Source organism: Mesorhizobium sp. M0185, assembly GCF_040322175.1.
Taxonomy (GTDB): Bacteria; Pseudomonadota; Alphaproteobacteria; order Rhizobiales; family Rhizobiaceae; genus Mesorhizobium.
Genome location: NZ_JAMYSY010000031.1, coordinates 1 through 56435, shown reverse-complemented (window position 1 = coordinate 56435; position 56435 = coordinate 1). Strand labels below are relative to the sequence as shown.

The 56435-nt window shown below is 62.8% G+C and carries 51 protein-coding genes; 18 read left to right on the top strand and 33 right to left on the bottom strand.

Features of this window, described 5'->3' with window-relative positions; all coding sequences use genetic code 11:
* Positions 1-106 precede the first annotated feature (106 nt).
* Positions 107-514, top strand: a complete 408-nt coding sequence (locus NKJ20_RS22420; RefSeq protein ID WP_352747035.1) for a hypothetical protein — start codon at positions 107-109, stop codon at positions 512-514.
* 140 nt (positions 515-654) lie between these two features.
* On the opposite strand, the gene NKJ20_RS22415 is transcribed toward NKJ20_RS22420, so the two are convergent.
* Positions 655-2700 carry an oxidoreductase gene (locus NKJ20_RS22415; RefSeq protein WP_352747034.1) on the bottom strand — a complete coding sequence of 682 codons (2046 nt, stop codon included), beginning with the start codon at positions 2698-2700 and terminating at the stop codon, positions 655-657.
* A gap of 114 nt (positions 2701-2814) precedes the next feature.
* Between NKJ20_RS22415 and queF the strand changes: the two genes are divergently transcribed.
* Positions 2815-3276, top strand: coding sequence for a preQ(1) synthase (gene queF / locus NKJ20_RS22410; protein ID WP_352452275.1), 462 nt, complete (start codon positions 2815-2817; stop codon positions 3274-3276).
* Positions 3277-3290: 14 nt separating this feature from the next.
* Here queF and NKJ20_RS22405 read toward each other — a convergent pair whose 3' ends face one another.
* The 6 genes from NKJ20_RS22405 to NKJ20_RS22380 all read right to left on the bottom strand — a co-directional run bounded on the left by NKJ20_RS22405 (position 3291) and on the right by NKJ20_RS22380 (position 9771).
* Positions 3291-4076, bottom strand: coding sequence for an alpha/beta hydrolase (locus NKJ20_RS22405; protein WP_352747032.1), 786 nt, complete (start codon positions 4074-4076; stop codon positions 3291-3293).
* A 110-nt stretch (positions 4077-4186) separates the two neighbouring features.
* Positions 4187-5371, bottom strand: a complete 1185-nt coding sequence (locus NKJ20_RS22400; RefSeq protein WP_352747030.1) for a mandelate racemase/muconate lactonizing enzyme family protein — start codon at positions 5369-5371, stop codon at positions 4187-4189.
* An 11-nt stretch (positions 5372-5382) separates the two neighbouring features.
* Positions 5383-5940, bottom strand: a complete 558-nt coding sequence (locus NKJ20_RS22395) for a hypothetical protein (protein WP_352747027.1) — start codon at positions 5938-5940, stop codon at positions 5383-5385.
* A 4-nt stretch (positions 5941-5944) separates the two neighbouring features.
* Positions 5945-6424, bottom strand: a complete 480-nt coding sequence (locus NKJ20_RS22390; protein ID WP_352747026.1) for a DUF3828 domain-containing protein — start codon at positions 6422-6424, stop codon at positions 5945-5947.
* A 105-nt stretch (positions 6425-6529) separates the two neighbouring features.
* On the bottom strand, positions 6530-8179 hold the full coding sequence (locus NKJ20_RS22385) for an ABC transporter substrate-binding protein (RefSeq protein WP_352747024.1): 1650 nt from the start codon (positions 8177-8179) through the stop codon (positions 6530-6532).
* 41 nt (positions 8180-8220) lie between these two features.
* Positions 8221-9771 (bottom strand): trimethylamine methyltransferase family protein, encoded by a 1551-nt coding sequence (locus tag NKJ20_RS22380; RefSeq protein ID WP_352747021.1) that lies wholly within the window; start codon positions 9769-9771, stop codon positions 8221-8223.
* Between the two features lie 92 nt (positions 9772-9863).
* Here NKJ20_RS22380 and NKJ20_RS22375 point away from each other — a divergent pair, with 92 nt between their 5' ends.
* Entirely contained in the window at positions 9864-10766 is a 903-nt protein-coding gene (locus tag NKJ20_RS22375; RefSeq protein WP_023674388.1) for a LysR substrate-binding domain-containing protein, read from the top strand.
* 17 nt (positions 10767-10783) lie between these two features.
* Here the strand turns inward: NKJ20_RS22375 and NKJ20_RS22370 are convergent, their stop codons facing one another.
* The gene (locus NKJ20_RS22370; RefSeq protein WP_352747018.1) at positions 10784-11773 is read right to left on the bottom strand and encodes a zinc-dependent alcohol dehydrogenase family protein; all 990 of its coding nucleotides are present in this window, start codon (positions 11771-11773) and stop codon (positions 10784-10786) included.
* Between the two features lie 103 nt (positions 11774-11876).
* Here NKJ20_RS22370 and NKJ20_RS22365 point away from each other — a divergent pair, with 103 nt between their 5' ends.
* Positions 11877-12779 (top strand): LysR family transcriptional regulator, encoded by a 903-nt coding sequence (locus NKJ20_RS22365; RefSeq protein ID WP_352747016.1) that lies wholly within the window; start codon positions 11877-11879, stop codon positions 12777-12779.
* 615 nt (positions 12780-13394) lie between these two features.
* Complete coding sequence (gene mutL, locus NKJ20_RS22360) at positions 13395-15245, top strand: DNA mismatch repair endonuclease MutL (protein ID WP_352747014.1); 1851 nt, start codon at positions 13395-13397, stop codon at positions 15243-15245.
* A 205-nt stretch (positions 15246-15450) separates the two neighbouring features.
* Here the strand turns inward: mutL and NKJ20_RS22355 are convergent, their stop codons facing one another.
* Positions 15451-16344 (bottom strand): DMT family transporter, encoded by an 894-nt coding sequence (locus tag NKJ20_RS22355; protein WP_352452286.1) that lies wholly within the window; start codon positions 16342-16344, stop codon positions 15451-15453.
* A 90-nt stretch (positions 16345-16434) separates the two neighbouring features.
* Between NKJ20_RS22355 and NKJ20_RS22350 the strand changes: the two genes are divergently transcribed.
* Together NKJ20_RS22350 and NKJ20_RS22345 are read left to right on the top strand one after the other, a co-directional pair.
* Complete coding sequence (locus NKJ20_RS22350; protein WP_352747011.1) at positions 16435-17361, top strand: LysR substrate-binding domain-containing protein; 927 nt, start codon at positions 16435-16437, stop codon at positions 17359-17361.
* Positions 17362-17440: 79 nt separating this feature from the next.
* A complete protein-coding gene (locus tag NKJ20_RS22345) occupies positions 17441-17674 on the top strand; it encodes a DUF2093 domain-containing protein (protein WP_031211156.1) in 234 nt (77 codons plus the stop codon).
* A 252-nt stretch (positions 17675-17926) separates the two neighbouring features.
* Here the strand turns inward: NKJ20_RS22345 and lpxK are convergent, their stop codons facing one another.
* The 7 genes from lpxK to epmA form a co-directional block, all read right to left on the bottom strand.
* Entirely contained in the window at positions 17927-18955 is a 1029-nt protein-coding gene (lpxK, locus tag NKJ20_RS22340; RefSeq protein ID WP_352747008.1) for a tetraacyldisaccharide 4'-kinase, read from the bottom strand.
* A 1-nt stretch (position 18956) separates the two neighbouring features.
* Complete coding sequence (gene waaA, locus NKJ20_RS22335) at positions 18957-20273, bottom strand: lipid IV(A) 3-deoxy-D-manno-octulosonic acid transferase (RefSeq protein WP_352747005.1); 1317 nt, start codon at positions 20271-20273, stop codon at positions 18957-18959.
* Positions 20270-21049 (bottom strand): lysophospholipid acyltransferase family protein, encoded by a 780-nt coding sequence (locus NKJ20_RS22330; protein ID WP_352465435.1) that lies wholly within the window; start codon positions 21047-21049, stop codon positions 20270-20272. The genes waaA and NKJ20_RS22330 overlap by 4 nt, the downstream gene beginning before the upstream one ends.
* Positions 21050-21054: 5 nt before the next feature.
* Positions 21055-21300, bottom strand: a complete 246-nt coding sequence (locus NKJ20_RS22325; protein ID WP_023674378.1) for a DUF4170 domain-containing protein — start codon at positions 21298-21300, stop codon at positions 21055-21057.
* Positions 21301-21374: 74 nt separating this feature from the next.
* Positions 21375-22181 (bottom strand): 3'(2'),5'-bisphosphate nucleotidase CysQ, encoded by an 807-nt coding sequence (locus tag NKJ20_RS22320; RefSeq protein WP_352747002.1) that lies wholly within the window; start codon positions 22179-22181, stop codon positions 21375-21377.
* Entirely contained in the window at positions 22168-23511 is a 1344-nt protein-coding gene (locus NKJ20_RS22315; protein WP_352747000.1) for a TldD/PmbA family protein, read from the bottom strand. The genes NKJ20_RS22320 and NKJ20_RS22315 overlap by 14 nt, the downstream gene beginning before the upstream one ends.
* Before the next feature lie 168 nt (positions 23512-23679).
* Positions 23680-24726 (bottom strand): EF-P lysine aminoacylase EpmA, encoded by a 1047-nt coding sequence (gene epmA, locus NKJ20_RS22310; RefSeq protein ID WP_352746998.1) that lies wholly within the window; start codon positions 24724-24726, stop codon positions 23680-23682.
* A gap of 114 nt (positions 24727-24840) precedes the next feature.
* Between epmA and efp the strand changes: the two genes are divergently transcribed.
* Positions 24841-25407 (top strand): elongation factor P, encoded by a 567-nt coding sequence (gene efp / locus NKJ20_RS22305; protein WP_352457103.1) that lies wholly within the window; start codon positions 24841-24843, stop codon positions 25405-25407.
* Between the two features lie 132 nt (positions 25408-25539).
* Here the strand turns inward: efp and NKJ20_RS22300 are convergent, their stop codons facing one another.
* A complete protein-coding gene (locus NKJ20_RS22300; RefSeq protein WP_352746995.1) occupies positions 25540-26547 on the bottom strand; it encodes an AraC family transcriptional regulator in 1008 nt (335 codons plus the stop codon).
* Between the two features lie 226 nt (positions 26548-26773).
* On the opposite strand from NKJ20_RS22300, the gene NKJ20_RS22295 reads away from it, so the two are divergent.
* The 4 genes from NKJ20_RS22295 (at position 26774) to NKJ20_RS22280 (ending at position 30762) form a co-directional block, all read left to right on the top strand.
* A complete protein-coding gene (locus NKJ20_RS22295; protein WP_352746993.1) occupies positions 26774-28156 on the top strand; it encodes an FAD-binding oxidoreductase in 1383 nt (460 codons plus the stop codon).
* 465 nt (positions 28157-28621) lie between these two features.
* The gene (locus NKJ20_RS22290) at positions 28622-29662 is read left to right on the top strand and encodes a glycosyltransferase family 2 protein (protein WP_352452316.1); all 1041 of its coding nucleotides are present in this window, start codon (positions 28622-28624) and stop codon (positions 29660-29662) included.
* Positions 29637-30329, top strand: a complete 693-nt coding sequence (locus tag NKJ20_RS22285; protein WP_352746992.1) for a class I SAM-dependent methyltransferase — start codon at positions 29637-29639, stop codon at positions 30327-30329. Before NKJ20_RS22290 ends, NKJ20_RS22285 begins: the two co-directional genes overlap by 26 nt.
* Positions 30322-30762: a GtrA family protein gene (locus tag NKJ20_RS22280; RefSeq protein ID WP_352707211.1), complete on the top strand. Its 441-nt coding sequence runs from the start codon at positions 30322-30324 to the stop codon at positions 30760-30762. Before NKJ20_RS22285 ends, NKJ20_RS22280 begins: the two co-directional genes overlap by 8 nt.
* Here NKJ20_RS22280 and NKJ20_RS22275 read toward each other — a convergent pair.
* On the bottom strand, positions 30759-31391 hold the full coding sequence (locus NKJ20_RS22275) for a hypothetical protein (RefSeq protein ID WP_352746989.1): 633 nt from the start codon (positions 31389-31391) through the stop codon (positions 30759-30761). The genes NKJ20_RS22280 and NKJ20_RS22275 overlap by 4 nt on opposite strands.
* A complete protein-coding gene (locus NKJ20_RS22270) occupies positions 31378-32535 on the bottom strand; it encodes a putative hexosyltransferase (protein ID WP_352746988.1) in 1158 nt (385 codons plus the stop codon). The genes NKJ20_RS22275 and NKJ20_RS22270 overlap by 14 nt, the downstream gene beginning before the upstream one ends.
* 309 nt (positions 32536-32844) lie before the next feature.
* On the opposite strand from NKJ20_RS22270, the gene NKJ20_RS22265 reads away from it, so the two are divergent.
* The gene (locus NKJ20_RS22265; RefSeq protein WP_352746985.1) at positions 32845-33585 is read left to right on the top strand and encodes a gamma-glutamylcyclotransferase; all 741 of its coding nucleotides are present in this window, start codon (positions 32845-32847) and stop codon (positions 33583-33585) included.
* A gap of 114 nt (positions 33586-33699) precedes the next feature.
* Here the strand turns inward: NKJ20_RS22265 and NKJ20_RS22260 are convergent, their stop codons facing one another.
* The 5 genes from NKJ20_RS22260 to NKJ20_RS22240 form a co-directional block, all read right to left on the bottom strand.
* Entirely contained in the window at positions 33700-34587 is an 888-nt protein-coding gene (locus NKJ20_RS22260; protein ID WP_352746983.1) for a class I SAM-dependent methyltransferase, read from the bottom strand.
* 189 nt (positions 34588-34776) lie between these two features.
* Positions 34777-35283, bottom strand: a complete 507-nt coding sequence (locus tag NKJ20_RS22255; RefSeq protein WP_352474406.1) for a hypothetical protein — start codon at positions 35281-35283, stop codon at positions 34777-34779.
* A 14-nt stretch (positions 35284-35297) separates the two neighbouring features.
* Positions 35298-36347, bottom strand: a complete 1050-nt coding sequence (locus NKJ20_RS22250; protein ID WP_352746980.1) for a methyltransferase — start codon at positions 36345-36347, stop codon at positions 35298-35300.
* A gap of 169 nt (positions 36348-36516) precedes the next feature.
* Complete coding sequence (locus NKJ20_RS22245) at positions 36517-39033, bottom strand: two-component system VirA-like sensor kinase (RefSeq protein ID WP_352746978.1); 2517 nt, start codon at positions 39031-39033, stop codon at positions 36517-36519.
* Complete coding sequence (locus NKJ20_RS22240; RefSeq protein ID WP_352474410.1) at positions 39030-39944, bottom strand: cytochrome-c peroxidase; 915 nt, start codon at positions 39942-39944, stop codon at positions 39030-39032. Before NKJ20_RS22240 ends, NKJ20_RS22245 begins: the two co-directional genes overlap by 4 nt.
* Positions 39945-40177: 233 nt before the next feature.
* Here NKJ20_RS22240 and NKJ20_RS22235 point away from each other — a divergent pair, with 233 nt between their 5' ends.
* Positions 40178-40957, top strand: a complete 780-nt coding sequence (locus tag NKJ20_RS22235) for a response regulator (RefSeq protein WP_352746976.1) — start codon at positions 40178-40180, stop codon at positions 40955-40957.
* Positions 40958-40975: 18 nt separating this feature from the next.
* On the opposite strand, the gene NKJ20_RS22230 is transcribed toward NKJ20_RS22235, so the two are convergent.
* The 6 genes from NKJ20_RS22230 to NKJ20_RS22205 form a co-directional block, all read right to left on the bottom strand.
* A complete protein-coding gene (locus NKJ20_RS22230; RefSeq protein WP_352746974.1) occupies positions 40976-42961 on the bottom strand; it encodes a glycoside hydrolase family 127 protein in 1986 nt (661 codons plus the stop codon).
* 27 nt (positions 42962-42988) lie between these two features.
* Complete coding sequence (locus NKJ20_RS22225) at positions 42989-43846, bottom strand: carbohydrate ABC transporter permease (protein WP_023674366.1); 858 nt, start codon at positions 43844-43846, stop codon at positions 42989-42991.
* On the bottom strand, positions 43846-44775 hold the full coding sequence (locus tag NKJ20_RS22220) for a carbohydrate ABC transporter permease (RefSeq protein WP_352452309.1): 930 nt from the start codon (positions 44773-44775) through the stop codon (positions 43846-43848). Before NKJ20_RS22220 ends, NKJ20_RS22225 begins: the two co-directional genes overlap by 1 nt.
* A gap of 483 nt (positions 44776-45258) precedes the next feature.
* Positions 45259-46512: an ABC transporter substrate-binding protein gene (locus NKJ20_RS22215; RefSeq protein WP_352746971.1), complete on the bottom strand. Its 1254-nt coding sequence runs from the start codon at positions 46510-46512 to the stop codon at positions 45259-45261.
* Positions 46513-46594: 82 nt separating this feature from the next.
* Positions 46595-47656: a LacI family DNA-binding transcriptional regulator gene (locus NKJ20_RS22210; RefSeq protein ID WP_352746968.1), complete on the bottom strand. Its 1062-nt coding sequence runs from the start codon at positions 47654-47656 to the stop codon at positions 46595-46597.
* Between the two features lie 316 nt (positions 47657-47972).
* Entirely contained in the window at positions 47973-49415 is a 1443-nt protein-coding gene (locus NKJ20_RS22205) for a DUF6600 domain-containing protein (protein WP_352746966.1), read from the bottom strand.
* A gap of 128 nt (positions 49416-49543) precedes the next feature.
* Between NKJ20_RS22205 and NKJ20_RS22200 the strand changes: the two genes are divergently transcribed.
* Complete coding sequence (locus tag NKJ20_RS22200) at positions 49544-49729, top strand: alpha-glutamyl/putrescinyl thymine pyrophosphorylase clade 3 protein (protein WP_352746964.1); 186 nt, start codon at positions 49544-49546, stop codon at positions 49727-49729.
* A 23-nt stretch (positions 49730-49752) separates the two neighbouring features.
* Here NKJ20_RS22200 and NKJ20_RS22195 read toward each other — a convergent pair whose 3' ends face one another.
* The 3 genes from NKJ20_RS22195 to NKJ20_RS22185 all read right to left on the bottom strand — a co-directional run bounded on the left by NKJ20_RS22195 (position 49753) and on the right by NKJ20_RS22185 (position 53121).
* Complete coding sequence (locus NKJ20_RS22195; RefSeq protein ID WP_352746962.1) at positions 49753-50700, bottom strand: retron St85 family RNA-directed DNA polymerase; 948 nt, start codon at positions 50698-50700, stop codon at positions 49753-49755.
* On the bottom strand, positions 50697-51602 hold the full coding sequence (locus NKJ20_RS22190) for a retron St85 family effector protein (RefSeq protein ID WP_352746960.1): 906 nt from the start codon (positions 51600-51602) through the stop codon (positions 50697-50699). Before NKJ20_RS22190 ends, NKJ20_RS22195 begins: the two co-directional genes overlap by 4 nt.
* A 619-nt stretch (positions 51603-52221) precedes the next feature.
* Positions 52222-53121, bottom strand: a complete 900-nt coding sequence (locus NKJ20_RS22185; RefSeq protein WP_352746957.1) for an HNH endonuclease — start codon at positions 53119-53121, stop codon at positions 52222-52224.
* A 171-nt stretch (positions 53122-53292) separates the two neighbouring features.
* Here NKJ20_RS22185 and NKJ20_RS22180 point away from each other — a divergent pair, with 171 nt between their 5' ends.
* The 3 genes from NKJ20_RS22180 to NKJ20_RS22170 all read left to right on the top strand — a co-directional run bounded on the left by NKJ20_RS22180 (position 53293) and on the right by NKJ20_RS22170 (position 56238).
* A complete protein-coding gene (locus NKJ20_RS22180; RefSeq protein WP_352747076.1) occupies positions 53293-53649 on the top strand; it encodes a dihydrofolate reductase family protein in 357 nt (118 codons plus the stop codon).
* A gap of 109 nt (positions 53650-53758) precedes the next feature.
* Positions 53759-55489 (top strand): adenylate/guanylate cyclase domain-containing protein, encoded by a 1731-nt coding sequence (locus NKJ20_RS22175; RefSeq protein WP_352747074.1) that lies wholly within the window; start codon positions 53759-53761, stop codon positions 55487-55489.
* Between the two features lie 212 nt (positions 55490-55701).
* Positions 55702-56238, top strand: a complete 537-nt coding sequence (locus NKJ20_RS22170; protein WP_352746954.1) for a dihydrofolate reductase family protein — start codon at positions 55702-55704, stop codon at positions 56236-56238.
* The last annotated feature ends 197 nt before the right edge of the window (positions 56239-56435 follow it).

Sequence of the window (56435 nt, the reverse complement as noted above, 5' to 3'; positions counted from 1 at the left end):
AGAACAAGGGCAAAGCCTATGGAACCGGCTCGAGCTTATGCGTTGACATCTAATCATTTGATATCTATCAATATGCCTAGCGGTGGGCAAGAGAGGAAATGCGGTCATGCAATATGTCTACATCATCGTCCTCGGCCTTCACGTCATGGCGGGCGTGTTCTGGGCCGGCACCACCATCGCGGTCGCCCGCGAACCGGAGATCAGGGCGGAACGTTTCTTCCGGCCGCAAATGGGCGCAGCCGGCGTGGTTTTCCTCACGGGCTTGCTGCTGTGGTATTTCTTCCACAACGACTCTTTCGGCTCGATGGAGAAGGTCTTGGCGCTGGGCATCTTGACGGCGTTAATCGCCGCCGGGGTTCAGGGCGCGCTGGTGGGTTCCGCCAGCAGGCAGTTGGCCGGCGCTGATGCGGTGAAGCAAACCCAATTGCGCGCCAAGATGACAAAAGGCGAACGCATCGCTGGCGGCCTGCTGGTTATCACCGTGTTCTGCATGGCCACCGCCAGGATGTTTTGAACGTCCTGCCGCAATCGCAAGATCGTACGGTGCCCGGCGATAGCCGGCGGCGTGCGCGGCGCGCAGACCGGACCAAAGTACCGTGGTGGCTCTCCGTACGGAGGTTCGGCTGCGCGCCACCAATCAATCCAAAATATTCCTCAGATCCGCAAGCCGAACCTGATGCCGTCATAGATTGCGGCGTGGATGTTGCGCGAGGCTACTGCATCGCCGATGCGAAAGACGACGAAACCGCCTTGCGGATTGCGCACCGGAAAGATGTCGCCGCCATTGACCAGTTTTTCGTAATCGATCGCGCCGGCGTTCTTCGACAGCGGCTTCAGCGCCAGGTAGAGATCGTCGAGCGGCAGCGTGCCGTGCTCGACCACCACCTGGTCGACGCGCCGCTCGCCGCGCCAGCCATCGGCGAAGTCGGAGGCGAGCTCGGCGATCAGCTGGTTGCCTTCGCGCCGCACAGAACGTAGCCGTGTGTTGATGGTCACCGTGACCCCCTTTTCCTGGAAGGCGCGCATGTAGGGCACATGATTCATGCCGCCCATTTCCGGGGCGAAGAAGCGCTCTGGTGAAACCAGCTCCAGCCTGGCGCCGCTATTGGCGATCAGTTCGGCGGCACCCATGCCCTGGTGGCCGCCGTTGTCGTCATAGAGCAGCACGTTCTCGGCCGGCTTGACGCTGCCGGCCATGATGTCCCAGCTCGAGGTGACGAGATCGTCGCCCGCCGTCAGAGGCGGGTTCTGCGGCAGGCCGCCGGTGGCGACCACCACCACGTCCGGCGACAGCGCCAGCACGTCGTCCGTCTCCGCCCATTTGTCGTAGCGGATCTCGACGCCCAGCCGGTCGAGTTCGGCCAGGCGCCAGTCGATGATGCCGATCAATTCCTTGCGGCGCGGGTTTTGCGTTGCCAGCCGCACCTGGCCGCCGGCCTGGCTCGATGCTTCCAGCACCGTCACCTGGTGCCCGCGCTCGGCGGCGACGCGCGCTGCCTCCAGCCCGCCGGCGCCGGCGCCGACGACGACCACCTTCCGCTTCGGTCCCTCGGTTTTCGGAATAATATGCGGGATATCAGCCTCGCGGCCCGTCGCCGCATTGTGGATACACAGCGCCTCGCCGCCCTCATAAATGCGGTCGAGGCAATAGGTGGCGCCGACGCAAGGGCGGATCTCGTGCTCGCGGCCTTCCATCACTTTTTTGACGATATGCGGGTCGGCAATGTGGGCGCGCGTCATGCCGACCATGTCGAGCTTGCCGGTGGCGATGGCGTGACGCGCGGTGGCGACGTCGGAAATCCGCGCCGCATGGAAGGTCGGGAATTTCGTCGCCGCTCTCACCTCCCCTGCGAAGTCGAGATGCGGTGACGAGCGCATGCCGGTCACCGGGATGACCTTGGTCAGCGCCGCATCGGTCTCGATCGAGCCACGGATGATGTTGAGGAAATCGACCTTGCCGGAGCCGGCCAGCCGCCTGGCGATTTCGACGCCCTCCTGTTTCGACAGGCCTTTCTCGAAATCCTCGTCGGCGACCATGCGGATGCCGACGACGAACTTTTCGCCGACCGCGGCACGCACTGCGTCGAGCACCATTCCGGTGAAGCGCAGCCGGTTGTCGAGCGAGCCGCCGAAATCGTCGTCGCGCTGGTTGGTGGCCGGCGACCAGAAACCGTCCATCAGATGGCCGTAGGCTTCGAACTCGATGCCGTCGAGGCCGGCAGCCTGGCAGCGCTGCGCGGCCGCCGCATAGTCGGCGACGATGCGCTCGATATCCCAGTCCTCGATAGTCTTGGGAAAGGCGCGATGGGCCGGTTCGCGCACCGGCGAAGCCGACAGGACGGGCAGCCAGTCGGCCTTGTTCCAACCGGTGCGGCGGCCGAGATGGGTGATCTGTATCATCACCTTGCAATCGTGCTCGTGGCAGGCATCGGTAAGCTCGGCGAGCCACGGCACGATGCGGTCGTCATAGACATGCAGATTGCCAAAAGCGGCCGGGCTGTCGCGCGAGACGATCGCCGAACCGGCGGTCATGGTCAGCGCCATGCCGCCCTTGGCCTTTTCGGCATGGTAGAGCCGATAGCGTTCCTTCGGCATGCCGTCCTCGGAATAGGCCGGCTCATGGCTGGTCGACATCACCCGGTTCTTCAGCGTCAGATGCTTGAGCTGATAGGGCTGGAGGAGCGGGTCGTTGCTAGTCATCATCTTCCTGCTGTTTCAAATTGTGCTAATGAGCGGCAAATTTCTGTTTTTACGCATGTCGCTGTCCCAAAATCGCTGCGCAGTTTTGGGCGACATGCAGCAAGGAACCTGCTCATGACCGATACGAAAAACCTCACCCAGCTCGGCACCAACGTCGAGGCGCCACAGAGCCCTGAAGCGGCAGTCCTGGAAACCGTGCCGTTTTCGCGCGGCGACGGCCCGCCGGCCATCGTTCGCTTCACCTGCCCGGAATTCACTTCGCTCTGCCCGGTCACCGGCCAGCCGGACTTCGCCCATATCGTCATCGAGTACGCACCCGATGCGCTGCTGGTGGAATCGAAGTCGCTCAAGCTGTTCATGACCTCGTTTCGCAACCATGGCGCCTTCCACGAAGAATGCACCGTCATGATCGGGCGCCGCATCATCGCCGCGACCAAGCCATTGTGGTTGCGCATCGGCGGCTATTGGTATCCGCGCGGCGGCATTCCGATCGACGTGTTCTGGCAAACCGGCGCGCCGCCGGAAGGTGTGTGGCTGCCCGACACCGGCGTCGCCCCCTATCGCGGGCGCGGCTAATCGGACGGAGCGGCTCACCTGATCCCGGTCCGGCACAGGTTGGTCCCCAGGAAAGGCATCACGGCGTCGCGGTACCGCTGTTGGTCATAGCGATAGAGATCAACGTGCCGCGCGCCGTCGAACCAGACCAGCTTTGCGTCAGCGCCTGCCGCATCTTTCAACGCCAGTGTCTGGCTGCGAGCGACAAACGGATCCGAATTGCCTGCTAGCAGCAATATCGGCCGATGAATCTCGCCGATGCGATCGACCGGCCTGACATCATCTACCCCGAAGCCAAGGCGGAGCTGCATCTGCGCCAAGAGGATGGTCGCCTGTACGTCGCGCAACATAGGCAAGGGCGCTCGCAACGCCGTGGTTTCCAGCAAAGTCGCGTAGATCTGCTCCAGGACATAGGCATCGGCATGCTCCTGCTGAGCGCCAAATACAAAAGCAGCCGCACCGAGCGACGAGCCGATGGCCGCCACCTTGCGACCGGCGAAGCGTTGCCGCGCAAAGGCGAGGATGCGGCTGGCGTCCTGCCGTTCGATGTAACCAAAGCCTCTGATATCGCCGCCGCTTTCGCCATGTCCCGACAGATCGAACAGCACGATCGAGTAGCCGCTTTCGAAAAGCAGCTTCGCTCTTGGAACCATGGCCAGCTTGTTTGAACCGCGTCCGTGTAACAGCACGATTGTTCCGCAACTGTCCTGCCGATCCGCCACCCAACCGGCAAGGTCGGGCGCGCCCTCCTGCTTCAGAACGATGCGCTCCACCGGTAACCCCACAGGCAGCGTGAAGCTTTGCTGAGGCACGCGGGCCACCGCGCGGCTTCCTGCCTCCCAGGTGACAGCGCAGGCCAGGACGCAAACCGCCGCGAATAAAGCAACCACGACAGGACCTCTTCTCATCGATCGGTCACGTGCACTTCGCATCAGTTGAGCGGCAGCCGCCGGTAGCGGCTGGGGTTGTTCGGGTCGCTGAAATGGTGCATCGGCCCGTGTTCGGCAAAGTGCGCTGACCAGCGTTTCATTGCCGCCGGATCGAGTTCGACGCCCAGCCCGTCACCCTCCGGCACACGCACCGTGTTGGCGATCTGACGGAATGGGCCATCCTTGATGACGTCGCCGATCTGCCAGCGAAACAGCGACTGCGACGCTTCCGTGATCCACGGCGTCGCCGCTACGACGTGCAGATAAGCCGATGTCATGATGCCGAGATCGTTCGAATAGCACCAGAACCCCTTGCCCATCGCCTCACAGGCGGCGATGAATTTCAGAGTTTTGGACAATCCGCCGAGTGCTGCGAAATTGCAGACGAAGTAATCCGGCGCACCGAGCGCGACTGCCCGTCTGATATCCGGGATGTGGGTGGAGAACGGAATGCGCGAATGCTGGCGCAGCGCAGCCATCTCGTCGAAGGTCGCGACCGGATCCTCGTAATTGCGGATGTTGAACGGCTCGATCTCGCGCAGCACCCAGCGCGCTGTGGTCAGCGACCACTGCATGTTGGAATCGAGTTTGATCTGCGCTTTATCGCCAAGCGCCTCGCGCAGCATGCGCACTGTCCTGATCTCGAGCTCGGGATCGCCCATGATCAGCTTGCCCTCGAAGATCGTCGAGCCGTGCTGTTCTCGCATGCCGAGACAGTAGTCGACGATCGCTTCGGCGGTCATCTCGCCGCCGGCTCCGCCTTTAGCGGGGCGAAAGGCGAAATATTCCGAAAACGGAATGTCCTTGCGCACCGCGCCGCCGAGCAGCTTGTAGAGCGGCATGCCGAAGACCTTGCCTCTTATATCCCACAGCGCCAGTTCGACGGCGCCGAACGCCACCGTGGCTGCGTTCTCGCCGGTGTTGGCGGTGATCTGCCAGGGCGGCACACAGCGCGCCTCGCAGTCGGCGATGTCGAGCGGATCGGCGCCAATCAGCGCCGGCGCGATCTCGGCCTTGATCACCTCGCCGAAATGCCACCATGGCGCCTCGCCCAGTCCGACCACGCCTTCGTCCGTCTCGACCTCGATGATCGATTTCGAGGCGCCGCCGTAGAGACCAGCCGTCCACCAGAACGGAGCATCGAGCGGGACGTTGACGTGGGTGACGCGGATGTTGGTGATCTTCATCGGTTCCGTTCTCACTCGCACTGGTATTGGCTGAGCGCCCATTCGCCGGTCACCGAGAGAAGGTCGGATATCTTCCAGTCGCCATCGACTTTCCTGAATTTCCACTCCAGCCGGTGCGGGTTGCCGGCGACGACGAAGGCGACGACGACCTTGGCCTCGTCGCCTTTGATCGCTTCGATGGTCTTCAGGCTGTTGTCGATCTCCGCCTTGTCGTATTCGGAATTGTCGAGTGCCATGTTGGGATCGAGGCACTCGCCCTGCCCCGACTTGCGGAGCGCATCGCTCTTGTCGAGCACCGACTTTGCCGGGTCGGTGAAATGGCCCCGCTGAGCCGGATCGACCTCGAGCCCGGCATGCTCGTAGAACGGCTTCACCACCGCGGTCGGCGAGCCCGGCTGCACGGCTGCGGCCGGCGCGTCTTCTGCCGGCGGCGAAACTGCCGGCGGAGGTGCCGCACTGTCGGCCGGCGCGTTTGCGGGCGGCGCGCCGAACAGGCCCTGAGCGGCGGCGCTGCTCAATCCGGCCAGCAGGCACGCAGTCGCCAGAACCCAGGGACGGCAGCGGAGCACGGCATCACTCCGGCGACTGCCCGGCAAGGCATTCGAGCGCACTCAGGGTCCAGCCGCTGGTCTTCGAGGTGATGTCGGCGATCTTCCAATGGCCGTCGATCTTCTTCAACGACCAGACCATTTCGCGTTTGGAATCATCGCCTTCCGGAAAAAGGTTGAACGTCGCCGTCACCTCGGCGCTGTCGCCATCCAGCGTTTCGGCCAGCGTCAGCGTCTTGGCCACGGTCTTCTCGTCATAGTCCTGCGCATCGAGACCAGGGGCGAAGTCGATGCAGGGAACTTCATCCGGATGGTTCTTTGCGGCATTGTCGTTCAGTTCGAACAGTTTCGTCACCGGTGCGGTGAAGCGGTCGCGATATTGCGCATCGGCCTCGAATTTGACCGACGGGACATAAAAGAACTTCACGGCGTTGGCAGCAGGGCCGGCAAACGCGGCCGCCGGCACTGCCATCGAAAGCGCGGCAACAAAAAGTGGCAGTTTCATGGGTGTCCCCGATTGTTCACTGACGGAAGCTATCAGTACCACGCATCTTGCCCGTCGGCTTTCTTGCGGTCCATGAAATCCTGCAACGTCTCGTCTGCTGGCAACTCAGGCGTTCAGCCAGACATCCTGGAGATCCATCTCGAAGGTTTGGTGGACACCGTAGTTCTTCACCTTCTCATTCATGTGGCTGAACAGCTTCTGCCAAAACGGCTGAATGATGACGCCCGAATCCTGCAGGATCTGCTCGATGTCCTTCATGACCTCGCGGCGCTTTTCCACGTCGATGAGCGAAAGAGCCTGCTTGAGCTTGGCGTCGAAATCAGGGTTCGAGTAGCCGGTTTCGTTCCAGGCCTCGCCGGTGCGATAGCCGAGCGCCAACACCTGTACGCCAAGCGGGCGCATGTACCAGATGGTCATCGAATAGGGGTATTTCGTCCAGTCGTTCCAGAAGGTCGACCCCGGCAGCACGGTGCGCTTCACCTTGATCCCGGCATCGCGCAACTGGCCGGCAATAGCGTCGCCGGTGTTCTTTTGCCAATCGTCCTCGACGGTGATCAGTTCATGCTCGAAGTCGTCCTGCCCGGCATCGGCCATAAGCTTCCTGGCGCCCGCGGCGTCGCGTGTCTTCTTGGGCAGCGCGTAGTATTCCGGATGAATCGGGCTGACGTGGTGGTTTTCACCAACAGTGCCTCGCCCGGCGTAGCCAAGTTCGAGCACCGCTTTGTTGTCGACGGCCATCTGGAGGGCGTTGCGAACCCGCTTGTCGTCATAGGGCTTGTTCGTGATGTTGGTCCGGGCGACGAGCGTGGTCGCTGTCGCGACCTCCGATTTGACCAGCCCCATCTTGTCGAGGATGTCTATGAAGTCGGCCGGCGTCTCGAAGTTGAGGTCGATTTCGCCGGAGTCGAATGCATTTATCGAGGCGTTGAAATCGGTTCCGTAGTCGATGAATTCGACGCCGTCGAGAAGCGCTTCACCGCCCCACCATTTGCCATTCTCACGACGCTTGACGACCGCTTTCTGGCCGACCGCATAAGACACCAGTTCGAACGGCCCGGTGCCAATCGGCTTCTCAATCGGATTGGCGCCGTCGGCGTCGAAGTTGCGATGGACCACCAGCGCCGGATAGTCGGTGAAGTTCGGGATCAGCGAGATGTCCGGTTCGTTCAGCTTCAGCTTCACCGTGTTGTCGTCGACCTTGGTGATCGCCCCTTCCCTGGCCTTGCCGGTCTTTGCATCGATCAGCGCACCGACGCGCGCGGCCATCGAATTGCCGGCGGCAGCCTTCTCGCACCAGCGCGTCAGATTGTAGGCCACGTCATCGGCGTTGAAAGCATCGCCGTTGTTCCAGGCGATGCCCTTGCGCACATGCAGCACGTATTCGGTGGCGTCGTCGTTGACCTCCCAGCCTTCGAGCAGAACCGGCTCGAATGTGAACTGGCGAGTGTAGCGGACAAGCGGCTCGAGCCAGCAGCGTGAAATGTTCGCAAGTTCCACCCAGTCGTAGGTGCGCGTGTCCTTTTGCGCCTTCACCGACATCGAAACGTGCAGCGTTCCGCCTTTCTTCGGCTCTTCAGCCAAAGCCCGCTCCGGCACGGCAAGTCCAATCATGCCGTAGGCAAGGGCCGTCGATGCGCCGAAAGCGCTTGCCAGGGCCAGAAACTCCCGCCGGTCGACGCGACCGGCGCGCGCCTCGCTGGCCATTGCTTCGATGGCGCTCGGTACGCGATCGCCGTTGCTTCTGAAGAGTGTCATTTTTTCCTCCCTTATGGTTCGCATCGGGTCTTCGCCCGTGATCAACTAACGCTGTCCGGCAGTTTCTCCTCGCGCCGCGCAATCAAATCTTTGAGACCATCGGCGATGTCCTCATCGAGCTTCGGCTCCTCATAATCGGCGAGCATGTTGCGCGCTTTCTCGCGGCCGCGGGTGTCGTGGTCCTTTGCTCCTTCCGCCTTCCACTGTTCGAACGAATTGAAGTCCATGATGCTCGGTATGAAGAAGGCGGACTCGAAATGTTCAAGCGTGTGCTGGGTGCCGAGGAAATGGCCCTGTGGTCCGACCTCGCGGATAGCCGCCATAGCCTCCTTGAAATCGTCGAATGGCAGCCCGCCAGCATATTTGTACCAGCCGACAAGCTGCTCGCAGTCGGTGGCAAATTTCGAATAGCCGCAGGTCAGGCCGGCCTCGAGCCAACCGGCAGAGTGCCAGATGTAGTTGGCGCCGGCAAGGATGGCGGCATGCATCAGCATGTTCGCCTCGTAGCCCGCCTGGGCGTCGTTCAGCTTCGAGCCGACATGGAAACCGGACGTGCGCCACGGCAGACGATACTTCCGCGCCAGCGCGCCCATGAGATACATCATCTGGGCCGCCTCCGGCGTGCCGCCCATGGGAGCGCCGGTCTTCATGTCGACCGTCACCATGAACTGTCCGTAGATCTGCGGCGAACCCGGACGCAGGAGCTGTGTGAACGCGACGCCCGCCAGCGCTTCGGCATTGACCTGCGCGACCGCACCGACGGCAGAGGCCGAAGTCGAGGCGCCGCAAAGGGCGAAGGGGGCGAGGATCAGCGGCTGGTTGTGGCGCGCATAGACTTTCATCGCGTCCAGCATGGTGGCGTCCCACACCAGCGGCGAATTGCAGTTGGTGATCGACACCAGGACCGGGTTGTCGCGGACATAGTCCTCGCCGAACACGATGCCTGCCATCGCCATCGTGTCTTCGGCTCGATCCTTGGAGGTCACGATGCCCATGAACGGCTTGTCGGAGTGCTTCAGCGCCGAATGGATGATGTGGAGGTGACGTTTCGGCACCGCGATTTCCATCGGCTCGCAGATGATCGAGCTCGACGAATGCAGCGCCGGCGCCATGTAGGCGAGCTTGTGGAAATTGTTGAGGTCGGCGAGTGTGCCGTAGCGCCTGTTGTTGTCGAGGTCGCGCACGTAAGGCGCCCCGTACATCGGCACGAAGACGGAGTTGTTTCCACCCACACGTACGGAACGCTGGGGATTCCTCGCATTGAGCGTGAACTCCGACGGGACCTTCGAGATGAGCTCCATCAGCAGGGCGCGGTCGATCCGGACCCTTGTCTCCGAGACATCGGCGCCCGCCGCCTTCCACATTGCGATCGCCTCATCGTCGCGGAACTCGCATCCCACTTCTTCGAGGATGGAGAGCGACTCCTGGTGGATCAGCTCAACCGCCTCGTCCGGAACCATCTGATAGACGGGAATCTGGCGGACCAGGGTTGGAAACGACGCTATGGGCGCGCCCCGCAGCGCCTTGCGCCCCAGGCGGCCACCGCTGCGGCGGTTGGTGTGTTCGCTCACTTCAACGGCCGGTGCGTTCATGAAGGCTCCATATTCCTGTTGGTGACCAATCTAGCCAGACAAAATGCGGCTGTGACGCTGGAAAATCCTGATCTCTTGTATAAGCTCAGCTTATGCGAAGCTTGCGCCACCTGCTGCCGTCAGCCGGCAGCCTGATCGTTTTCGAGGCCGCCGGGCGGCTGTCGAGCTTTACCGCCGCCGGGCGCGAGCTCGGCATGACGCAGGCTGCCGTCTCCTATGCGATCCGCGGGCTCGAAGAGCAGCTCGGCGCGAAACTCTTCCAGCGCCGCCACCGGCAAGTCAGCCTGACCGAGGCCGGCGACCGCTTCCATGCCGACGTCTCGCTCGGCCTGTCGCACATTCGCAAGTCGGCGGAGGATCTGCGCCAGATCGCCGTCGGTGCGCATGTGACGCTCGCCGCCTCGACCGCCTTCGCCTCGTTCTGGATGATGCCGCGCCTGCAGCAGTTTCGCGACGAATTGCCGGGCATCGACCTGCGCATCCAGACCGCCGACCGCGATCTCGACATCATCGCCGAAGACATCCCGCTCGGCGTGCGCGGCGGCGAGCCCAAGGAATGGCCGGATTATCATTCGCTGCCGCTGGCCGATGAGGTGATATTCCCCGTTGCCGGCGTTAGTTATGTGGCACGGTTCGGGCTGCCGGAGCGTGTCGCGGACCTTCAATCGCACCGCCTTATCCATCTTGAAGAGCCGTTTCGCGAGGCCGCGAGCTGGGACGAATGGTTCGCCTCGGCCGGTGTCGACATCGCCGATGCCGGACGCGGCTTGCGCATCAACGACTATGCGCTGGTGATCCAGGCAGTCATGGAAGGGCAAGGCATCGCGCTCGGCTGGGGTCACCTCGCCGAGCGGCTGCTGGCATCAGGGCTGCTGGTGCGCGTCACCGGCCACACGATGACGACCGGCAAGGGCTTTCATGTCATCTGGTCGAAGAACCGCGAACTCAGCGACAACGCCCGCAAGGTGCGGGACTGGCTGGCGGCGCAGGCGTGAGGCCGATAAATGCCCGGTCAAACGGTCACGACGATCTTGCCGAATTGCTCGTTCGATTCGAGATAGCGGTGCGCCTCGACGATCTGGTCGAACGGAAAGGTTCTGGCGATTGCCGGCTTCAGCGAACCCGAGCTCAGTCCGTCAAGGATGAACGCCTTGGCGGCCTGCAGCCGGACCGGATCGCGCACGATCTCATGGACGAGATAACCGCGCATCGTCAGTGTCTTTGCCAGCACTGCAGGTAGTGGAAAGGGTGTCGGGTCGAGGCTCAAGCCGCCATATTCGATGAGAATGCCACCCGGTGCCATCGCCGCCGTCAGAGGCTTGAAAATCGGGCCGCCGACGGCATCGAACACCACGCGCACGCCGTCCGGGCCGGCGATTCGCTTCAGCCTGGCTTCCAGGTCCTCCTCTGCCGAGGCGATGACGTGGGCCGCGCCGAACTCAAGCAAAGCCCGCTTCTTGGCGGACGTCCGTGTGACCGCGATCGTGGTCGCGCCAACCATGTTGGCGATCTGGATCGCCGCCAGTCCGACGCTGCTCGATGCCGCAGTGATGACAACAAAGTCCTCCCTGCCGAGTTTGGCAATGTCGATCAGCGCACCGTAGGCGGTGAGATATTGCATCCACGCTGCGGCGGCTTCTTCCCAACTCAGCGATGGTGGATGCTTGACGACGAGCTCGGCGGGATATGTGGCAATCTCACCATAGGCAGGCCAGCGGGCCATCGATAATGGCGGCACGATGCTGACGGCATCGCCAGGCGCAAACCCGTCCACGCCTTCGCCGACCATCTCGACGATACCCGCCGCCTCGAGCCCAAGACCGGAAGGCAACGGCGCGGTCTGGATGTAGGTCCCCGAACGCAGCAGCGCCTCGGCGCGGTTTATACCCAACGCCTTGACGCGGATCTGAATCTCACCGCTCGCGGGCGCAGGCGTGTCAACATTCTCGATGCGCAGGACCTCGGGACCACCGAGCTCATGAAAGCGAACGACACGTGCCATCGGTCACAACTCCAAAATATTTGAACTGAATCAGCTATGCCAGCGCTCATCAGGCGGATAAATAGCCGCTTGAGTAGAGCAGCAGAAACTGTGGGTTTTGAATATGGATCGCCTTACGAGCATGGCCGTGTTCGTCAAAGCCGTCGACCTGGGCTCGTTCGCAGCCGCGGCGGCGGCTCTCGATCTGTCCGGGCCGATGGTCGGCAAGCATGTCCGGTTTCTCGAGGAGCGCCTGAGCGTGCGCCTCATCAACCGGACCACGCGCCGCCAAAGCCTGACCGATTTCGGGCGCGCCTATTATGAACGCTGCCGGTTGGTGCTTGCCGAAGCGGAGGCCGCGGATGCACTCGCCGCCGACCAGCTTGCCGAACCGCGCGGAAAACTGCGTGTCCTCATGCCGGTGCATTTCGGCCGGCGCTGCGTTGCCCCGATCCTGTTCGGGCTTGCGCAGCAATATCCGGCGCTGGAACTTGACCTGTCGTTCAGCGACACCATCGCCGATCTGGCAGAGGACGGCTGCGATCTTGCCATTAGAACGGGCGACCTGGAGGACCAGGCCGGGGTAATGGCGCGTCGCATCGCGCGCCAGCACATGGTCGTCTGCGCGTCGCCGTCCTATCTCGACCGGCACGGCGAGCCACATGAAATCGATGACCTCGGCAGCCATCACGCGATCATCTACCGCCGTTCCGGGCGTGCCGTTCAGCCGTGGCTGTTTCCGCGCAACGGCCAGCCCGCGGCAGAGGTCAGGCCCGTCAGCAGATTACGGCTCGACGATCTCGATGCCATCGCCGATGCCGCGGCCGCCGGCATGGGGCTCGCCTGGCTGCCATACTGGCTGGTTCGCCAGCGCATCCAGGTGGGCGCGCTTGTCCTGCTATTGCCGGAACAATCCCGGTTTCTCTACGACGTTCATGCCCTGTGGTTGCAGACGCGTCATCTGCCGATGAAAGTCCGCCTTGCCGCCGATGCACTGTCGGCAGCGCTGCCCAAGCTCATGACTTGAAGTGCACGGCCGCGGTCGGCTGCGTGGATTTCCTCGAGAACGACTCGACGCAAGCGCAAGCCGTTCGAGGCGAGGCTTCGTCGATCGGCTCGGCAGCGCCGCTATCGATCCGCTCGCGCCTCGCATTGGGCGACAGTGCCCCCGAGATCCGCATCGAGGGTGTCCGCGATCAAGCCTGCGGCGGCACCTGCGGCGCAGTGGTAGAAACACGAAACTATATGGTCAGGTTTCGAATATACAGGAGATAAAATAGAAAAACTGTTAGCAATATCGAAATAACCGTCCAAATAGTAAACCAAATTATTCTCGCAATACGACTCTTTCGACGCTGTATCCATCGAGCGAAATTTACCATCAAGTAATCTAGGATGACGTCCAAATGTCGCCTCCAACGGCCATTCGCTTCGGATTTTGGCCTTCGTCCGACTAATTCTAATAAGTCAATTGGGGGCCAAGCCCATTCACTTCAACAATATTCCTATCTCTATATCGTGGCGGGACAGCACCCGGACAGCACCCCCCTCTGGCGGAGCAACGGAGCAGTCTCACTGCCTTGCAACGGTCAACGCTATTCTCCCTCTCCCGCATCGACCACGAATCCGCCTATAGTGCCCCATGCCCATCCGCCAGCTTTCCGAAACGATGATCAACCAGATCGCCGCCGGCGAAGTCATCGAGCGTCCGGCAAGCGTGGTCAAGGAACTGGTCGAGAACGCGCTGGATGCAGGCGCTACCAGAGTCGAGATCGTCACCGCCGGCGGCGGGCTGAACCTGATCCGCGTCAGCGACGACGGCTCGGGCATTCCGGAAAAGGAACTGGCGCTGGCGATTGCGCGCCATTGCACCTCCAAGCTCGCCGACGACATTCACGACATCCGCTCGCTCGGCTTCCGCGGCGAGGCCTTGCCGTCGATCGGCTCGGTGGCGCGGCTGTCGATCCGCTCGCGCACCGCGTCCAGTGAAAACGCCGCCGAGATCGGCATCGACGGCGGCCGCGTCTCCGCGGTCAGGCCGGCGGCGGCCAATCGCGGCACCACGGTCGAGGTGCGCGACCTGTTCTTCGCCACGCCCGCAAGGCTCAAATTCATGAAGGGCGAGCGCGCCGAAAGCTCGGCCATCGGCGACGTGGTCAAGCGCATCGCCATCGCCTTCCCCGCCGTGCGCTTCACCTTGGCCGGCCCGGACCGCTCGACGCTGGAACTGCCGGCGACCGACGACAGCCCGGAAGGCCGGCTGCGCCGGGTGGCACAGGTGATGGGCGCCGACTTTCCCGACAATGCGATCGCCATCGACGCGATGCGGGACGGCGTGCATCTCGCCGGCCATGTCTCGGTCCCCTCCTTCACCCGCGCCAACGCGCTGCAGCAATACGCTTATGTCAACGGCCGCCCGGTGCGTGACAAACTGATCGCCGGCGCCATTCGCGGCGCCTTCGCTGACGTGCTGCCGCGCGACCGCCATGCCGTCACCGTGCTGTTCCTGACGCTCGATCCGGTGATCGTCGATGTCAATGTCCATCCGGCCAAGGCAGACGTGCGCTTCCGCGACCCGGGGCTGGTGCGCGGGCTGATCGTCGGCGCTATCCACGAAGCGCTGGCCAATGCCGGCATCCGCGCCGCCACCACCGGGGCCGCCGGCATGATGGCGGCGTTCCGGCCAGGCGCCGCATCCTATGCGCATGGTGGCCCGGCCAACGGTCACCGCAGCTACGAGGCCGCCTATCGGGCATCGGGCTTTTCCGGGTTCGATCCTGCCCATTCGCCGCAGCGGCCGCTCGACATGGGCGACGGCTTCGGCGAGGACGAGCAGGCGGCCTTCGACGCCGGGCCGCTGCACAGCGCCGATGCGCGCGCCGGGCAAAACGAAGCGGCGGAAACGCTGCTCGGCACGGCGCTGGGCGCGGCGCGCGCACAAGTGCACGAGAATTATATCGTCGCCCAGACCAGGGATTCGCTTGTCATTGTCGACCAGCATGCGGCGCATGAGCGGCTGGTCTACGAGGCCTTGAAGAACGCCCTCCACTCACGCGCGGTGCCGTCGCAGATGCTGCTGTTGCCCGAGATTGTCGATCTGCCGGAAGAGGATGCCGAGCGGCTTGCCATACACTCCGAGACGCTGGCCCGCTTCGGCCTCGGCATCGAGCGCTTCGGCCCCGGCGCCGTCGCGGTGCGCGAGACGCCGTCGATGCTCGGCGAGACCAACGTCCAGCAGCTGGTGCGCGATCTCGCCGACGAGATCGCCGACAACGACACGGTCGACACGCTGAAGGAGCGGCTGGACAAAATAGCCGCGACCATGGCCTGCCACGGCTCGGTACGTTCCGGCCGCCTGCTCAAACCGGAAGAGATGAACGCGCTGCTGCGCCAGATGGAGGCGACGCCGGGCTCCGGCACCTGCAACCACGGCCGCCCGACCTATATCGAACTCAAGCTGGCGGATATTGAGCGGTTGTTCGGGCGGCGGTGAGAAACTCGCAGGGCGCAGCCCCCACCCGGACCTTCGGTCCGACCTCCCCACAAGGGGGAGGTAGGGAGCCTATCCGCCGACGCCTCGCGAGGAGCTTACCCTCGCCCTTGTGGGGAGGGTCGCTGCGAAGCAGCGGGGTGGGGGTACGAAAAGAGCCGCTGTACAGCGGCTCTTTTCGAGTCAGGCACAGCCCCAAACCCTTTGCTCATCTCTTCAAATTCACCACAATGACGCCGCCCAGCGCCAGCGCGCCGCCGAAGATGCCGAGCAGCGTCGGCACCTCGCCCAGCCAGAAGAAGCCGATCAGCGTCGCCATCGGCGACACCAGATAGAGGAAGTTCGAGGCACGCGCCGCGGGCAGCCGGGAAAGCGCTGTTGCCCATGCGGCATAGGCGATCAGGCTGGGCACGATGCCGAGAAAGATGACGGCGCCGAGCCCGGCCGCATCGGCGACCGCCGCCTGCGCCAGACCGCTCGGCAGGAACGGCGACAGGCAGAGCGCGCCAAGCACCATGTTCGAGGCCGAGATCGTCAGCGGGTGATGGCGGGCAAACAGCGGCTTCTGGACGATGGTGTTGACGGCCGAGCACAGCGCCGAGCCGAGGACAAGCAGCGCACCATTGTTGAAATGCAGCCCTTGCCCCTCGCCCATGGCGATGATGCCGATACCGGCGAAGGACAGGAATGTGCCGGCCCAGGCCAGGCCCGAGAAGCGTTCGCCGAGCAGCGCCATGGCCATGATGGCGGTGAAGATCGGGCTGACGTTGATGATGAAGCCGGCCGCACCGGCCGAAACGGTCAGCTCGCCGAAATTGAGCATCACCGTGTAGAGTGCGACGAAGACGGCACCACCGAAGACAAAGCGCCAGAGTTCATCGAGCCTGGGCAGTGCCGGCCGCTTGACCGCGAGGAAGATCGCCGCCGGAACCGCGGCGATGGCAAAGCGCAGCGCGCCAAGCTCCAGCGGCCCGAAAGCGGCAAGGCCGGCGCGGATCGCCGGAAAGGCGGAGGCCCAGCCGACGACCGTCAGCGCCACCGCGATGGCAGCCGTGGCATCCATGCGCTGTGTCGTATTCAACGTGCCGGTGTAAGCGCTCATTTGGGTGTCCTCGCGATCCAATGCCATGAAGTAGAGAAACGCTATTGCGGGTCGGTTGACAAACGAACAAATCGAGGATCACCTGTGACTATGGATCACAGCTTAGACCCGATGCTGCCGCTCGAAACGCTGCGCGCCTTCGACGCCGCGGCTCGGACCGGCAGCTTTTCGGCGGCCGCCGAGAAGCTCAACATCACCCACGGCGCCGTCAGCCGGCAGATCGCCAAGCTCGAGGGTTGGCTCGGGCTGAAAGTCTTCGATCGCGGCGCGCGCGGCGTCTCGCTGACCATCGAGGGCAACCGGCTGCATCTGCGCACCACCGAAGCCTTTGCCCTGATCGCCAGCAATTCGGACCGTTGGGTCGAGCCGCGCGGCACGGCGGTGGTGCGGCTGACCTCGATCCCCTCGGTCAGCGGGCTGTGGCTGATGCCGCGCATGGCGGCGCTGGAGAACCACCCGTCCAAGCTGCGTATCGTGCTCGACGTCGACATCCGCCAGGGCGATCTTGCCGACGAGGGCATCGACCTGTCGATCCGCTGCGGGCGCGGTCGCATTCCGGGCCGGATCTCGGTGCAGCTTTTCGAAGAATATGTGTTCCCTGTCGCCTCGCCGGAATTGGCCAGAGAGATCGGTCGCGGAGACCCCGCCCGACTGCTCGAATTTCCGGTGATCAATGATTCCGACGCTTCGGCCTGGCGCGCCTGGTTTGCCGCGCAGGAGATGGACTATCGGCCGCGGCCGCACGACCGCCGTTTCGAGGACTACAACCTCGTGCTCGACGCCGCCGCGCACGGGCTCGGTATTGCGCTGGCACGTCCGCCGTTGACGGTGGACCAATTGAAATCGGGCCGCATCGTCGCCGTAGACGAGCGCGGTGCGCTAAGCCCGATATCCTACTGGCTCGACCGGCCGCTGGGGCGCCCGCGCGCCGCCGCCGCCGAACTCGCCCGGCGCATCGCCGTCCAGGCCGGGCTGGCAGCGGAGAAGATCGAGCAGTTTATCACGGCCGAGGAATGAGATGCCGGCATCCAGTTTGCCGGCTTGACCTCGCCGCAATTTGTGGCGATGACATCGTCATGAATTTCGGCACCACCCCATGATGAACCGTTTCGAAGGACCCGGCGGCAAGGAAGCCCGCATCCGCTATCTCGACGGCGACTTCCAGGTGACCAGCCCCGGCGCCTTCGTGCGCTGCGCGGTGACCGGCGAGAGCATCCCGCTCGACGAGCTCAAATATTGGAGTGTCGCCAGGCAGGAACCCTATGTGAACGCCGCTGCCTCGCTGCGCCGCGAGATCGAAGCGCATCCGGAACTGCGCCGCCGACGCTAGTCCAGCGCAAATGGAAGCCGCCCCGTTGCGATCCTGCGCCGTCTGCCGCGATGTCAGGCCGGCAACACCGAAACCTTAGAGGCTATCTTGAAATAAAAAACCCGCCTCAGGCTCGAGGGCGGGTCACCGGCGAATCATCACCATATTTAAATTACTAGCATAGCTGCCGGCACAAAGCAAGAACAAAATACGTTCGACCGGCGGAAAGCTGCAAATTCCGGTCCCGCATTGCCTCGGTGCTCAAGCTTCTGGTCAGCCTTTAAGCCGGCGCTGCCGCCAGGTATCCAGCGTCTCGTCGATGATGCGTTGCGGCACATGGTCGAGCTCGAAGACGGTGTCGATCTCCAGCACATCGAGCCCGTCGAGGAATTCCGGCGGCGCCGCGCCGTGACGCAGGCGGGCAGCGTCCTTGGCGGTGGTAATGAGGCCAAGCCCGGCTTTACGCGCTGTCACCGCCAATTCGGCAAGCTCGTCCGCACTGTAGAAATGATGGTCAGGAAACGATTTGGTCAGCGCAAGCTCGCCGCCGGCCTCGCGGACAGTGTCGAAAAACCTGTCGGGATGGCCAATGCCGGCGAACGCCAGGAAACGCCTGCCGGCCAGCGTCACTTTGCTGCTCGGGGCAGTGTGCGCCTCGAAGATCGGCCTGCCGGCGCGCGCTGCCTGGCGCACGACCGTGTCGGCCGCGGTGCCCTCGCCCATCTTCAGCAAGGCGCTGGTGAAGACCAGTTGGTCGACGATGTTTGCCCGCAGGGGCCCGCCGGGGATGACGCGGCCATTGCCGATGCCATGGCGCGCATCGACAACGACCAGCGCATAGTCGATGTGGATGCGCGCGCTCTGAAAACCGTCATCCATGATCAGGAAATCGCAGCCGAGCTTCTCCAGCAGAAGCCTGGCGCCGGCGGCCCGGTTCGGCGTCACCGCGACCGGCGCATGTTCGGCCAGAAGCAGCGGCTCGTCGCCGACATGCTTGGCGGCGTCATGGTGCGGATCGACGATATGCGGCTGCGCAAACGAGCCGCCATGGCCGCGCGACAGGAAACCCGGATTGAGCTGCATGCGCCGGGCCTGCTCGGCCAATGCGATCGCCACCGGCGTCTTGCCGGTGCCGCCGACGGTGAAGTTGCCGACGCAAAGCACCGGCGCCTCGACCTTTTCGCGCGGCGCGTGCCGCATGCGGCGACCGGCGACAAGCGCATAGATGGCGGAGAGCGGCGACAGCGCCGTGACCCGCCAGTCCGGCTCTTCCCACCAGAAGGGTGGCGCTTCCGAGGTCACGTCAGCGCCCGTTCGCGCCCTTCAGGCGCGACTTGACGACCAGCGGCTGGATATAGGGCTCGAGCGACCTGAGCGTATGCGCCAGCGCACCGCGCATCTCGTCGACCGTCGCCGCACCCGCCGCCATCATCTCATGGCGGGCCGCCTCGTTGGTCAAAAGGAAATTAACGGCGCCGGCCAGCATATCGCGGTCGCGCACCAGCTTGGCGCCGCCGCTATCGAGCAGGCGCTGATAGGCCTCGCGAAAATTCTGGACGTTGCGGCCGGCAAGCACCGCTGTCTCCAGCATGGCTGGCTCCAGCGGGTTCTGGCCGCCCTCGGAAGTCAGCGAACGGCCGACAAAGGCGATTTCCGTCAGCCTCAGATAAAGCCCCATCTCGCCGATCGTGTCGCCGAGCAGAATATCGGTGTCGGAGGTGATCCTGTCGCCCTTGCTGCGCTGCGCCAGCTTCAGGCCCATGCCGGAAATCTGGGCGGCCAGCTGCCCGGCGCGATCGGGATGGCGCGGCACGATGATCGTCAAAAGCCCGTGGTGGCGCTTGTGCAGCATGGCGTGGACTTCGGCGGCGACCGCCTCTTCGCCGTCATGGGTCGAGGTCGCCGCCCAGGTCGGGCGACCGCCGATCTGGCGTTTCAGCGCCGCCAACGCCCGCTCGTCGGCCGGCGGCGGCGCGGTGTCGACCTTGAGATTGCCGGATACGGTGACCGGCCGGGCGCCGAGCGACAGGAAGCGCTCGCCATCGAGATCCGACTGGGCGACGACATGGGCAAGATTTTCGAACAATGCTTCGGCAATGTTGGCGCGCTTCTTCCAGGACTTGAAGGAGCGGTCGGACAGCCTGCCGTTGACCAGAACCTGCGGCACGCGGCGGGCGCCGAGTTCCAGGATGGTCATCGGCCAGATCTCCGATTCGGCGATGATCGCCAGGTCCGGCTGCCAATGGTCGAGGAAGCGGCTGACCGCCGGCTTGAGGTCGAGCGGCACATATTGGTGGATGATGCGGTCGCCCAGCCGTTCTTCGGCGACCTGCGCCGAGGTGACCGTGCCCGTCGTCAGCACGATGTTGACGCCGTAATCGAGAATGCTCTCGACCAGCGGCACGACGGCGATGGTCTCGCCGACGCTGGCTGCATGGATCCAGATCACCGGGCCTTCGGGACGCTCGCGTCCGGCGACGCCGTAGCGTTCACGCCGGCGAATGCGGTCCTCCTTGCCTCTGGAAGTTCGCCAGGCGACGTAAGGTCCGACCAGCGGGTAAGCGGCGGCCCCGGCGAAGCGGTAGGCCGTCAGGAAGGCGCGGGCCCAGCGCATACTCATTTCGGACCGTCCACAAGGCGATAGGCCTCGGCGGTCGCGGCATTGAGCGAGGCTGTGACCTCCTGGCGCTTGCGTTCCATTTCCGCGGCGTCGGCGTTGGCTGGCACGAAGACAGGCGTGCCGACGACAATCGAGGAGCGGCCGAAGGGCAAGTTGATCGTCGTCTTGTCCCAGCTGCCCTCGATCACCTTGCGGCGGCTGGTGGCTATCGCGGCAGGCAGGATCGGCCGGCCGGACAGCCGCGCCAGAAGGACGACGCCGAGCCCCGCATCGCGCGGCGTGCCGTGGGGAATATCAGCAATCATGGCGACATTCTTGCCGGTGGCGAGCGACTTTTTGAGGGCGATGAGCGCCTTGGCCCCGCCCTTATCGAGATGCCTTGCGCTTTCGCGCCCGCCAGAGCCGCGCACCGCCTCGATGCCGAATTTCTCGACCATCAGCGCGTTGAGCTCGGCATCGGCGCTGCGCGATACCATGGCAACCAGCGGCCGTCCCTTGGGATAGTAGGCCGGGGTCAGCAGGTGCTGGCCGTGCCAGAGCGCGATGATGCCAGGCTCGAGCTGCGCATAGGCACCGCCGGAAAACTTGGCCGATCCGTCAACCATGCGGTTGGTCAAGCGGACAAGGCGGACGAAATACGCAAACAGCGCGGCAAGCGCATTCTTGACGAATCGCGACTGCGCCAGCGGTTCGCGGATCTTGCGCCAGAACGTCTTCGGCTTGCGACGTCTGACCGCCGACCGCGGGGCTGATCGCTTGACCGCTTCATGGTTCATCGATGTCAACCGACAGCCTTGTTTTCGGGGTCGAGCAGGCGGTGCAGGTGAACGACGAAATAGCGCATATGGGCATTGTCGACGCTAGCTTGCGCCTTGGCCTTCCAGACGGCGTGCGCCGATTGATAGTCCGGATAGATGCCGACAATATCGAGCGCGTCGAGATCGCGGAATTCGGTGCCGCCCAGCTTCTTGAGTTCGCCGCCGAACACCAGGTGCAAAAGCTGTTTCTTTCCGTCTTCAGCGGCCATGTCGATCCTTCACATATCGTGAGTTTGGGACAGGTCTAGACCAAAGCCGCCGACTTTGGAACTACTGATAGTGGTCAATCGTCCAGCCCGGCGATGACGCCGGCGAGCACGGCGAGGAGTTCGCCGCTGCCGGCGGCGAGCGGTCCGTGACGGATCACTTCGCCGGCATAGAGCGGCGCGCGGCCATGCCGATCGAGCAAGGCGCCGCCTGCCTCGCGCAGGATGAGATCGGCCGCGGCGATGTCCCAGTCATGCGCGTTGGCCTTGACGAAGGTGGCATCGAGCTGGCCGCCGGCGATCATCGCCAGCCGGTAGGCGAGCGAAGGAATATAGAGCACGCGCTTCAGCCGTTTGTGCCATTTCGCCGGCATCAGGTCGATCATCGCCTTCGGTCCGGCGATTTCGGCCGTTTCCGACGGCGGACGCACGCTGATGCGCCTGCCATTCAGGAACGCGCCCTCGCCGGGCAGCGCCCAATAGATTTCGCCCTTCGCCGGGCAGTCGAGCACGCCGGCAAGCGTTCGGCCGTTCTCGACCACAGCGACGCTGACGCACCATGTGGGCAGCCCTTCGAGGAAGCCGCGCGTGCCGTCGATCGGATCGACGACAAAGGTGCGGCGCGCGACGAGCCTTACCGGGTCGTCGACGGTTTCCTCCGACAGCCAGCCATAATCCGGCCGGGCCGCCAGCAAGGTCTCGCGCAGATATTTGTCGGCGGCGTGATCGGCTTCGCTGACCGGCGAGGTGCCGCCCTTCATCCACACCTGCGGATTGTTGTTGAAGTACTGCATGGCGATGAGCCCCGCCGCGCGGGCGGCATCGCGCAGCAGCTGCAGGTCTTCAGTAGCGCCGGCCGAGACGGCCGGGTCAAGCTCCGGCAAGGGTCATTCCTTCGATCAAAAGCGTGGGCGCGGCAGTGCCGAAATTGCGGTCGAGATCGCTTGCCGGAACCATGTTGAGGAACATCGTCTTCAGATTGGAGGCGATGGTCACCTCGGCGACGGGATAGGCCAGCTCGCCATTTTCGATCCAGAAGCCGGAAGCGCCGCGGCTATATTCGCCCGTCACCATGTCGACGCCCTGGCCGAACACTTCGGTGACGTAGAAGCCGGTCTTGAGCGACTTGATCAGCTCTTCCGGCGTATTTTCCCCGGGCTCGATGGCGAGATTGGTCGACGACGGCGAGACCGACGAGCCGCTGCGCGAGCCGCGCCCATTGGTGACGAGGCCGAGTTCCCGAGCCGCCGAAGTCGACAGGAACCAGTGGTTGAGCACGCCCTTGTCGACCATGAACAGTTTTTCGCCCTCGACGCCTTCGCCGTCGAACGGGCGCGAGGCCTGTCCACGGCGCCGGAGCGGCTCGTCGGTGACGGTGATTGCGGCCGAAGCCACCTTCTTGCCCATCATGTCGCGGAGAAAGCTGGTCTTGCGCGCGACCGCGGCGCCATTGATGGCACCGGCAAGGTGGCCGGCAATGCCGCGCGCCACACGCGGATCGAACACCACGTCGACCGGCCCGGTCGCCGCCTTGCGCGCGCCAATGCGGCGTACAGCGCGCTCACCGGCCTTGCGGCCTATGTCTTCCGGCGCGTCGAGATCGGAAAAATGCTGGCGCGAGGAGAATTCGTAGTCGCGCTCCATGCCGGTGCCCTCGCCGGCGATCACGCTGGTCGAGCGTGAAAAACGCGAGGCGAGGTAATGGCCGACGAAGCCGTGCGAGGTAGCGAGCACCAGGCCGCCGAGCCCGGCACTGGCGCCACTGCCGGCCGAATTGGTGACGCCCTTGACGGCAAGCGCCGCCGCTTCGGCGGCAAGCGCTGCTTCCTTCAATTGATCGGCCGACACCTCGGTGGCGTCGAACAGATCGAGGTCGCGCGGCGTCTTGACCAGCAAGGCCGGGTCAGCGAGGCCTTGATAGGGATCTTCGGGCGACACCTTGGCCATGGCGACGGCACGCTCGGCCAGCATATTGGGGTCGGATGCCGCCGTTGCCGAAACGCTCGCCACGCGTTTGCCGACGAAGACGCGCAGCGAGACGTCCTCGCTCTCGGACGCCTCTGTGCCTTCGACCTTGCCAAGCCGCACCGACACGCCGGTCGAGCGGCCGCGTACCGCAACGGCATCGGCGGCATCGGCGCCGGCCCGTTTGGCAGCCTCGACCAGGGCCGCGACGCGATCGGTCAGTTTCGCTGCGTCGAGCGTATCGGTCATGCGCATGATCCTGTTATTTTCGGCCCGCAATAGGGCAGCCGCTGCTGCACCATCTATTGTCCCGATGCGCCTTCTGCAATGGGAGAAGCGGACAAACCGGGTGCATCAAGCGCCCAAACAGGACCGCAGCCCGCAGGCGGATGAACGGCGAGCGAGATCGACAATCCCTCAGGAAGCGGCCACCGGCGTCCAGATCACGTCGTCGATCCTGAGCGCGCCGGTGGCGAGCATCACCAGCCGGTCGAAGCCGAGCGCGGCGCCGCTCGCCTGCGGCATGATGGCGAGCGCGGCGAGGAAGTCCTCGTCGATCGGGTAGCGTTCACCATAGACGCGCTGCTTCTCATCCATTTCGGCGGCAAAGCGCAGGCGCTGCTCGGCCGGATCGGTCAATTCGCCAAAGGCGTTGGCGAGTTCGACGCCGCAGCAATAGAGCTCGAAGCGCTCGGCGGTGCGCGGATCGTCGGCGCTCGGCCGGGCCAATGCCGCCTCCGAGATCGGATATCCGAAAAGAATGGTGTTGCGCCCCTGCCCCAGCGCCGGCTCGATTTTTTCGACCATCACCCGGCTGAACAGGTCGGCCCAATTGTCGTCGGGCGCGGTCCGCAATCCGGCCTGGACCAGGGCGGCATGCAACTCCGCGCGGTCGGTGCTGCCATCGGCTGCGACCGTCGCCAGCAGATCGATGCCGGCATGGCGCATGAAAGCTTCGGCGACGCTCAACCGTTCCGGCTCGGCGAACGGATCGGCTTCACGGCCGCGGAAGCTAAAACGCTTCGCTCCGGCCCGTTCGGCCGCCAGCGCTACGAGCTCGGCGCAATCGCGCATCAGGCTCTCATAGGTCTCGCCGACGCGGTACCATTCGAGCATGGTGAACTCAGGATGGTGCAAGGGGCCGCGCTCGCGGTTGCGCCAGACAGCCCCGAGGCTGAAGATGCGCTCCTCGCCGGCGGCAAGCAGCTTCTTGCAGGCGAATTCCGGCGACGTGTGGAGGTAGAGCGGCTGGCGCTGCCCGTCCGGCCCGATCGCCTCGGTGGCAAAGGCCGACAGGTGCGCTTCATTGCCGGGCGAGACCTGCAAGGCCGATGTCTCCACCTCGACGAAGTCGCGGCGGGCGAACCAGTCGCGCATCCCGGCGGCAATGGCATTGCGCAGGATCAGCCGCGACCGGCGGTCGGCGTGGACATGCGGCGTCCACCACGGCGAGGCGGCGGTCATCGGCTTCAGGGGAATTGCACAGAGGGCTGGCGATTGCGGCCAAGATGCGCTAGGCCGCACGCAACGGCCTCTCCAGCCGATTTGCGCCAACAAATTTTATCAGGATGGAAACCCGTGAAGGTCATCGCCAGCTCCTTACGCAAAGGCAACGTCGTCGAAAAGGACGGCAAGCTTTATGTGATCCTCTTTGCCGAAAACATTCATCCTGGCAAGGGTACGCCGGTCACCCAGCTCGACATGCGGCGTATCTCCGACGGGGTAAAGGTTTCCGAGCGTTACCGCACCACCGAGCAGGTCGAGCGCGCCTATGTCGAGGAGCGCGAGCACACGTTCCTCTACCGTGACGGCGAAGGCTTTCACTTCATGAACCCGGAGACTTACGACCAGGTCGCGGTGCCGGAAAGCGTGGTCGGCGACATGGCGCCTTATCTGGTGGAAGGCATGCCGGTGCAGATCTCGCAATACAACAGCATCGCCATCTCGCTGGTACTGCCGCAGCGCGCCACTTTCGAGGTGGTCGAGACCGAGCCGGTGACCAAGGGCCAGACGGCGTCCTCGTCCTACAAGCCGGCAACGCTGTCTAACGGCGTGCGTACCCTGGTGCCGCCACACATCAGCGCCGGCACCCGCGTGGTGGTGATGACGGCCGATGGCGCCTATGTCGAGCGCGCGAAGGATTGAGGCGCGAAGCCTGACACGCCTCGCCGAAAGCGTCGCGGCGGCCGGTCATCGTCTACCGCTTTGTGCCAGGGGCTTTCGAGCATTGGGACGCTGCACGCAGACTGAAGCGTCAACGCCCCTGCCGGTTCTTTCCTATTGTACGACGTCAGCGGGCAATCTCTGAGCCTCGAGCAACGCCGACCGTCCCTTTCGCCAAGTGCCAGGTGGAATGCCGACGAACTTTTTGAAGGCGCGATTGAAGGCGGCTTCCGACTCGTAGCCGACCTCGGCACCCGCTTGCGCGATGCTCATTTCGGGCCGTTCGAGCAGACGTCCCGCCAGTTGCAGACGCCAGCGAGCAAGATAGTGCATCGGCGAGACCTCGACATAGTGGGTAAAGCGGCTCGCAAACGCCGTGCGCGAGAGCCCCACTTCGCGGGCGAGCCGGTCCAATGTCCATTCCTCCCTTGGGCGAGCGTGGATGAGCCGAAGCGCCTCGCCGACATGTGGATCCCGTAGGCCTGACAGCCAGCCGCGCGAATCGTCGGGGAGGGTCTCGAGATGGCGGCGGATGATCTCGACAAACATCAGCTCGCTCAGCTTGGCGAGTATCGTTTCACAGCCCGCCCGCCCACTGCCACCTTCGGCCAGCGCCAGCCGAAAAAGGTCGATAACCCAACTGCTTCCATCGGCGGGCTTGCGGGCACACAGGATGGCCGGCAATGCGGCCAGGAGAGGATTGAAGGGACGTGCATCGCAGCCAAGATACCCGCAAATGAACCGGGTCCGCTCGTCTCCGCCGCCACCATGGATCACCGCGAACGGCAGGCTCTCGTCTATCGGCCGATAATACATCGCCATATTGGGTTCGCCCCGCGCCCCCGGCGAGGAGCTCAACACGTTCGGAACACCACCGGGGAAGACAACGACATCACCGGCGTTGACGAGCACCGGCGGCACCGAATCGTCTCCCAGCGCGGCCCAGCACGAGCCCGACATCACGGCATGAAAGGAAATGATGTGCTCTGCCTCCGGCATGACGGCGGCGGCAATGTCGGCCGTGCCCGGCGACTCGCCAACCCAGGGAGAGCTGGCGTCGACGTCGAAATAGATCGCACCGGTGAGGCGAACGGCTCGGAGCACATCGGAAAGGACATCCATGCACTACACCTCCGGAAACGATCGGCTACTCCCTTTGACAACGAGTTTTTCCGCCAGGCATCTCGAACTATCCGGCAATATGGCCGCCCGGGCAACTATCCATCCGGTCTAATCCTACTCTGAACGATCGGGCAACAGAAATGGACGATGTGACATTTGCGGGAACAGCGGACGGGATTAGCGTTTCATCGACCGGCCGACAGGTCCAATAACAGGGAGGAATGTCATGAACGATGAAGAAATCACCAAATTCGCAGCAAGCCTGCGAGGCGAAGTCATCCGCGCCGGCGACGCCCGCTATGACGAGGCCCGCAAGCTCTACAACGGCATGATCGACAAGCGGCCGCTGATCATCGCCCGCTGTGTCGACGTCGCCGACGTAATCACAGCGGTGAATTTCGGCCGCGACAACAATTTGCTGGTTGCGGTACGTGGCGGCGGCCATAACGGACCAGGATTGGGGAGCTGCGACGACGGTCTGGTGATCGACCTGTCGGCGATGAACGGCGTGCGCGTCGATCCGGATGCCCGCACGGCGCGGGTAGGCCCGGGCTGTACTCAGGGCGACCTCGATCATGCCACCCATGCCTTTGGCCTGGCCGTACCGGCGGGCATCATCTCAACCACCGGGGTCGCCGGACTGACGCTGAGCGGCGGCCATGGCTATCTGACGCGCAAATATGGCCTGACCATCGATAATCTGATCGAGGCCGATGTCGTGCTTGCCGATGGAAGCTTCGTCACCGCCAGCAAGGAGCGGAACCCCAACCTGTTCTGGGCGCTTCGCGGCGGCGGCGGCAATTTCGGCATCGTCACCAGCTTTGTGTTCAAGCTCCACCAGGTCAGCATGGTCTTTGCGGGGCCGATCGCATGGGATCAGCGCCACGCCCGCACCATCATGCAGCATTATCGCGAGTTCCTGCCAAACGCGCCCGAAGAACTCGGGATCTTTCTCGGGCTCAAGACCGTCCTCTCGAGCGCACCCTTCCCGGAAGAGTTTTGGGGAAAGCGGATGTGTCTGCTGATGTGCTGCTACAACGGCCCGGAGGAAAAGGGCAGAGAGGCGCTGGCCCCGCTGCTCGATGCGCTGCCCGCGCCCTGGTTCAACTGGATGGGAACGATGCCCTATCCCGCGGTGCAGAGCATGTTCGATGGGCTCTACCCGAAGGGAATGCAGTGGTACTGGCGGGGCGATTTCGTCAAGACGCTGTCCGACGAGGCGATCGACGCCCATCTCAAGCAGGCGGCGAAGACGCCGAGCGAGCTATCGCTCATGCACCTCTACCCGATCGATGGTGCGGTCCATCGCGTCGGCAAAGACGAGACACCCTGGAATTACCGTGATGCGACCTGGTCGATGGTCATCGCCGGGATCGATCCGGACCCACAGAAAGCGGGGCCGGTGACGCGCTGGACCAAGGCCTACTGGGAGGCCGTGCATCCGTTCGATCTGGGTGGCGCCTACCTGAACTTCATGATGGATGACGAGGGCGATGCAAGGCTCAAGGCGGCTTATGGCGACAACTATGAGCGCCTGGCTACGCTGAAGAAGAAATACGACCCAAACAACCTCTTCCGGGTGAACCAAAACATTCGACCGGCTGCTTGACGGCGGCCCTCGTCAGGCCGGCAAGCGTACCGGCCGGCCCAGCTAAGGCTCGGCCGGTACGATAGCTTGCCGGTCAGGACGCTCGCTGGCCGGCAAGCGGGATACTCGGCCGCGCTCGCCGACCGTGTTCCATGAGCGATGTCCGGCATGCGTCAAAAGCGGTCTGCCCGCACCCTTAGGGTGACCCGCAGCCCGCTTCAACCGGCAAGTCCGGGAGTAGGCCTCGCGGTCAACGCGTTATGCCTCAACGACTGTTTCTCGCCAGGCCGATCGCGCCAGCAGCCACCGATAGTTTACGCCTCGATGTGGACGTCCGACCTCACGACGACACCCTCCAGTGCTCATCGAGAACCGGTATTCCCTCCAGAATTAGATAAATTAGCAGTTTCTTAAGTGCCTTTGGAACTTTGTAGCTTGCGTTCCATTTTCAACCGCATGCGAGAGTCTGTGGTCCACGACCCTGGAATGACGGTGAACAGGTCACCGCCTCGCTACTCGCTGGTCCTGCCCATATACAATGAAGAACAGGTGCTGCCTCGGCTGATCGAGCGGATCAGTTGCCTGATCGGCCGGTTGGACGGAGAAACGGAGGCCATCTTCGTCGATGACGGAAGCCTCGATGGAAGTGTCGAATACCTGAGAAAGGTGGTTGCCGCCGAGCCGCGCTTTCGGCTGATCGAATTTTCCCGCAATTTCGGCCACCAGATGGCCATTACCGCCGGTATGGATGCCGCTGCGGGCGATGCCGTCATCGTCATGGATGCCGACTTGCAGGACCCGCCGGAGGTCGTTCTCGATCTGGTGGCAAAGTGGAAGGAAGGCTTCGAGATCGTCTATGCCCGCCGAGTCAAGCGCGACGGCGAATCCTGGTTCAAGCGCTTTACGGCAAGTCTTTTCTATCGCCTGCTGGAGAAAATGACGTCGGTCGATATTCCGCGCGACGTCGGCGACTTTCGCCTGGTCGGCCGCAAGGCGCTGGAAACCTTCAAGCATATGCCCGAACATGACCGCTTCGTCAGGGGCATGTTCGGCTGGATGGGCTTCAAGCAGACGGCAGTGCCATTTGAGCGCCACGCGCGAACCCTGGGCCAGACCAAATACCCATTCTGGAAGATGATGCACCTTGCGGTTCACGGCATCGTCAGTTTCTCCGAGAAGCCGTTGCGCCTGGCGCTCTGGGGCGGATTGGCCATTTCCGCGCTTGCGGTGGTCTTTGGTGCCTACGCCATGTTTGCCTGGTTTTTTGAAGCCGGCATCATTGCCGGGTGGACATCCACGGTGGTGATCGTGTCGCTCCTGTGCGGCATTAATCTCTTCATGACCGGCGTGGTCGGGCTCTACGTTGGCAGCATCCACGCCGAGGTGAAACGCCGCCCGCTGTACGTGATCGATCGGCTCACCGGTTTCGACGAGGCGATGCGTGCCGTCTCTGGTGAGCGCGGCCGATCGTTTCACAAGCCCAGGAGTGGAGTCCCCGCCAATGGGCGAACTCTTCGACAACTATAATTCCAACTACGGCGAGGCGGTCGAAGGGTCCATCCGGTTTTCCGGACTCAGGCACGACTTCTTCCTTGTCGCCAAGGCGGACCTGCTGCGGCGACTGGTGGTCGAGCGAAAGCTTCGGCAGGGTGGGTCGGCTGTAAGGGCGCTGGATGTCGGCTGCGGCGTCGGTTCGCTCCACCGCTATCTCGACGGCGCTTTCGACAGCCTCGATGGCTGCGACGTCTCGCAAGACTCGATTTTGCGCGCCAGCCAACACAATCCGCGTGTGGCCTACAGGACCTGCAGCACGCAGGGGCTGCCTTATGAGGACGGCACGTTCGACCTGGCTTTCGCCAGTTGTGTCGTCCATCACGTTCCGCCCTCCTCCTGGCTCGATTTCTTGCTGGAAATGCGGCGCGTCGTGCGGCCAGGCGGCATCGCCTGCATCATCGAGCACAATCCCTATAATCCGATGACGCGTCTTGCGGTGTTCCGGTGTCCGTTCGATCACGACGCAGTCCTGCTCAACGCCGCCAAAGCAAGGTCCCTTTTTCAGGAAACAGGCTTCAGGGACATCCGCTCCGAGCATTTTCTGCTGCTGCCCTCGGCAAGGCCCTTGGCCAAAAAGGTCGAGCGCCTGCTTTCTGCCCTGCCGCTTGGAGCCCAGTACGTGTGCAGCGCTTATGTCTGAGCGCCGTTCGACCGGCGACGCCGGGCTGAGGCTGCTGGCGCGCTTCGGGTCGGTCGGCATCGCTGCAACGATCCTATATGCAGTGATGGCCACCGCTTTGGTCGAATGGCAACGGTTCGGCCTCTCGCCGGTCGGTGCCTCGCTCGCAGCTTATACCGCTGCCGCCCTGTTTTCTTATCTCGCGCATAAGTTCGTGACCTTCGCGTCGAGCGGATCGCATCGATCGGAGGCTCCGCGTTTTCTCTTGCTGACGGCAACCGGCTTCGCGGTGGCTTACGCGGCGCCGGCGCTTTTGACGGCGAAACTCAGTCTGCCGCCGATCATTGCCATCCTGGTTACATGCTTGCTTGTTCCAGCGGTCAATCTCCTCATGCTCGACCGCTGGGTTTTTGCGCAGCGAAGACGCGGCCAGCAGCGCGATCGCCCGCCCTAATCCGCGTCAATGGGATCGAGCCGGAGCGACAACAATTTGATGGAGCGCTTATAGATGTTGCTGGCGGCAGGAGTTTGCGGAATGCCGTCGAGGTAGTCGAAGGCGATGTCGAGTGTCTTGGCCTCGGCGAGAGCCGCCGGTGGGATGACGAACGAGACGGTGCGTGGCTCTTTGCCGGACAGCGTCACCGCATGCACCCGAACGCCGTTCACTGAGATCACAACCCTTTGCGTGATCTGTGGCGGACGAATGACGGCGGCCATTTGCAGCGTGGCAGTCAGGCCGTCGCGAAGCGGCGGTATGTCCAGGCGAAGCCGCGAGGTCTCGCCCAGCGAATGGGTGCCGTCGGCTACCGGCCCCGACCAGCCACAGACCATCATGCCGGTTGCCTTTTTGGCTCCGTCGGACCGGAACGACACCGTCTGGCCAAGTGTGTAGCTGCCGACCGCATCGCGATTGAGGCAGGTCGTCGTCCGGTCGATGTAATAGGCGCGATAGTCGGCATTGACGTCTGGATTGAGAGCAAGCGCAAGGATGATGATTTCCGCCCCGGCCAGAACCGCCGCCAGCGTGTAGCCGCCAAGCGAGGCCGCGCGCCGATGCGGGCCCGGAGTGCTAGACCAGGGCAAGATAGCCCCCGATCCACGCGACGGTCATGAAATAGCAGGCGCCCAGGAAGAGACCCAGAGCGGCAAGAAAAGTCAGCTTCGACGCCGACAACAACGTGGTCAGCAACATTGTCAGAGGCGCAAGCCCAACGACGTATCTGACCATCGAGGCCAGGTTCGTGATCAGCGGCGAGATGATGCAGCAGGCGCAGAACAGCGCGGCGCCATATTGCCTGCGAACCGCCAGAACCGCCGATAATGCCAGTCCTATGAGTGCGGCGAGCGCGCTCCATTGCGGCGCCGTAGGCAGCCATCCAGTCGTCGGAACGGCCGAGAGTCCATCCCATATGAAGGCGAGCGGATTGCCCGCCACCCGTCCAAACGCGCGCTGGACGTGCAGGAAGGCAAAGCCGTCCCCGACCGTCAGATAGAGGAACAGGATGTAGGCGAACAAGCCGGCAGGCGAGATGAGAATTGCAACGAGCAGATCCGGTCGGCCAAGCACCCAACGTGGGAACGAAAGCGCCGATCCGCCCTTTGCGCGGTAATCCCTGAACATCTGAATGACGGTCGCAAATACAACAAGCACTCCGACGAGCCTGGTTGCCGACAGCAGAGCCGATGACAGCCCCGCGGTCAGATAGCTGGAGCGTTTGAGTGCCAGAAAAACGCACGACGTCAGGAGCACGAAAAGAGGTTCGGTCAGGAAGGTCGTGAAGTGAAAGGAGAACGGGCCGCTGAGCAGAAAGGCGCAATACAGCACATAAGCGCGCATGTTCTTCTCGAGCAACGGCCACGCCACCAGACAGGCCGCGTAGCTGCATGCAAGCGATGCGATCGATGCGAGCAGTATCGTCGAAAAAGGGAAAACAGACCGGATGGCCGCCACCAGCATCGGATAGAGCGGGAAGAAGCCCCACCGTCCGACATTGCTCTGGCCTGGAATGGGAAAGCGCTCATAGCCATGTTCGGAAATGCCGACATACCACGCGCAATCCCAGCGGCAGAGCGCCTGGGCATAGGCCGCGAAGCCGGGTTCTGCCGAAACCGAAGCAAATGCGGCATAGCGGATGGCCAGTCCACTGACGGCGAATAGCAACGGCACCGCCACGACGGCGACCGCAATATAGCGACCGCCGGGACGCGCGACAGCTTCGAGCGCCAAAATCTGCCTCCACCCGTTCAAGTGGCTGGCGCCACTCAAAGCTAGATGACGCGCGCCCGGGCGAATTCAAGGCATGCATTTGGCGGCTCAAATTGGTGATACCGGCGATCCGGCGTCCCTGAGCCAGACCAGCATCTCGCCGCATCACGTTGAAATGGGTTCAGTCGACGCGTTTAATCCGTCGCGTAGGTATTTGTGCAGTCAAGCTGTTGGACACAATAGTTCGAATCCCGATACCGCGCTGGTGTACTCGGCCCTTGAGAATCCTTCAGCCTTCGGCAACATGGCGGCAAGGCTGAGAGCATGAGGATGAGCAAGGTCATTTCCGCCGCATCACGGCGTTCGCCGCGCAAGACACCGATGGCGCTGACCGAGGCGCTGGTCGCCCGCACCTTGCGTGCGGTCGAGGATGCCGGGCCGACGCCGGGCATGGTCTACATGACCGATGCCGATTACGCGCGCATTCGCGACGAGGTGCTGGCCGGCGCGCCGGGCGGGCCGGTGAAGCTGTTCGCCTATGGCTCGCTGCTGTGGAAGCCGGCCGGCGAGGTCAGGGGTGGCGAACGGGCCGTGGCGACGGGCTGGCACCGTTCGTTCTGTTTTACGGTGCAGCGCTTCAGGGGCACGATCGAGCAGCCCGGCCTGATGATGGCGCTCGACCGCGGCGGCCAATGCCAGGGCATGGTGTTCGAGATCGCCGAGCCGGTGGCGGCCAATCTCGAAACGCTGCTGCGCCGCGAGATGACCATCCTGCCGGCCGTCAACGTGCCGCGCTGGCTGCAGGTCAGGACAGGCGACGGCATGTGCCAAGCGCTTGGTTTCGTTGTCGATCCCGCCAATCCACGCTACGCGGGCAAGCTCGAAAAGCGAGCGATAGCGGCGACCCTGGCCACGGCCGTCGGCCATTGGGGTTCGGGCGCCGAATATCTGTTCGAGACCATTCGCCATCTCGACACCTGCGGCATCCGCGACCGCAATCTCTGGCAGTTGCAGGAACTTGTGGCCGAGGAGATCGGTCGGGCGCTGCGATCGGGCTTCATTCGTCCCTGAGCCAGACCAGCATCTCGTCGGGCTCCCAGGCGAAATCGATGTTGTGCAGGTCGACGAGATGTCCCGCGCGCTCGCCGATGGCAGTATCGAGCATCGCGTGTCCTTCCTTCGGTTCTATGCCAGTGTGTTCGCCCATGCGCCGACAAAGGGCGGCAGCATGATGCACGTCTGCTGCTCGACAGCCTCGTTGCGCAGCCGCTCGGCGAGGGTATCGACTTCCACCTCGGCGGCGGTTGCGGTACCGACTGCCTCGGCCATCGGCAACAGGCTGCGCAACGTGCCGGCAATGTAGTCGTAGATCGGCGAGTCGGGTCCGCTGCCGGCGAGGCCGGCGGAGTTCATCCGCGGCGCCGGCAGCCCTGCGCCGGCGAACACCATGGGCAGCCTGCCACCCATGTCGACTTCGAAACCCGCGCGCTCGATCGTGTCGATGATCCAGCCGCGGCATTTGCCGAACAGCGGCGCCTCTGGAAAACTGCGGGTGAGCGGCATCGCCATTTCCTGGACGGCGACGATGCCGCCAGGCCGCAGGAAACCGGCAAGCCTGCGCAGGGTTGCGGCCGGGTCGGGCAGATACATCAGGACAAGCCTGCCGATCACCGCATCGAAGCTCCCCTCGGGCGAGAATGTATCAAGCTCGGCCGTCGTGAAACGTGTCCAGTAACACTGGCCGGATTCAGTGGCGCGCCGCTCGGCAATGTCCACAGCCTCTGCCGAGCGATCGACACCAAGCACGCTTCCCGCCGGTCCGACCAGCCTTCCGGCCAGCAAGGAGACATCGCCTACGCCGCAGCCAATGTCGAGCACGCGCATGCCGGGTCCTATGCCCGCACTGCGCAGGACATGCTCGGTAAGGTCGTGAATGAGCGCTCCCTGCAGCTCCAGGCGCTTGAATTCGCTTTGCGTGTAACCCAACGCATAGGGACGCGGATCCATGGGGCTCTGATCACGGTCGGTCTTCGGCGCATGTTCGGCAAGCAGATTGTACATGTTTGACTCCATGATCGATTTATCCGGGATTTGTGACCGCTGGGCAGCCTGATGACCGCCCAGGGCCCGACCGTCACGATCGGAGATCGGTGCTACAACGTGATTTCCGGAATCGGGAATTGCGTTACGACTGAAACAGGCGCCCGTGCCTGGCATACCACGCAAGCGGAGAACCACCCTGCGCCCGGCATTCGGACGCCACTATGATTTCGGCGCCCGCGGAACGAACACGATATGCGGCGTCTTCGGCGGACGACCGGGCGGCACATAGTCCGGAACCGGCGTATCGTCTGCCGGGAGCGAAAGCACATATCGGTGGATGGCGCGCAGGTCGGGCTCGCTCATGGCACGCAGGTTGAACCATGGCATGGGCGGGCGCGTCTCGATCGTGCGCGCGAACTGTACCCAGTCGTCCTCGTCCATGGTCCGCAAAAATTGGCGAAGATTGGTCGGGTAAGTCGTACCCCAGGGCCCGTTGAAGCCGAGCGAGTCGCCGATCAGCCATCGATCCTGCGGAACGTTGCCGGCCTTCTCCAGGTACCCTGGCGTGTGGCAGTCGTTGCAGCCGCCGATTTTCACCAGGTATCGACCGTGCTCGATCGAAGCGGTCGCGGACGCCGCGCCGACCTCACCCTGGTTGAGCGTTGCGGCGGTGAATGCTGCGGCCAGGCCAAGGGCGGCAATTGCGATGAGAGCTCTTCGTGTCATCAGCTTCTCCGCTGCTATTTGATGCCGACGATCATCGAGTGAGGCCCGGCGAGATGCTCGCAGCGGACCTCCGCAAAGCCCGCCTCCCGCATCCAGCCCATGCCGTCGGCGCGCGTGTAGTCGAACCCGCCATTGGTGTTGACCAGCATGTTGAGGCTCATCAGCAGACCCGCAGCGTTGTCCCGTCGCTCGTCATCGATGATCTGGTCGTAGACGATGAGCACGCCTTGCTTCGGCAGCGCGGAATGGGCCTTTGCCAGCAGCGCGCGCTTCACCTCCAGGTTCCAGTCGTGCAGGATATGACCCATCACCAGCACGTCGGCAGAAGGCAGCGGCTCGGCAAGGAAGTCGCCGGGATAAAACCGAAGCCGGTCTGCAAGTGCGTGCCGCTCCACATAGGCCTCGAACACCGGCCGCATCGGCGGCAGGTCGAAACCGCCGCCGGTGAGATGCGGATGGGCGCGGCCGACCTCGACCGGAAGCCTGCCTTCGGCTGTGCCGATATCGATGAAGGTACAATAGTCCGCCCAGGGAAAATGCCGGGCGAGCGCCTCCGCCACCTGGAGGCTGCCGCCGGTCATCGCCTGCGCAAACATCTTTACCTTGTCCGGGTCCGAAAACAGCATGTCGAACAGATCTTCGCCGTCCTGGGTGCCGTTTTGCGGTTTGCCCGTCCTGAGCGCGTCGGTGAGCGAGCCCCAGTTCGCGTAAAGCAGCTGACCGGCCCTGGCGAGCATCCCGCCAACATAGGTCGACTTGTTGCGGTCAAGGTAGCGGTCAGTCACGGGCGTGTTGCAGTAGACGTTGCCCTCGCGCTCAAGCATGCGCAGCGCAACCAGCGCGTCGAAGAAATCCTGCGCTCCCCGCTGATGCAGTCCGAGCCGGTTTCTCAGCGTTTCCCCTTCGAGGGGTCCGGCCGCCAACTCCGTGAAAAGGTCGAGTTCGACGGCGCTCAGCAACGTCTTCGATGCCCAGAAGCCGAGGCCGAGTTGCATAAGGCTTTCGGGCGACAGTTCTGCGACGTCCTTCGCCTGTTTCGTTACCTCGGTGATGTTTGCGTCCATAAGATTTCTCCTTCCTCAAGAGACCATGACCTTTCCAAAAAACCGGTTCCCGGTTTTTCGGGATCATGGTCTGGGCGCGGGAGGATCATCGACTGGCCCGGCTACGGGTCGATTTCAGCCAGGTGGGATTTTGGTTACGGTTGTAACGAAGAAATCCGGCCGGCCGTGATCAGCCTGAATGCAGATGGCGGGCAAGGCATTGTGCGACGGCGGCCGACAGCAGCGGCTTCTTGATGACTTCGCTTATGCCGACCGCCGTCAGTTGGCGCGACCGCAGCTGACGGCAGTAACCGGTCATCAGCACGACCGGAAGGTCGGGCCGGATCTTGTGCAACCGGCCGGAGAATTCGATCCCTGTCATGTCGGGCATGACCTCGTCCGTCAGCACCAGGTCGAAGCGTTCCGGATCGGTGCGGAATGCGCTGAGAGCCGCGGGGCTGCGGTCGAACCCGACCGGCTCGTAGCCGAGCGCGGCGAGCATTTCCTCCGCAAGTTGCATCAGCGGCGTGTCGTCGTCGACGACGAGGATCGTCTCGCCGTTGCCATGCTTGACCGGCACCTCGGCGGCGTCGCTCTCGTCCTCGTTCTGGGTTGCTTCGGCGGCCTCGATCTGCGGAAAATAGATCTCGAAGGTCGTGCCTTCGCCGGGCTTGCTGTTCACGTCGACCGCGCCTCTGTGCGCTATGACGATGCCGTGCACCGTCGACAGGCCGAGCCCGGTGCCTTGCCCTGCCGGCTTGGTCGTGAAGAACGGCTCGAAGATGCGCTCGAGCGTCGCCTGATCCATGCCGCTGCCGGTGTCCCTGACGGCAAGGCGGAGATAGCGGCCGGCAGGCAGGTTGCCGTGCGACAGCATCCGCGCCTCGACGAATTCCGTCGTATCGAGACCGATTTCCAATGCGCCGCGGTTGTTCATCGCCTGCGCCGCGTTGGTGCCGAGGTTCATCACCACCTGCTGAAGCTCGGTCGGATCGCCCATCATCGCCGCATCCGCGGCTGCAAGACGCGTCTGCACCGAAAGCGTGGCGGGGAACGAGGCGCGCAGCAGGTCGACCGCTTCGGCAACCATGGCTTCCGCCCGCAGCGCGTGATGCTGCCGCTCGTGACGACGGCCGAAGGCGAGGATCTGCTCGGTGACGTCCTGCGCCCGCCTGCCGGCCTGCATGATCTGCTGGACGTAGCGCCGCGCGCGCGACTCCTTCAGCAGCACCGCCAGCGCCATCTCGCTGTAGCCGAGGACGGCACCGAGGATGTTGTTGAACTCGTGCGCTATGCCGCCGGCGAGCGTCCCGATCGCTTCCAGCCGTTGCGACTGATTGAGCCGCGCCTGCAGTGCCTCACGCTCGCGTTCGTTGTGCTCGCGCACGATGGCATTGGCGAAAATCTCGGCCGCGGTGCGCAGCAGTGCAATGTCGTCGTCGGCCCAATGCTTTTCGTGCGTGACGGTATCGAGAGCCAGAAAACCCAACCGCTCGCCGGCATGCCACATCGGTATGCACAGCCACGATCGAAACTGGTGCGCCTGCAGGGATGCCTTCTCCCGGCCCTCGGGAAGCTCGCCGACGCGGGGAACGTCGATGCAGCCCTGCCGCTCGTGGTCGGCCAGCGTCCAGCGTGAAGCCAGCTCGATCATGTCCTTCGACAGGCGGGCCGGCCTGCTCCCGCCCGGACGGCGATAGAAGTAGCCGCCGGAAGGACCGGCGATGTGGCTGACGAAAATCTGGGCGCCGTCGAGCCCGGCATGTTCGACCAGGCGCGCGAGGCCCTTGCTGATGCCGGCGCGGATGCGGTCACGCGGCAGATTGATGAACTGCGTGGAGATCGAGGCGATCAGGCCCTCGAATTCCAGCCGCTCGCGCAGGATCCGCGCGTTGCGGCGCAGGCGGGCGAACAGGTAGGCGACATAGCCGACGAGGCCCAACGCGGCGACATAAAGCAGCGTCTGGAACAGTTCGGCCCGCGCCGCGGCCCGCCCATGCGCACCGAGATAGACGTCCTGCAGCGCGCGAGCCCGCTCGCTCGTCGGCGCGGTCTGCAGGCGGGCGACGAGATCGTCGACCGCCGGAAGCCTGGTGACGATAAGCCGGCCGTGGGAGACGAGCGAGAGCACATCTCTTGCAGGCACGGCATCGACGGAGGGCCTTGCCAGCCGGTCGAGTGCGGCGGTTACTGCTTTTGCCGCATCCGGCTGGGGATCGCTGATAAACCGCGACATTGCGACCATCAGGGCTCCTATCTCGACCGCTCGAAGGCCGTCACCCTCGCTCGTGAGACGACCGCTCATATAGTTGAAAAAGTTCAGCGAGTTCTGCAGCAGCGCGTTATCGGACTTGAACCTCTCGACGAGCGCTTCCTCGTCGCGGATCGCGGCGATGACTTCGGCGATCCGCTTGTCGATGTCCGCCCGTGTTTCGCCGCTTGCTGCGTCGCGGGCAGCCGGCAGCGTCTGCGTCGCCTCATCCAGGTTCTCGATCGACCGCACAAGCGGATCGTAGCTGCGCAGCAGTCCCGCGCGTGCCCTTAAAACATCGCGTTGGAGTGCGGCGTTATAGAGGATGACGGTCCTGAGCGCATCGAGCGTGCGTTCGTGACGGGCCGCATCGGGAGCCGTGCCCTGCACCAGGAGGTAGGTCAGGGCGATGAGCAGGCAGGCAACGATCGGCGCCAGGATGCGTAGCGACTTCATTGCTGCAGACGATCGGCTGCGCTGGTCAACGGCCGGCCGCGATACTCGCCCGTCAGTGTCCCGAGGAATTCGACGATGAGATCGGCATCGCGCTGGTCGAGCTCCCGGCCGAGTTGGTTGCGCGCCATGATCTTCACCGCGTCTGCGAGCGATGCGGTGCGGCCATCGTGAAAATACGGCGCTGTCACCGCGACGTTGCGCAGGCTGGGAACACGGAACACATGGCGGTCGCTCTCGGCGCCGGTAACGGCGAAGCGGCCGAGATCCGCCTTGGTCAGGGTCTTCTGGCGAGCGAAGGGATCCTGGAAGATGCCGAATTTCTGAAACAGATTGCCGCCTACGTTGGCGCCCTGGTGGCAGGCGACGCAGCCATAGGCTTTGAACAGTTGATAGCCGTGCTCTTCGTCGGTCGTGATGGCGTCGCGTTCGCCCTTGAGATAGCGGTCGAAACGGGCATCGGGCGTGATCAGCGACCGTTGAAAGACAACAAGCGCATCGAGCACGCTTGTCCGGTCGGGAATGGCGCCGTAGACCCTCGCGAACCGCTGCGAATACTCGGCATTCGAGCGCAGCTTGGTCAGCAATTCCTCCCAGCTCGTATTCATCAGCCTGTCATCGAGCAGGGCTGCCTCGTTCTGCTCCTCGAAAGTGCGGAAATTGCCGCGCCAGTTCAGCCGAAAATCGAGCGCCGCGTTGAAGACGGTCGGCGTGTTGAAATCGAGCGGCTTGCCATCCGCCGCCACGGAACGGGCCAGACCGTCGTCGCCGCTGAAATCGAGCCTGTGACAGGAACTGCAAGCGACGACATCGCCATGCGACAGGCGGGCATCGTTGAACAGGCTCTCGCCAAGCGCGATCTTCGCCCGGTCGGAGGGGCCGCTGGCCGTGATCGGTGCAATCGGCTCGCCCATCGGCGGGCCCGGCTGATTGCTCTGGGCCAACGCAAAAGGTGCCGCCATTGCCAGGCAAAGCGGAACAAAAAGCCCCGCCCGAACCTTACCAATCTGCTGATGTGCCATCGAGCGAGCCTGTGGCAGGGTGTGCGATCACGTAGATCATCGGCGTTCACCAATAAATCGCCGAAAATCGACGTTTAATAAAGCAACGGCTCGGTCATGAGTTCCATGCTTGCGGACGGTGCGAGATGTCAGCCGAACAAAACATTCGCCACGAACAGCAGTCGAAAGGCAGTATCGAGCAGGCAGCGGCGCCGAAGCATATCCTTGTCGTCGACGACGACCCCGAAATTCGTGATATGCTCACCAATTACCTGGAGAGCCAAAACTTCAGGGTTAGCGCGGTCGCCGACAGCCGGGCCATGTCGCGCGTCCTCAATGAAAAGCCCGTAGACCTGACGATCCTCGACATGCGGCTTGCCGATGAGGACGGGTTCGACATCATGCGGCAACTCGGCAGTCCGCCGGAAGCGCCCATCATCATCATCACCGGCCACAGGTGCGACGAGGTGGATCGCGTCGTCGGCCTGGAACTCGGCGCCGACGACTACATCACCAAGCCCTTCGGCCTCAGGGAGCTGCTGGCGCGCATTCGCGCCGTGCTGCGGCGATCGCGGTCGACGCAGCCGCAGCCGCGCAGTAAGAAACCCATACGCTATCGTTTTGCCGGCTGGGAGCTCGACATGCGGATGCGGCGCCTGAGGTCGGCGGCGGGCGAGACGACGCCGCTGACCGCCGGCGAGTTCAACCTGCTGACGGCGTTCCTGAAATCGCCGCAACAGATCCTGAGCCGCGAGCAGCTTCTCGCTGCCAGCCGCGTGCACGACGAAGAGGTGTTCGACCGCAGCATCGACGTGCAGATATTGCGGCTGCGCCGCAAGCTCGAGGTCAATCCGAGCGAGCCGAAGCTCATTGTTACGGAGCGTGGCGCCGGCTACATATTCGCGACTGCGGTCGAGGTACTTTGAGCCGCTGCCGCGCCCAGCCTACCCCGCGCTTCTGAGCCAGACCAGCATCTCGCCGGGGTTGCGGTTGTCCCAGGCGAAATACGGCACGGCGGTGATTTTCGCGTCCTCGACCGCCGGCGGTTCGGTGCGGTAGAGCCCCTCTTCCCATTTTTCGAAAGCCTCCTTTTTGGCAATCGCCGAAAGTGTCACGACGCCGCCCAGAAGGTTCGGCTGCTGATGCGCCTTGATGTCTGCCGTTCGCGGCAAGGCGATGCGGTGCAACTGGCTGGAATTGTCGGTCTCCTCGACGCAATAGATCAGCGGTCCGCGCGCCAGCGCGACGCGGCCGATATCCTGTCGCACCTGCGGGTTGGCGTAGAGGCGGTCGACGGCCATTTCGAGGTCGAGCTCGACGCGGTCGCCCTTGCGCCATTCGCGGCGGATCGCGGCATAGCCGTCGCTGCTGATGGCAGCCAGATCGACATCGGCGCCGTTGACCTTGAGCGCTGCCTTGCGGCACCAGGCCGGCAAGCGCAGGTGCAAAGTGAACTCGGTCGGAGCTTCCGGTTCGACAGAGATCGAGACCGCGCCGTCCCATGGATAGTTACTGCTCTGGGTGAGCTCTATTTGCCGGCCCGCGATATCGAAACGAGCCGTGCCGTTTCCATAGAGATGGACGGCGAGTGCGTCGTCCGACAGGCCGTAGAAATAGCTGCCGATCGAGGCGACCATGCGCCCGACATTGGGCGGGCAGCACGGGCAGCGGTGCCATTTCCAGCGGTGGTGGGCGCCGCGGCTTTCGAGCGGATTTTCGTAGAAGAACAGCGAGCCGTCGAGCGACAGGCCGGAGATCGAGCCGTTGTAGAGCGCCCGCTCCATGATGTCGGCGTAGCGCGCATTGGGACCCATGCCGAGCATGCGGCTTGCCCAGAACACCAGGCCGACCGAAGCACAGGTCTCGGCATAGGCGGTGTCGTTGGGCAGGTCGTAGTCGGCGGTGAAACCCTCATTGTGCGACGACGGCCCGAGGCCGCCGGTGACGTAGAGGTTCTTGGTCATGAGGTCGTCCCACAGCCGGTCGAGCGCCACCCGCAGCGTGTCGTCGCCATATTCGGTGGCGATGTCGGCCATGCCCGAATAGAGATACATCGCCCGCACCGCATGGCCGACGACCTTGTCCTGCTCGCGCACCGGTTTGTGCGACTGGTTGTATTCGTAAGTCTTGAAATGATAGGCCTTGGGGTCGGCGCCGCGGGCGCGCGCCTCCTCGTCGAAATAATGCGGCTCAAGGCCGCGCTGGTCGATGAAGTATCTGGCTAGCTCCATGTATTTGCGCTCGCCCGTCACCCGCGCCAGCTTGACCAGCGCCAGCTCGATCTCCTCATGGCCGCAATAGCCCTTCTTCTTGCCGGGCTCGGGACCGAACGTCTCGGCGATATGATCGACGTAGCGGCACATGATGTCGAGCAGCTTGCGTTTCCCCGTGGCCTGGTAGTAGGCGACGGCGCCTTCGATCAGGTGGCCGGCGCAATAGAGCTCGTGGCAATCGCGCAGATTGGTCCAGCGCAGGCCGGGCTGGATGCGCTGGTACCAGCTCGACAGATAGCCGTCGGGCTGCTGCAGCTTTCCATACATGTCGATGACGGCATCGATCTTCTTCTCGAGCTCGTCGTTGCGGCGGCGATAGAGCGAATAGGCGGCGGTCTCGATGGTCTTGCCCCAATCGGAGTCCCAGAACATCTGCGTCGTCACCGTCGATCCGGTGAACTCGTTGCCGGCGGTGGCCGCCTCGTCCGGTGAAGGTGAGTGGAACGGGATGACGACGCCGGGCGACGGCCGGTCCGGGTCGATCTGCTCGAGCATGCGCGCCTCGACGCAGCGGTCATAGAGGATGCCGGCGGTCTTCGAGGCGACGGCATCGACGCGGTCGCCCCAGAAGCCGCGCACATCGACCTGCGGCACCGGCAGCGGGCGGAAGGCGAGTTTCGGCTTGGCGCCCTGACTGGCGGAATGCGATGCGGTCATCAATTTACTCCGGTTCGGTTCGGTTGGTCACTTCACGGCCCCTGCCATCAGGCCGCGGATGTAGAAGCGCTGCAGCAGCAGGAAGAGCACCAGGCACGGCACCATCATGACGGTGACGCCGGCCTGCACGGCGCCCCAGTCGATGGCGCCGAAGCGGCCGGACTGCAGCGCGGTCATCATGATCGGCAGCGTGAATTTCGACTGGTCTGTCATCAGCACCAGCGCCGCCAGAAACTCGTTCCAGGCGCCAAGGAAGGCGAACAGCGCGATGGTGACGATGCCCGGCCAGACCAGCGGCAGCATCACCCTGAGCAGCATGGTGACATTGTTGGCGCCGTCCATGCGCGCGGCCTCCTCGATCTCGCGCGGCACCGCGTCGAAGGCGTTGCGCATCATGAAGATCGAGAACGGCAACTGCAGCGTGACGTAGACGCAGACCAGCCCGGTCAGCGTGTTGTGCAGGCCGATCTTGGTCAGCACCAGGAAGATCGGCGTCAGGATCGACTGGAACGGGATCATGATTGTCGACAGGATGACGACGAACAGCAGGTTCTTCAGCGGAAAGCGGAAGCGCGAGAAACCGTAGCCGGCGAGCACGCTGACGATCACTGACAGCACCACCGTCATCACCGAGACGTAGATGCTGTTTTGCGCCGGCAGCCACAGGCCATCGCCGAAGGTGTTGAGCGTGGCGTAGTTCTCGAGCGAGATGCCGCTGGTCGGCCACGGCGGCAGCGGCGGCTGGCGCGCCTCCTGCGCCGGCTTGAAGGCCGAAAGCACCGTCCAGGCGATCGGCGCCAGGAACAGTATGGATGCGATGATGCCGGTCGAGTGCTCGGCGATCTGCATGCCGATGCGGCGTTTGCGGGTGCGAGCCTGCGCCATCAGTCGACCCCCTCGGGATTGCGCAGCAACCGCAGCTGGATCAAGCTGAGCGCCACCAGGATGACCAGCAGGACCATCGACAGTGCCGCGCCATAGCCGAGCTTGAACGACACGAAGGACTGGTTGAAGATCCAGTAGACGGCGGTCAGCGTCTGATTGCGCGGGCCGCCGCGCAGGATGATGTAGAACTGGTCGAAGGCGAGGATCGAGCCGGCAACCGACAGGATCAGCGCCAGCGCCAGCGTGCGGCGCATCAAGGGCAAGGTAATCGCCCGGAACCGCGCGAATGGCCCTGCCCCGTCGATCATCGCCGCCTCCTGCAGATCCGGCGGGATCGATTGCAGGCCGGTCATCAGGATGATCATGGTGAAGCCCGCCACCTTCCATACCACCATGGCGATGATCGACCAGAAGGCCGGCTGGAAGGTCGCCAGCAGGTTGAATTTCTTCTCGGTCAGGCCAAGCTCGAAGGCGGCCGGGCTGAACAGGCCGGAATCGACATTGAGCAGCCACGACCACAAAAGGCTCGCCGAGGCGAAGCCGATGACCGCCGGCATGAAGAAGGACGTGCGGTAGAAGCCGGTCAGCTGCCGCGGCCTTTCGATGAACAGCGCCAGCGGAAAGGCGACGGCGAAGATCGCGATCGTGACCACCACCGTGTAGTAGCCGGTGAACTTCAGCGCGTTCCAGAAACGGGTGTCGCGCAGGATCGCCCAGTAATTGTCGAGGCCGATAAAGCTATGCGCGCCCATCAGCGGCCAGTTGTGCAGCGACATCCAGGCGGTCATGCAAAGCGGCACGATGAAGAAGACGACGACCAGGGCGACGGCCGGCGCGACATAGAGCAGGCCGATCCACTGCCGGCGGCCGGCGCCGACCAGTTTGTATGCGCGCGCTGGCGCGGCGGTGGTTGCTGTGATGGTGGTCATCGCTGGCCTTCTCCTTCTCCCCTTGTGGGAGAAGGTGGATCGGCGCGAAGCGCCGAGACGGATGAGGGGTGTTGGAAGGAATGCCGTCCGAGCCAAGCTGGAGCACCCCTCATCCGTCGCCTTCGGCGACACCTTCTCCCACAAGGGGAGAAGGGGGAGCCAACGTTGCGACGGCGTACTGTGATGGTGCTCATGCCTGTTGTTCCATTGGCGGGACGTCCCCTCCCCCTTGAGGGGAGGGTCCGGTCGAAGGCCGGGGGTGGGGTCCTCCGCGAAGCGCGCCGACATCAAAAGAGCGTCGAGCACTGCCGCGATGACCCCACCCGGACCTTTGGTCCGACCTCCCCTCGAGGGGGAGGTTAAGGGGCTGCGGGGGTGGGGTCCTCTGCGACGTGCGCCGACAGAAACGTCGAGCACTGCCGCGATGACCCCACCCGGACCTGCGGTCCGACCTCCCCTCGAGGGGGAGGTGGAGCCGGCGCCTTACTTCTGCGGCGCCGAATCGATGATCGACTGCATCGTTTCCTGCGCGTTGGCGATGGCGCCGTCGACGTCTTCGCCGAAGAAGACCTCGTTCATCATCTGGTTCCACGGACCGTTGGCCGAGTTGATCAGGTCGTTGAACACCACCGAATAGGGCGTGCGGCCCTTGGCCATGGCTTCAGCGGCAACCTTGTAGCGCGGGTCGAGGTCTTTCAGCGCCTCATTGGCGATGTCGCCGCGCACCGGCAGGCTGCCGTATTTCGCCAGGATGGTCTGGCCTTCGAGCGAATAGGCGAAATCGAGGAACTCCTTCACCACCGCGACCTTGGTGGTGCCCTTGGTGACGACGAAATTATCGCCGCCGGCAAACGACGACCAGCCACCATCCTTGCCGGGCAGGAAGGTGATGCCGTAGTCGATGTCGGGATATTGCGTGTTCAACGCGCCGATGGCGAAGGCGCCGGACGGCGAGATGCCGATATTGCCGGTGGCGAAGGCGGCAAAGAAGTTGGAGCCGGTGTCGGTCTGCGCGCCTGAAGGCACCAGGTCCTTTTTGACCATCGAACGGTAGAGGTCGATGGCGCCGCGCATCTGCGGCGTATCCAGCGTCGCCTTGGAGCCGTCCTCCGTCAGGATGTCACCGCCCGAGGCCCAGATCAGCGGCGTGAAGGTGAAGATGTTGCAGCCGCCGCAATTGCCGGAGAAGTAGAAGCCCTTGATGTCGCCGCCGAGCGCATTGACCTTTTCGGCGTCGGCTTCGATCTCGGCCCAGTTGGTCGGGCCCTTTTCCGGGTCGAGGCCGGCCTGCTTGAACAGCTTCTTGTTCCAGATCAGCACCGAGGAATCCGCCGAGAACGGCAGCCCGTAGATGCGGCCCTTATAGGTGCCGGTCTTGACATGCGCCGGCGACAGGCTGGCGAAATAGGGCAGCGATTTCGCCCAGTCGGTGATGTCTTCGAGCTGGCCGGCGGCGGCGAAGGACGGCGTGTAGATCAGGTCGAGCGACAGCGCATCGGGCGCCGTGCCGCCAGCGGCGGCAGCGCCGTATTTCGGGATGATTTCGGCGTTGGGGATGATGTCGAGCTTGATCTGGTTCTGATGCCCCTTGTTGAAGGCATCGACGATGCGCGGCATGAAGTTCGAGCCGTCGGCGCGAACCCAGATGTTGGCGGTGTCGGCGGCGGCCGGGCCGACTGTTGCCAGCGTGCCCAAAATGCTCGCGGCGATGGCGAGCCCGGTAATGGTGGTTCTCATGCTTCTCCTCCACATGGTTTTAATTTAGCGTCTTAATTTAGCCGCGCCCCAAGCGGGTGACTATCGACACGGCCCGTTTCGTTCAGCCGTCCGGCGGACGGCCGCATGACTGACGCACCACCAGCCGGCACGGCAGTTTTCTGATGCCCGGCTCGGCGGGTTCGCCGCCGACGAGCGAAAGCAGGGCAAGGCCGGCCTCGCGCCCGAGCGCGGCCAGGTTCATGTCGACGGAGGTCAGCGGCGGGCGGGTTGCCTCGGCGACGATCTGCCAGTTGTCGAAGCCGATGACGCCGACCTCGTCCGGCACGCCGATACCGCGCTCGCGCAAGGCGTCGATGACGCCGCGCGCGATCTGGTCGTTGCCGCAAAACACCGCATCGGGCTTTTCGCGCGTACCGTCGAAACCCTCGCCGTCGAACAGCTTCTTGACCGCCTCGTGGCCCCAGGCCTCCGACCACGGGCCGAGCAGCGGCTCCATGACCGGCAGGCCGTTCTCGGCCAGCACCGCGCGATAAGCCTCGGCGCGGGCATGCACCACGGCAAAGCTCGCCGGCCCGCTGACATGGGCGATGCGCCGCCGCCCGAGCCGGCAAAAATGCTCGACCGCCAGCCGCGCACCGCCGGCATCGTCGGAGACGAACGCGATGGCGCCGGGATCGGGCTCGGTGAATGCGTAGATCGCCGGAATGCCGAGATTGGCGAGGTCGACCGGCAGGTGGCGGTCGATGCGCTTGCCGGTGGCGATGATGCCGTCGACGCGCTTGTCGAGCATGGCATCGACATGCAGCTGGGCAAGGCGCGGGTCGTCCTCGACATTGCACAGGAACACCGAGACGCCGGCATCGACCAGCGCATCGGAAACGCCGGCCATCAGCGGCAGCGAAAAGCGGCCATAGGTGTCGTTGGTCAAAAGCCCGACGGTAAAGGAGCGCCGCCTGAGCAGGCTCTGCGCCAGGCTGTTCGGGCGAAAGCCAAGCCGCTGCGCCGTCTCGCGAATACGGGTCCGCGTCTCGGCCGTCATCCGCCCCTGCCCGTTCAGCGCCTTTGAGGCCGTGGCCACGCTGACGCCGGCGAGCGCCGCCACCTCACGCAGGGTGACGGGCTGCTTGGCAGAAACAGGCGTTGGCTGCGCGTCGGACGCCATGATTTGGATATCGATCCTCCCATTTGAGAAAAGCTTTTCTCTTACCGGCCTGCGAGGCGCTGAATGGTGAAGTCAGCGGATGCCGGCAGAGTTGGGAAAAGGTTTTCTCAAAAGGAAGATTAGGGGAAGGATGCAAGGATGGCAAGAGGGAATGGCCTGGTTACAGGCATGTTCGGCAGTCAACTACGACTCGCTGCCCTGGGTCCAGGATCTGCCATGGCGGCCCGAAGGAAAGAGGGCGAGCAGCTTTGGCGTGCATTGCCGTTCAGCGGGCACCGCGATGGAATAATCGCGGTGCCGCAGTCTACCCGCAGAGCTAGCAGTTCTCAGTCTGTGGATCGCACGCCTTGTTTTTCTGTTTCTGTGGCTTGGGCTTGACCGCCTGCTCGGGCTCGGCCTGCTGCTGCTCGGCCGCTGGCTGCTCCTTGGCCTTCCGCTTCTCAGGCTTGGCAGCCTGCTCCGGCTCAGCCTGCTGCTGCTCGGCAGCGGGCTGCTTCTTGGCCTTCCGCTTCTCAGGCTTGGCCGTCTGTTCGGGCTCGGCCTGCTGCTGCTCGGCGGCGGGCTGCTTCTTGATCTTCGGTTTCTTAGGCTTGGCCGTCTGTTCGGGCTCGGCCTGCTGCTGCTCGGCGGCGGGCTGCTTCTTGGTCTTCGGCTTCTCAGGCTTGGCCGTCTGTTCGGGCTCAGCCTGCTGCTGCTCGGCGGCGGGTTGCTCCTTGGCCTTCGACTTCTCAGGCTTGGCCGCCTTGCCGGGCTCGGCCTGCTGCTGCTCGGTGGCCGGCTGCTCCTTGGCCTTCGGCTTCTCAGGCTTGGCGGCTTCTTCGGGCTTGGCCTGCTCGGTCGTTGCAGCGCCTTCGGTCGGCTTCGATTTCCGGCCAGCCTGAACCTGCTTCACCTCCTCGATGTCCTTGAGCTTAGCTGGTTTGGCCTTAGGGTCGGCTTTCACCTCGCCCTCAAAGACAGCGACCGTATCGTTTTCCAGTTTGCCGGACTGCTCGGGCGCCTCGGTCTTGCTGACCTTGACGGCAGTCACCTTCTGGTTCGTCTCCTTTTCGATCACATCGACATCAATGACTTTGTTGATCACCACGTTGTTCTGGATCGTCACGTCGCCGGCCGGTTCGGCCGCCTCGACAATGCGCACAAACTCCGGCTCATCACGAATAACGACTACAGAAATGTCCGCGGCAAGGAATTCGCGGGTGGGGACCACAACCCAGTAATAATCCGGCGTCGTGTCGAAGGTCACCTCGATTGAAATCAAATCCGGATCGCGGCGGGGCGGCAGCGGCGCCCAAATGATGTGCTCTCTGTCACGACGCCAACTCACCCATGCTGGCGCCCAGCGAGTGCCCGGAACCCAGTACCAGCCGATATCGTCGGCATAGCCCCACCGGCCGTAATGGTACGTCGCCCAGCCGAATGGCTCGTCGGACACCCAGAGCCAGCCATACTGCTCGGTATAGACCCAGTGTCCAAGCGTATACGGACGCCAATCGTCAGGCACATCAACCGGCACGAAAACGGTCGCTCCGTGATACGAGACCCAATCACCATAGGAAGACAGGTCTTCGTAGAACGTGCTGATCGAAACGGTGGTGGCAGCCCTTGCCTCGGACACAAGCGACAATGGCGCAATTGAGTTGGGAATCTCGACGACCGTGAGCAGGCAGGCGGTTACACCGCCGAGCATCAGTCGCACCGCATGTTGGGCAAGGACGCGTTTCATCGTAATCTTCCTCCGAAACAGATCGCCCTTCATCGTACAAACCCGCCGGCTGCCGGATTGTTCCACTTTGCTGACGTTACCGATCCCCTCCCGCAACGGCTTGGCATCGCACGATGATGTCAGAGATCAGAGTTGCTTCATTAGGGCGGTGACCGTCACAAATGCGCGCCGAAGGCGCGGCGATAAGTGGTTGGTCAGCGGGCCCGACAGTAAAGGAGCCGCCGCAACAGGCTCTGCGCCAAGCTGTTCGGGCTAATGGCTTCGATGCAGAACGCGCAGTGGCCTATCAGATGCAACGACGCGATGTCGAAGAAGCGGCATGGCTCATTTTCCTGATGACGCAATAGCTCGCGCCCTGAAACATAATGTCCTAGCGTTGGCGCTTGGGAATAGGGAATGCTTGGATTTGCTGGATGATGCCCTGCCCGAAGCGGTTCCGCAGCGTCGTGATAAACTCAGGTTCGACGCTATTCACGAAACCTAGCATGCCCTTCAAGTTTGCTAGCTCATCTCCGTCCAGCCTACCCTTGCTAGCTCTGTACACGGCGGTATGAAGCTCGCGTTTTCGCGTGTGCCCTACTGACACGGCTCCGTCATTTGTCAACGTGAGCCCCGTCACGCGCCGCCCGTATTTCGTTGTCACGCGGGTTGTCTTGCCCTCATTGATGACAAGCTTCGGCAGCTCAATCAGCTTGATCACCTTTCGGACGGCCTTCTCGACATTGACGAGATACCCGGTTCGTGGAGCGGAGAAGGTGAGGTCGTCGGCGTAACGGGTGTATGTCACCTTATCTTTCGCAACCTCGTGGCTAATAGCCTCGTCGAATTCCCACAGCAGGGCATTGGAGACAGTCGGCGAGGAGGGAGCCCCAATAGCCAATCGCAAGACCGAGCTTCCCTTTAGCCTTTGGAAAATCAGCTGCGAGGTCAGGTGGATATCTGTGAATGAGGTAAGGGCGCCCGTCAGCTCGCAATAGCGGGACCAGTCAGCGGCCTTAATCGACGGGAAAAAGTCAGCGAAATCCATCTTCAGGATTGGTCGATGTCCAGCATGGCGCTGCGCGTTCTCCTTTATGGATATACCTTCACGATAGGCAGTCGCCGCGTCATGAATTGGAAGCTTGCTGACAAGCACATCGACCAACGCCCTCTGCAATATCTTCACTTCCTTGGCGGGCTGGGAGATAATTCGAAAACCTCCAGAGCGCTTCGGTATTTGATAGGTCTTATACCTAACAGGGGCGGTGCGCATGATGCGCTCCACCAGGTTGGTATCCATACCAGTCTCAACGGCTAATATGTCGACGATGCCACTCATCCCAGAGCGCTTTTTAAAGCAGCTTGGATGCTGCTAAACCTAACGGGTTCCTTACTCTTCCAATACTCGATTACCCTTGCGCGCCAACGATCCCGATCTTTCTCCTCCGGCGGCAAATCTTTTCGAAGCCGGTAAGTGACCGCCTCTTCCATGTCAGGCAACGCGCAGTAGTACTCATTAATTCCGCGCTTATCTCTGACGATCCAGCCGGCATTGATCGCACAGCTTAGGTATTCAGCAATCTTATAAAATGGAACCGTCAAATCCATAACGTATAGGAGGGTATCAATCTCCTCTTCGGTCAGCGCCCCGTAATGTTGTATTAAGCCGACTACCAGTTTGATGACATGACCGGCTCGCCCAGGATTGAATGTCGTGTGTTCTTTGTACTCAGCTTTCCGCTTTTCAATCGCGGGAATCAGCGCTTCCGCCAAACGGTCGAGATTCACCTCCGAAACGCTGTTTACGCTACTAATATTTAAGTCGTTGCGATTTAGCACGCACACAGCAGACTTCCCGTGATTTTCCTGTAGGAAGAGAAGTGGACCCAGCTTGATGAAAGACGAATCGCCGTAGTTCTTGTCGTCAATGACAACGAGCAGGCGGGTGGCGATCTCCTCAACCACAGAAAACGCGCCTAGTTCAGCAACACTTCCATAGCTTTCTGAAAACAGAACGACCAAGTCGACTATCTGTGCGAATTCTCTCTCGAAACTCAGCCAGTCTTTGTAGGGCCCATCGGGCGCGAAGATTCTAAAATCCTCAGGCGTCACCGTCGAATATGATTTCAGGCCGGGCCGCCCGTAAATTTGGGTGTAAGCATCCCGCAACGAGTTTGGCTTAGCCGTTTTGACGTCGATCTGCCCGCCACACAGCAGGATGATTGGGGTGGGTGCGCGCACATGCAAAGTCGAGGCGTCGATGCGCTCGACTAAATCGGCTATGTCACCTCCGACTATCACTTACCCTTGGAGGTGTGGAAGAACATGGGGTTTACCGAGCGGAGCGGCCACTTGTGGCGGTATAACCACAGGTTGTTCCACACCGGATAAAACCTAACAATCGAATGAGGTCTGACGGAACGCCGGACCAAGCACGCAAGGTGCTTCTCGCGTAAGCTAAGCACTATCTCCCACCCCCACAGTCAGCTGTCAAGCAGTGTGACCGTGTCTGCTGTGGCAATCAATAGGCGCGCTTGGCCCCGACGCTGTAATCGACAGTTATTGGCGTTTTCCTAGCAATATTTTCATAATTATTTTTCGCGGCTTTTGAGCCCGAAAAGTCTAGAAGCTTCTGCCAGGAACGCTTCGCCGCCTGCAGCGCGGTGACGCCTGGCCGAACGTCCCGCACAGCAGCCAGGTGACAAGGCCGCGCTCATTGTGGACGCGCAGGCCGACCTGCGTTTCTTAATGTCTGCTTTAGCGCAAGCAGACCTACTCTCCTGAGATTTTCGATGTCTGCAACGGGTCAGAAGTAGCCGTTCCAACTCACCTACCAACACGCTCCCACGCCGGCGGTGCTTCACTGCTTGAAGCAGTGCGCACGGTGCCATTGCAAGAAACGAGGATGAGGGCGTTCAATCTGTCGGGCCGGCGCAAGCGCTCGACTGGTCTTGTTTATGAATGCCTGCACACTTTCCAAGTCGTTAACCTGTCGCGAGATCAGGATTTCGAGGTCATCGGATAGGCTGATCAACCCGCGATCGAACATCCAGTGCGCGGTGCCGGACAGTGCAATCCCGTTGTTGATGACATCCGGGCCGTTCGCTTCGACCGATCGAATATGGGCGGCTGAAACTTCTGCTCGGCCGCCGCCATTTATCAGCTTCAGTCCGGTGATCGCGCAGCGCTCGTCATAGGCGCGCAAGACGATGCGACGGAAAATGCGGTCTCGCACAATTCGCGATCCGATGTAGTTTACGCGATCGCGGCTCTGCTCGAATTCGAATGGCGCCTGCTCCTCCTGAAAGCCGGAAGATGTGCCGACCTCATCTACGCGCGGTAGCAACGACCCGTTCGTGTCCAGGCCCAAATCGATGATGCGGTTGAAATCGGCCGGGCTAATTGGGCGGACGGCCGATTGGGCGCGACCGGAAATTCGTCCCTGATCGTTGAGCAAGCCTCGCTCAACGAGACCATCGGTTCCATTAAATGGAACAGGGTTGACGAAATCGAGATAGGTTCCAGGCTCAATCAGAGCGAGGTACATATCAGGCGTCACAGGATCGGGAATGATTTGTTGGACTTTGGCTACGGCGTAATAGCCGCGGGTATCGTCTACCTTGCTGGGCTCGTAATAGATGATCCAGTCGCCAACGCATGCTTCGACGCGGCGCAGATATGGGCGAGGAAACTGGTATTGCTCGGCGGGGCGGTCATTGTAGATCGAATCTGAGCGATGAATGAAAACCCCGAATCCCATGATCTTCCTGCAATGCGTTCTTTGGGATATCTGCCTCAGAACACCAAAATCCGATCTTGGGAGGTTAGTCCAGGTCGGAGAAGCTTTTCCCCGTGGTATCGGTCTTCTTTTGGAACCGTCTAGGGAAAGCTCCTCCCCTAACAAAGCGCCGCGCTCTTTTCCACGGCGCGTATCGCAGAAGGCCCGCGCCATCCGTCCTCTGACACAAGGAAAAGCGCCAGGAGAAAACTCATCGTCACCGAATTCATCAGCGTCGATGGCATCGCCGAGGTCGAGAAGCTGCCAGGCGTGACCTGGAACGATGAGATGCAAAAATTCAAGGACGACGAGCTTGCCGACAGCGGCGCCATGCTTTTGGGGCGTACGACCTATCAGATTTTTGCCGGCTCCTGGCCCAAGGAGACCGGAGAGTTCGCCGACCGATTCAACGCACTGCCGAAATATGTCGCCTCGACGAGCTTGACGCTGCGCGGATCCCTCCCGCGATTGATGCGATCGAGTTCGCAGCCACCAGGCGGAAGGTTCTGATCCGCCCTTTCTTGCTGCTGCGGTAGGAAGACCTCTTGATTCCAACCACAAGCCCAAATTGCTGGATTTGGCAGCTCTGGAAGGATAAGCTTGGTTTTTGGTTCAAGCGATGGAACAGAGACTAGCCGCAATTCTGGCTGCCGATATGGCGGGCTACAGTCGGCTAATGGAGGCCGACGAATCCGGCACGCTCGCACGCCTTCGGACCCATCGCATAGAACTGGTCGATCCCGCCATCGCGAAGAACAAGGGCCGGATCATCAAGACCACCGGAGACGGCATGCTCGTGGAGTTCCAGAGCGTGACCGATGCCGTGAAATGCGCCGTGGAAATCCAACAGCGCATGAAACGGCGCAATTCGGATGTGCCGCAAGAACGGCGTATCGAATTCAGGATCGGCATAAATCTCGGCGACATCATTTTCGACGATGAGGACATTTTCGGCGACGGCGTCAATATTGCCTCGCGCATCGAGCAACTCGCCGACGTCGGCGGTATCTGCGTGACCGCAGCGGTGGCGACCCAAATTGCCGACCGTCTCGAAATTGCCATGGAGGACCTGGGCGAGAAGACGTTGAAGAACATCAGCCGCCCGGTTCGCCTCTATCGCGTTGGGTTTGATAGTTCTGTCCTGCCGGAAGTCGAGGCAAAGCGATCTATCTCGAAACCTTCGATAGTGGTGCTGCCATTCACCAACATGAGCGGCGACCCCGAGCAGGAATTTTTCGCGGACGGACTGACCGAGGACATCATCACCGAACTGTCCCGCCACCATGAGCTGTTCGTCATCTCGCGCAATTCCAGCTTCGTCTACAAGAACCGCGCCGTGAATGTGCGCGAGGTGGCCGAGAAACTCACCGTCCAATACCTGGTGGAGGGAAGCGTCCGCAAGATCGGCGACAGGGTGCGCGTGACGGTTCAGCTCATCGACACGGCGAATGACGCTCATATTTGGGCAGACAAGTATGACCGGAAGCTGGACGACATATTCGCGATTCAGGATGAGGTGACCGCGGCGATCGCAGCCACGCTGCCCGGTCGCGTCGAGGCGGCTCAGCGGGACCAGCTCGCGCGGGCGAAACCTGCAAACATGGCCGCGTATGAATGTGTGCTTGCTGCCAAGGTGCTGCATCACCGAAGCACGATTGCAGATAATGAACGCGCGCAAACCTTGATAGAAAGGGCGGTCACGCTCGACCCCGATTATGCCCATGCCCATGCCTGGCGGGCCTGCATTCTTGGCCAGGCCTGGGTCCATAACTGGTGCGAAGACAGGGATGCCATCTGGAACAACATCATGGCGGCGCTGGACAGGGCTCTGGCGCTGGACAACAACGATGCCGATGTCCATCGCATCCTCGCCGCAGTGAACGTGAACAACAATGAGCTGACCACAGCGCGCTACCATCAAGAGCGGGCGCTGGCCCTCAATCCCAATTACGACCTCGTGGTGGTGCAGCAAGGCGAGTTATTGACGTGGCTGGGCAGGCCGGAAGAGGGAATTGAATGGATCCGCAAGGCAATGCAGTTGAACCCGCACCACCCGGAGAGGTTCTGGAGCCATCTGGGAAAGGCGCATTTCGCCGCGCGCCAGTATGGCGAGGCGATCGAAGCTTTCATGCATCTGTCAACCATGGACTCGGCTCAGCACGCTTTCGCCGCTGCCTGCTACGGCTGGCTCGGCGACGAAATCGCGGCCGCGGCGCATCTAGGCAAGATCAGAACGCTCGATCCCCAATTCGACCTCGATTCATTCATCGCCACCCTGCACTATGCCCAGGAGCCTGACGTGCAGCACGTCCGCGAAGGACTGCTGAAAGCCGGTATTGCCAACCTATAGGCAGCAGGTAGCTACGACCCAGATCCAATCGGCAAAAACGATGCGGACCTTGTGGCATGACCGAACGACGGGCAGGTCGGAGAAGCTTTTCCCACGGTATCGGTCTTTGGAAGCGAACAGGGAAAACCCTCCCCCTGAAAAAGCGCCGCGCTAGTTGACGGCGCATGTCGCATAAGCCCGCGCCATTCGGCCCTGCCAGAAAGGAACTCGCTATGAGAAAACTCATTGTTACCGAATTCATCAGCGTCGATGGCATTGCCGAGGTTGAAAAGCTGCCGAGCGTGGCCTGGAACGATGAGATGCAAAAGTTCAAGGACGACGAGCTTGCCGACAGTGGCGCCATGCTGTTGGGGCGCACGACCTATGAGATTTTTGCCGGCTCGTGGCCCAAGGAGACCGGAGACTTCGCCGACCGCTTCAACGCGCTGCCGAAATACATCGCCTCGACCAGCCTGCAGGCGCTCGACTGGCAACCGGCCGAGCTGCTGCAGGGCGCGTTGCCGGAAGCGGTCAGAGGACTGAAGCAAGGCAGCGGCGGCAACATCTATGTGCATGGCAGCCTCAGCGTCGCGCAGGAATTGCTGCGCCATGGCCTTGTCGACCGCATCAGGCTGCTCAGCTACCCCGGTGCCGTCGGCCAGGGCAAGCTGCTGTTCCCGCCCGGCGCGCAATTGCCGCTCGAGCTGATCTCGGCCACGCAATTCAGCAACGGCGTGGTGGCGCTGGAGTATGCGGCTGGGAAGTCGTGATGAGCCAATCTCCCCCCTTGAGGGGGAGATGCCCGGCAGGGCAGAGGGGGGCGTCTCGCGTAATGCGCCAACCCTACCGACTCAAGAGGGAGGCCGCGCCCGGTCGAACCGACCCCCTCTGGCCTGCCGGCCATCTCCCCCTCAAGGGGGTGTTTGGACCGGAGACATCGCGAACAGGTGTGCGAGGACATCGCGAA

What these genes read in the sequence shown, in the direction of transcription:
- NKJ20_RS22285 (WP_352746992.1), top strand. Translation starts at nt 29,637, where the DNA reads ATGGGCGAACTCTTCGACAACTATAATTCCAACTACGGCGAGGCGGTC.
- NKJ20_RS22385 (WP_352747024.1), bottom strand. Translation starts at nt 8,179, where the DNA reads ATGACACTCTTCAGAAGCAACGGCGATCGCGTACCGAGCGCCATCGAA.
- NKJ20_RS22290 (WP_352452316.1), top strand. Translation starts at nt 28,622, where the DNA reads ATGACGGTGAACAGGTCACCGCCTCGCTACTCGCTGGTCCTGCCCATA.
- NKJ20_RS22350 (WP_352747011.1), top strand. Translation starts at nt 16,435, where the DNA reads ATGGATCACAGCTTAGACCCGATGCTGCCGCTCGAAACGCTGCGCGCC.
- NKJ20_RS22175 (WP_352747074.1), top strand. Translation starts at nt 53,759, where the DNA reads ATGGAACAGAGACTAGCCGCAATTCTGGCTGCCGATATGGCGGGCTAC.
- NKJ20_RS22210 (WP_352746968.1), bottom strand. Translation starts at nt 47,656, where the DNA reads ATGGCGTCCGACGCGCAGCCAACGCCTGTTTCTGCCAAGCAGCCCGTC.
- NKJ20_RS22225 (WP_023674366.1), bottom strand. Translation starts at nt 43,846, where the DNA reads ATGGCGCAGGCTCGCACCCGCAAACGCCGCATCGGCATGCAGATCGCC.
- NKJ20_RS22390 (WP_352747026.1), bottom strand. Translation starts at nt 6,424, where the DNA reads ATGAAACTGCCACTTTTTGTTGCCGCGCTTTCGATGGCAGTGCCGGCG.
- NKJ20_RS22255 (WP_352474406.1), bottom strand. Translation starts at nt 35,283, where the DNA reads ATGACACGAAGAGCTCTCATCGCAATTGCCGCCCTTGGCCTGGCCGCA.
- NKJ20_RS22215 (WP_352746971.1), bottom strand. Translation starts at nt 46,512, where the DNA reads ATGAGAACCACCATTACCGGGCTCGCCATCGCCGCGAGCATTTTGGGC.
- NKJ20_RS22195 (WP_352746962.1), bottom strand. Translation starts at nt 50,700, where the DNA reads ATGAGTGGCATCGTCGACATATTAGCCGTTGAGACTGGTATGGATACC.
- NKJ20_RS22200 (WP_352746964.1), top strand. Translation starts at nt 49,544, where the DNA reads ATGCGCGCCGAAGGCGCGGCGATAAGTGGTTGGTCAGCGGGCCCGACA.
- NKJ20_RS22330 (WP_352465435.1), bottom strand. Translation starts at nt 21,049, where the DNA reads ATGAACCATGAAGCGGTCAAGCGATCAGCCCCGCGGTCGGCGGTCAGA.
- NKJ20_RS22230 (WP_352746974.1), bottom strand. Translation starts at nt 42,961, where the DNA reads ATGACCGCATCGCATTCCGCCAGTCAGGGCGCCAAGCCGAAACTCGCC.
- NKJ20_RS22205 (WP_352746966.1), bottom strand. Translation starts at nt 49,415, where the DNA reads ATGAAGGGCGATCTGTTTCGGAGGAAGATTACGATGAAACGCGTCCTT.
- NKJ20_RS22345 (WP_031211156.1), top strand. Translation starts at nt 17,441, where the DNA reads ATGATGAACCGTTTCGAAGGACCCGGCGGCAAGGAAGCCCGCATCCGC.
- NKJ20_RS22240 (WP_352474410.1), bottom strand. Translation starts at nt 39,944, where the DNA reads ATGGGCGAGCCGATTGCACCGATCACGGCCAGCGGCCCCTCCGACCGG.
- NKJ20_RS22235 (WP_352746976.1), top strand. Translation starts at nt 40,178, where the DNA reads ATGTCAGCCGAACAAAACATTCGCCACGAACAGCAGTCGAAAGGCAGT.
- NKJ20_RS22245 (WP_352746978.1), bottom strand. Translation starts at nt 39,033, where the DNA reads ATGAAGTCGCTACGCATCCTGGCGCCGATCGTTGCCTGCCTGCTCATC.
- queF (WP_352452275.1), top strand. Translation starts at nt 2,815, where the DNA reads ATGACCGATACGAAAAACCTCACCCAGCTCGGCACCAACGTCGAGGCG.
- NKJ20_RS22295 (WP_352746993.1), top strand. Translation starts at nt 26,774, where the DNA reads ATGAACGATGAAGAAATCACCAAATTCGCAGCAAGCCTGCGAGGCGAA.
- waaA (WP_352747005.1), bottom strand. Translation starts at nt 20,273, where the DNA reads ATGAGTATGCGCTGGGCCCGCGCCTTCCTGACGGCCTACCGCTTCGCC.
- NKJ20_RS22260 (WP_352746983.1), bottom strand. Translation starts at nt 34,587, where the DNA reads ATGGAGTCAAACATGTACAATCTGCTTGCCGAACATGCGCCGAAGACC.
- NKJ20_RS22265 (WP_352746985.1), top strand. Translation starts at nt 32,845, where the DNA reads ATGAGCAAGGTCATTTCCGCCGCATCACGGCGTTCGCCGCGCAAGACA.
- NKJ20_RS22220 (WP_352452309.1), bottom strand. Translation starts at nt 44,775, where the DNA reads ATGACCACCATCACAGCAACCACCGCCGCGCCAGCGCGCGCATACAAA.
- NKJ20_RS22315 (WP_352747000.1), bottom strand. Translation starts at nt 23,511, where the DNA reads ATGACCGATACGCTCGACGCAGCGAAACTGACCGATCGCGTCGCGGCC.
- NKJ20_RS22185 (WP_352746957.1), bottom strand. Translation starts at nt 53,121, where the DNA reads ATGGGATTCGGGGTTTTCATTCATCGCTCAGATTCGATCTACAATGAC.
- NKJ20_RS22420 (WP_352747035.1), top strand. Translation starts at nt 107, where the DNA reads ATGCAATATGTCTACATCATCGTCCTCGGCCTTCACGTCATGGCGGGC.
- mutL (WP_352747014.1), top strand. Translation starts at nt 13,395, where the DNA reads ATGCCCATCCGCCAGCTTTCCGAAACGATGATCAACCAGATCGCCGCC.
- epmA (WP_352746998.1), bottom strand. Translation starts at nt 24,726, where the DNA reads ATGACCGCCGCCTCGCCGTGGTGGACGCCGCATGTCCACGCCGACCGC.
- NKJ20_RS22325 (WP_023674378.1), bottom strand. Translation starts at nt 21,300, where the DNA reads ATGGCCGCTGAAGACGGAAAGAAACAGCTTTTGCACCTGGTGTTCGGC.
- NKJ20_RS22370 (WP_352747018.1), bottom strand. Translation starts at nt 11,773, where the DNA reads ATGGCACGTGTCGTTCGCTTTCATGAGCTCGGTGGTCCCGAGGTCCTG.
- NKJ20_RS22300 (WP_352746995.1), bottom strand. Translation starts at nt 26,547, where the DNA reads ATGGATGTCCTTTCCGATGTGCTCCGAGCCGTTCGCCTCACCGGTGCG.
- NKJ20_RS22400 (WP_352747030.1), bottom strand. Translation starts at nt 5,371, where the DNA reads ATGAAGATCACCAACATCCGCGTCACCCACGTCAACGTCCCGCTCGAT.
- NKJ20_RS22250 (WP_352746980.1), bottom strand. Translation starts at nt 36,347, where the DNA reads ATGGACGCAAACATCACCGAGGTAACGAAACAGGCGAAGGACGTCGCA.
- NKJ20_RS22415 (WP_352747034.1), bottom strand. Translation starts at nt 2,700, where the DNA reads ATGACTAGCAACGACCCGCTCCTCCAGCCCTATCAGCTCAAGCATCTG.
- NKJ20_RS22365 (WP_352747016.1), top strand. Translation starts at nt 11,877, where the DNA reads ATGGATCGCCTTACGAGCATGGCCGTGTTCGTCAAAGCCGTCGACCTG.
- NKJ20_RS22170 (WP_352746954.1), top strand. Translation starts at nt 55,702, where the DNA reads ATGAGAAAACTCATTGTTACCGAATTCATCAGCGTCGATGGCATTGCC.
- NKJ20_RS22375 (WP_023674388.1), top strand. Translation starts at nt 9,864, where the DNA reads ATGCGAAGCTTGCGCCACCTGCTGCCGTCAGCCGGCAGCCTGATCGTT.
- NKJ20_RS22280 (WP_352707211.1), top strand. Translation starts at nt 30,322, where the DNA reads ATGTCTGAGCGCCGTTCGACCGGCGACGCCGGGCTGAGGCTGCTGGCG.
- NKJ20_RS22355 (WP_352452286.1), bottom strand. Translation starts at nt 16,344, where the DNA reads ATGAGCGCTTACACCGGCACGTTGAATACGACACAGCGCATGGATGCC.
- NKJ20_RS22380 (WP_352747021.1), bottom strand. Translation starts at nt 9,771, where the DNA reads ATGAACGCACCGGCCGTTGAAGTGAGCGAACACACCAACCGCCGCAGC.